The 57671-nt window shown below is 32.9% G+C and carries 36 protein-coding genes (2 of these 36 cut by a window edge); 18 read left to right on the plus strand and 18 right to left on the minus strand.

The window, feature by feature from the left end:
- Positions 1-1070, minus strand: the 5' portion of a protein-coding gene (locus KLA_RS08635; RefSeq protein ID WP_034645103.1) for a fasciclin domain-containing protein. The gene continues 892 nt to the left of window position 1, outside the view; 1070 of the gene's 1962 nt are visible here — the first part of the coding sequence; the start codon lies at positions 1068-1070; its stop codon lies beyond the left edge, outside the window.
- Positions 1071-1212: 142 nt separating this feature from the next.
- Here KLA_RS08635 and KLA_RS08640 point away from each other — a divergent pair, with 142 nt between their 5' ends.
- Together KLA_RS08640 and KLA_RS08645 are read left to right on the plus strand one after the other, a co-directional pair.
- The gene (locus KLA_RS08640; protein ID WP_013620039.1) at positions 1213-2085 is read left to right on the plus strand and encodes a MerR family transcriptional regulator; all 873 of its coding nucleotides are present in this window, start codon (positions 1213-1215) and stop codon (positions 2083-2085) included.
- 201 nt (positions 2086-2286) lie between these two features.
- Entirely contained in the window at positions 2287-3609 is a 1323-nt protein-coding gene (locus tag KLA_RS08645) for a Gfo/Idh/MocA family protein (protein WP_051456072.1), read from the plus strand.
- 20 nt (positions 3610-3629) lie between these two features.
- Here the strand turns inward: KLA_RS08645 and KLA_RS08650 are convergent, their stop codons facing one another.
- Entirely contained in the window at positions 3630-4499 is an 870-nt protein-coding gene (locus KLA_RS08650; RefSeq protein WP_013620037.1) for an AraC family transcriptional regulator, read from the minus strand.
- 223 nt (positions 4500-4722) lie between these two features.
- On the opposite strand from KLA_RS08650, the gene KLA_RS08655 reads away from it, so the two are divergent.
- The 16 genes from KLA_RS08655 (at position 4723) to KLA_RS08730 (ending at position 32231) form a co-directional block, all read left to right on the plus strand.
- Entirely contained in the window at positions 4723-7977 is a 3255-nt protein-coding gene (locus tag KLA_RS08655; RefSeq protein ID WP_034645105.1) for a DUF1553 domain-containing protein, read from the plus strand.
- A 26-nt stretch (positions 7978-8003) separates the two neighbouring features.
- A complete protein-coding gene (locus KLA_RS08660) occupies positions 8004-9518 on the plus strand; it encodes a DUF1501 domain-containing protein (RefSeq protein WP_013620035.1) in 1515 nt (504 codons plus the stop codon).
- Between the two features lie 12 nt (positions 9519-9530).
- Positions 9531-10637: a twin-arginine translocation signal domain-containing protein gene (locus KLA_RS08665; RefSeq protein WP_152536837.1), complete on the plus strand. Its 1107-nt coding sequence runs from the start codon at positions 9531-9533 to the stop codon at positions 10635-10637.
- 15 nt (positions 10638-10652) lie between these two features.
- Complete coding sequence (locus tag KLA_RS08670) at positions 10653-12038, plus strand: DUF2231 domain-containing protein (protein ID WP_034645107.1); 1386 nt, start codon at positions 10653-10655, stop codon at positions 12036-12038.
- 22 nt (positions 12039-12060) lie between these two features.
- Entirely contained in the window at positions 12061-13548 is a 1488-nt protein-coding gene (locus KLA_RS08675) for an alpha-L-fucosidase (RefSeq protein WP_034645111.1), read from the plus strand.
- Positions 13549-13840: 292 nt separating this feature from the next.
- Positions 13841-16981, plus strand: a complete 3141-nt coding sequence (locus tag KLA_RS08680; protein WP_013620031.1) for a SusC/RagA family TonB-linked outer membrane protein — start codon at positions 13841-13843, stop codon at positions 16979-16981.
- A 17-nt stretch (positions 16982-16998) separates the two neighbouring features.
- Positions 16999-18801 (plus strand): RagB/SusD family nutrient uptake outer membrane protein, encoded by a 1803-nt coding sequence (locus KLA_RS08685; protein WP_013620030.1) that lies wholly within the window; start codon positions 16999-17001, stop codon positions 18799-18801.
- An 11-nt stretch (positions 18802-18812) separates the two neighbouring features.
- Positions 18813-20369, plus strand: a complete 1557-nt coding sequence (locus tag KLA_RS08690; protein WP_034645115.1) for a hypothetical protein — start codon at positions 18813-18815, stop codon at positions 20367-20369.
- Positions 20370-20519: 150 nt separating this feature from the next.
- Complete coding sequence (locus KLA_RS08695; protein ID WP_034645118.1) at positions 20520-21509, plus strand: beta-agarase; 990 nt, start codon at positions 20520-20522, stop codon at positions 21507-21509.
- A gap of 122 nt (positions 21510-21631) precedes the next feature.
- Positions 21632-23290, plus strand: a complete 1659-nt coding sequence (locus tag KLA_RS08700; protein ID WP_034645120.1) for a sulfatase — start codon at positions 21632-21634, stop codon at positions 23288-23290.
- A 28-nt stretch (positions 23291-23318) separates the two neighbouring features.
- Entirely contained in the window at positions 23319-24938 is a 1620-nt protein-coding gene (locus KLA_RS08705) for a DUF5060 domain-containing protein (protein ID WP_034645123.1), read from the plus strand.
- 121 nt (positions 24939-25059) lie between these two features.
- The gene (locus KLA_RS08710) at positions 25060-26607 is read left to right on the plus strand and encodes an alpha-L-fucosidase (protein WP_034645125.1); all 1548 of its coding nucleotides are present in this window, start codon (positions 25060-25062) and stop codon (positions 26605-26607) included.
- Positions 26608-26691: 84 nt separating this feature from the next.
- The gene (locus tag KLA_RS08715) at positions 26692-27606 is read left to right on the plus strand and encodes a DUF1080 domain-containing protein (protein WP_034645128.1); all 915 of its coding nucleotides are present in this window, start codon (positions 26692-26694) and stop codon (positions 27604-27606) included.
- Between the two features lie 164 nt (positions 27607-27770).
- Positions 27771-29336, plus strand: a complete 1566-nt coding sequence (locus tag KLA_RS08720; RefSeq protein WP_013620023.1) for an alpha-L-fucosidase — start codon at positions 27771-27773, stop codon at positions 29334-29336.
- A 37-nt stretch (positions 29337-29373) separates the two neighbouring features.
- Positions 29374-30711, plus strand: coding sequence for a family 43 glycosylhydrolase (locus tag KLA_RS08725; RefSeq protein ID WP_013620022.1), 1338 nt, complete (start codon positions 29374-29376; stop codon positions 30709-30711).
- 5 nt (positions 30712-30716) lie between these two features.
- Positions 30717-32231: a sulfatase family protein gene (locus KLA_RS08730; protein ID WP_013620021.1), complete on the plus strand. Its 1515-nt coding sequence runs from the start codon at positions 30717-30719 to the stop codon at positions 32229-32231.
- Positions 32232-32303: 72 nt separating this feature from the next.
- On the opposite strand, the gene KLA_RS08735 is transcribed toward KLA_RS08730, so the two are convergent.
- The 16 genes from KLA_RS08735 to KLA_RS08810 form a co-directional block, all read right to left on the minus strand.
- Positions 32304-33551, minus strand: coding sequence for a glycoside hydrolase family 117 protein (locus tag KLA_RS08735; RefSeq protein WP_013620020.1), 1248 nt, complete (start codon positions 33549-33551; stop codon positions 32304-32306).
- Position 33552: 1 nt separating this feature from the next.
- Entirely contained in the window at positions 33553-34443 is an 891-nt protein-coding gene (locus KLA_RS08740) for a family 16 glycosylhydrolase (protein ID WP_013620019.1), read from the minus strand.
- Positions 34444-34461: 18 nt separating this feature from the next.
- Complete coding sequence (locus KLA_RS08745) at positions 34462-36303, minus strand: sulfatase-like hydrolase/transferase (RefSeq protein ID WP_013620018.1); 1842 nt, start codon at positions 36301-36303, stop codon at positions 34462-34464.
- Position 36304: 1 nt separating this feature from the next.
- Positions 36305-37687 (minus strand): glycoside hydrolase family 28 protein, encoded by a 1383-nt coding sequence (locus KLA_RS08750; protein WP_034645131.1) that lies wholly within the window; start codon positions 37685-37687, stop codon positions 36305-36307.
- A 206-nt stretch (positions 37688-37893) separates the two neighbouring features.
- Positions 37894-39195, minus strand: coding sequence for a sulfatase-like hydrolase/transferase (locus KLA_RS08755; protein ID WP_034645133.1), 1302 nt, complete (start codon positions 39193-39195; stop codon positions 37894-37896).
- Between the two features lie 237 nt (positions 39196-39432).
- Positions 39433-40470 carry a family 16 glycosylhydrolase gene (locus KLA_RS08760; protein ID WP_034645136.1) on the minus strand — a complete coding sequence of 346 codons (1038 nt, stop codon included), beginning with the start codon at positions 40468-40470 and terminating at the stop codon, positions 39433-39435.
- A gap of 36 nt (positions 40471-40506) precedes the next feature.
- Positions 40507-42150: a sulfatase-like hydrolase/transferase gene (locus tag KLA_RS08765; RefSeq protein ID WP_034645140.1), complete on the minus strand. Its 1644-nt coding sequence runs from the start codon at positions 42148-42150 to the stop codon at positions 40507-40509.
- A gap of 1 nt (position 42151) precedes the next feature.
- Positions 42152-43984, minus strand: a complete 1833-nt coding sequence (locus KLA_RS08770) for an arylsulfatase (RefSeq protein WP_034645142.1) — start codon at positions 43982-43984, stop codon at positions 42152-42154.
- Positions 43985-43986: 2 nt separating this feature from the next.
- Positions 43987-45804 carry a hypothetical protein gene (locus KLA_RS08775; protein ID WP_034645195.1) on the minus strand — a complete coding sequence of 606 codons (1818 nt, stop codon included), beginning with the start codon at positions 45802-45804 and terminating at the stop codon, positions 43987-43989.
- A 4-nt stretch (positions 45805-45808) separates the two neighbouring features.
- Positions 45809-46771, minus strand: coding sequence for a hypothetical protein (locus KLA_RS08780; protein WP_034645145.1), 963 nt, complete (start codon positions 46769-46771; stop codon positions 45809-45811).
- Positions 46772-46817: 46 nt separating this feature from the next.
- The gene (locus KLA_RS08785) at positions 46818-49691 is read right to left on the minus strand and encodes a glycoside hydrolase family 2 protein (protein ID WP_034645147.1); all 2874 of its coding nucleotides are present in this window, start codon (positions 49689-49691) and stop codon (positions 46818-46820) included.
- Between the two features lie 199 nt (positions 49692-49890).
- A complete protein-coding gene (locus KLA_RS08790) occupies positions 49891-51486 on the minus strand; it encodes a sulfatase family protein (RefSeq protein ID WP_034645149.1) in 1596 nt (531 codons plus the stop codon).
- A 24-nt stretch (positions 51487-51510) separates the two neighbouring features.
- Positions 51511-52893 carry a sulfatase-like hydrolase/transferase gene (locus tag KLA_RS08795; protein WP_034645151.1) on the minus strand — a complete coding sequence of 461 codons (1383 nt, stop codon included), beginning with the start codon at positions 52891-52893 and terminating at the stop codon, positions 51511-51513.
- 2 nt (positions 52894-52895) lie between these two features.
- The gene (galB, locus tag KLA_RS08800; protein ID WP_013620007.1) at positions 52896-55367 is read right to left on the minus strand and encodes a beta-galactosidase GalB; all 2472 of its coding nucleotides are present in this window, start codon (positions 55365-55367) and stop codon (positions 52896-52898) included.
- A 12-nt stretch (positions 55368-55379) separates the two neighbouring features.
- Positions 55380-56903 (minus strand): sulfatase-like hydrolase/transferase, encoded by a 1524-nt coding sequence (locus KLA_RS08805; protein WP_034645197.1) that lies wholly within the window; start codon positions 56901-56903, stop codon positions 55380-55382.
- Positions 56904-57053: 150 nt separating this feature from the next.
- Positions 57054-57671: the 3' portion of a two-component regulator propeller domain-containing protein gene (locus KLA_RS08810; RefSeq protein ID WP_235183528.1), read on the minus strand. Its footprint extends 3681 nt past the window's final position; 618 of the gene's 4299 nt are visible here — the last part of the coding sequence; its start codon lies beyond the right edge, outside the window; the stop codon is at positions 57054-57056.

Below are 57671 nucleotides of genomic sequence, written 5' to 3' on the forward strand. Positions count from 1 at the left end.
GCTATTGCTAATTCTACAATAGTAGGTTGTTGATCTGCAATAAAATCTACTGCAGCTTGTGGTAACAATACCTTGTCTATAACATGAGCAACACCATTAGATGCCATAATATCTACAGCAGAAATGTTTGCATTAATGTCTGATGCATCAGCAATAACAAAAGTACCATCATTATCAACTACTTCTATTGTATTGTCTGCTAAGGCAGTACTTACTTCACCAGCAGCTAAATCTGTAGATAAAACTTTTGCAGGTATAACGTGGTATAGTAATATGTCTTTTAATAATTGTATTTCTTCATCAGTATCAAAATCATCTAAAGAAGTATAATCATCTCCTAACATATCTAAAAGAGCAATAAAAGCAGTATCAGTTGGAGCAAAAACAGTAAATGGACCATCAGAATTTAATGTGTCTACTAAACCAGCCTTTATAACTGCAGCTTCTAAAACAGTTAATGCATCACTAGCAACAACAACTTCTACCAATGTTCCTAAATTAATAGCATCTATTACAGATTGTGGTAATAATACTTTATTTATAACGTGTACAATACCGTTTGTAGCATCTACATCTGCTGTAACAACTTGTGCATCTACGTCTGATGCATCACTTACAAAAACACCATTGTTTAAAGATATAGATACATCTTCTCCAGACAGTGTAGTTACTACTTGTCCGTCTGTTAAGTCGCTAGACGTAACAGCGGCACCAGCAACAACGTGGTATTTTAAAATAGTAGCAAGTAAAGCTTTTTCTTCTTCCGTATCAAAATCATCTAAAGAAGAATAACCGTCTAGACTAGCAAATAAAGCAGTAAATGCATCATTTGTAGGGGCAAATACTGTAAATGGTCCGTTACCACTTAATGCAGAAATAAGATCTGAGTTAGGACTCTCGTCTGATTTTGATAATGCAGCAACCAAAGAGCTAAGCGCATCTGTGCTAGATGCCGTCTCTACAATGTTTAATTGTGCTTCTTTTTCTTGGGGTGTGTCATCATCATCATTACAAGATGTAAACGTAAATAAGAATAGAAGTAATGCCGAAAAATAAATTTTAATTTTCATATTGTCTAACTTTTATAAGGTTATTGTTAGACAAATGTATTAAAATATTTTAAAATGTCTAGTAAAAAGAATAAAAAATTAGACAAAATATGGTTTGAGTCTATTTTTGAGTTATTTTTGCAAACAGTAAATAAGTAAACAAATGGGTAGTTATTCAATGTCTCAGGTTGCCACACTAACTGGTATCAATGCACACACTTTACGAAAGTGGGAGAGCAGATACACCTTTGTACAGCCTAAACGTACCGATACTAATATTAGATATTATACAGATGAGTTATTACGTAAACTGCTTAATGTAAGTATTTTACATAGAAATGGTTTTAAAATTTCTAAGATAGACAAGATGTCTAATGATGAGTTGCATGCCAATGTAACTGAAGTTTTATTAAAGCCTATAGATGGTGATGTGCTTACGGCGCTAATGTTATGTTTGTTAGAAATGAATGAGCGAGAATTTGTGAAAATTTTAGATGCTCACATCCTAAATAAAGGGCTTTTACAAACAGTTTCAGACCTAATTTACCCCTTTTTAAATCAAATAGGTGTGCTTTGGGGTATAGATAAAGTAATGCCTGCTCAAGAACATTTTGTGTCTAACTTAATAAGACAAAAAGTAGTATCGGCTATTGATAATTTATCATTGCCAGAAGAAAGTGCATCTAAAATAGTATTGTTTTTACCTGAAAATGAACATCATGAAATAGGTTTGTTACTGGCACAGTACATAGCAAAAGATTTGGGGTGGAATGTTTATTACTTAGGGCAACACGTGCCGCTTGAAAATTTAAAGTCTGTACAAGAAATAGTACAGCCTAAATTAATGCTAACAATGTTTATTACAACAATACCAGACAAGGTAAAAGACAAAATAGAAGAAATATTAAGTAATACAAGTGCACATTTATTGGTAGCTGGTAATCCTATAAATTTAAAAGAAAAATATTTTGAAGAAAGAACAACTTATGTATCTAGCCCTTTAGAATTAATAACAATACTTCAGGAAAAAAAATAGTACAAGTAAAAATCAGTTTAAGAATCCGAAAGCCTAGTGTTTTCGGATTTTTTTTGTCTATTTTATTTAAAATTAACCATTTGTGCTACAATTTTAAACACTTCTATTACTAGACAAATTATAGTATTACTAATTTTATTGAAGTAAATATTTTAAATTTAGAGATAAACCTTTTTTAACTAAAATAAGCAACCTTATAAAATGAAAGACTCAGGCAACATTAAAAAAACAAAAATAAACACCAAAGTATCCAGAAGAGGCTTTATTACAAAAACAGCTTTAGCAACCGGAGCCATTACTATATTACCAAGGCATATTTTTGGTAGAGGATTTGTTGCTCCAAGTGACAGAGTTAATATAGGTTTTATAGGATTAGGAAAACAAAGTAGAGGTTTAGCAAATAATTTTGTGGGTGCTACAAATTCCCAAATTATAGCAGCCTGTGATGTATGGTCTACAAAAAACGAATGGTTTAAAGGTGCTGTAAATAAAATTTATGCAGACAAAAGAAACCAAAATAGTTACAACGGAGTAACTACATACACAAATTACAATGAGTTGTTAGACCGTAATGATATAGATGCCGTAGTTATTGCAACACCAGATCATTGGCATGCAATACAAGCTATAGATGCTATGAAAGCGGGTAAAGATGTTTATTGTGAAAAACCTTTAACTCATAATATTAATGAGGGTATAGATCTAGTTAAAATAGCAAAAAAAACAAGTAAAATATTGCAAACTGGTAGTATGCAACGTTCTAACAAAAATTTTAGAAGAGCCTGTGAACTTGTTAGAAATGGTTACCTGGGAGATATAAAACAAGTATTGGTAAATGTAGGAGACCCAGCAGTACCATACAATTTAAAAGCAGAAACACTACCAAGTGAGGTAAATTGGAACAATTGGTGCGGACCTGCCCCATTATTAGAATATAACCACAGATTAGCACCATCTCGTAACGATGTTGATTTTTGGCCAGACTGGAGACTTTATGAAGAAGTAGGTGGTGGTATACTTTGTGATTGGGGTGCACATATGTTTGATATTGTACAATGGGCATTAGGTATGGATAGGTCTGGACCTGTAAAGTATGTTCCGCCAACAGATAAAACAGCTGTTAGAGGTTTAAAAATGTATTATGATAATGGAGTAGAAATGATACACCAAGACTTTGGTAGAGGTTGGGGTGTACGTTTTATAGGGTCTAAAGGTACTATGGATATTAGCCGTAGCTATTTTGAAACTACGCCTAAAAATTTAGTAAATGCAGAGTTAACAACATCAGATACTAAGTTGTATGACACAAAAGGGAATCACTACCAAGATTGGATTACTTCTATAAAAAATAGAACTCAACCTATTTGTGATGTAGAAACAGGTCACCGTTCTGCAACAGTATGTAATATTGCTAATATTGCGTATAATTTAGGCAGAGATTTAGATTGGGATCCAGTAAAAGAAAAGTTTTTAAAAGACAAAGAAGCTAATAAAATGCGTGGTAGAAAAGAACGTAAATTTTAATACATAATACCTTATTATATTTATATATTCACCTGCTCCTTTCTAAAAGAAGCAGGTGTTTTTTCTGTATGCTTTTTAAAAGATCTAGAAAAGTATGATACGTTTTCAAAACCAACCTTTTGTGCCACCTCTTCTAAAGAGTCGTTTGTGGTTAATAGCAGTAGTTGCGCACGCTCTATTCTTTTGGTTTGTATGTATTTATTAGGTCTAATACCATAGGTTTGTAAAAATAACTTAGAAAAATAATCTGTACTGTAATGGCACTTATTAGCAAGCTCATCTATAGTAATTGGTAAATGAAGATTTTTATTAATGTAGTTTAGTATTTGGTTTAAATTAGAGTTGGTTAGGTTTATTTCTTTAGGGAGTTTATTATTTGTTATAAATTTTGATATTAATATATTTAATATTCCTTGGGTTTCTATAAACTCTTTTGTGGTTAAATTTTCATTTTGTTTAATAAAGTCTAATAGTGTAGGTCTATTATCATACGTTTTAGGATCACTATTTTTAATTTCCCTATTGGCATTTAAGTCAACCAATCTTTTAAAATAATACAAGCTTTTTTCATCTGCTTTTACTTCGTATTCAAAATTTTTAAAATTGTATATAGACAAGCCATTATTAATTTCCTCTAAAAAACTAATGTAATATTGCTCATGGTAATCCTCACAAATATACCTAGCATAAGTATAGCTAGGAATTAAGTATATGTAGCCAGGCTTTAAAATGTAAACTCCATCATTATGGTACACTTTAGCAGTGCCTTTTGTAATGTAATACATTCTGGTAAACGGACTAATAACATTGTCAAAATTCCATGATGTACCTAATTTAGCATAGCCAGTGTTAAGTAAAGTTAACCTTAAAGATTGTAGAATTTCTATCATAATTAGTACTTATTCTTCTAAAATAGCTGATTTAGTATTTTTCTAAAACTAGACACTTTTCTAAACAACTACTTAAATCTCTACTAAAATAGCAAATTTTAGTAGATTATATCACTAGATAAAAACTGAACATAACGGAAATGTATATTTTATAAGCTGATTTGGTCAATAAAATGGCTACAAGTTATTTTATTTTTGAAATATTAAATAATCGTCAAATTTTATGTTAAAAAATAAGATACTGTTAATTATAGGTGGTGTTTTTTTGTTATTGTGTTCTTGTGGAGGCCCAGACTTACCAGAGTTGGTTGCTGTAGAATATAACAACTTACCAGAAAAAGTAGATTTTAATCAGCATGTAAAACCAATTTTGTCTGATAAATGCTATTTGTGCCATGGTCCAGATAAAGGAAACATAAAAGGTGGCTTACAATTACATGAGGCTAGTTTTGCTTATGCAGAATTAACAGAGACTCCAGGAAAATTTGCAATTACTCCAGGTAATTTAAACAAAAGCGAGTTTTTTCATAGAATAATGACAGATGATCCTAAGTTAATAATGCCAGAACCTAGTTCTCATTTAACCTTAACAGATTATGAAAAAGCTGTTTTAATTAAGTGGATTGAAGACGGAGCTGAGTATAAAGATCATTGGGCATTTATTAAGCCAGAAAAGCCAGTTGTACCAAAAATTAAAGAGCCTAATTTAGCGGCAAATTCTATAGATAATTTTGTTCTTGCAAAATTAGAAGAAGTAAACCTTTTACCTTCTAAAAAAGCAAATAAGCATATGTTACTCCGTAGGGCTTCTTTAGACCTAACAGGTTTACCGCCAACACAGCAAGAAATACAAAATTTTATAAATGATACTTCTACTAATGCTTTTGAAAAACAAATAGATAGGTTATTAGCATCTCCTCATTTTGGAGAGCAAATGACATTAGATTGGATGGATGTTTCTAGATATGCAGATACTCACGGTTATAGTAATGATAGGTATAGAGATACTTCTCCGTGGAGAGATTGGGTAATAAAATCTTTTAATGAAAATATGCCATATAATGAGTTTTTAACTTGGCAATTGTCAGGAGATTTATTTGATAATCCAACAACAGAACAAAAAATAGCAACAGCTTTTAACAGACTGCATCCGCAAAATTTAGAAGGTGGTATTATAGATGAAGAATTTAGATCTGAGTATGTTGCAGATAGGACCGCTACAGTAACACAAGGTATGTTAGGCTTGTCTTACGCTTGTGCAAAATGCCATGACCATAAGTATGACCCTATTTCGCAAAAAAACTATTATGAAATGTATAGTTTTTTTAACAATATAGATGAAACCGGCTTAATTCCTTGGGATTTAGCTACACCAGTTCCTGCAATGATGTTGCCAACTAAAGAGCAAGAAGGGGTAATTGCTTATCTAGAAAAAATTGTAAATACTACAGAAAATAAAGTAGCGCAAACTGCACAAAATGAAACCACAAAAGCAAACAAATGGTTAGCTAATAATAGTCATCAAAAAATACCATTGCAGCCAGCACCAACTGGTTTGGTGGCCTCTTTTAATTTTAATACTCCAAAAATAACAAATGCTATAGGTGGTAACAGACAAAATAATATAAGAATGCGCCAGCAATTTGTAGATAATGAAAAACCTATTTACAAAAAAGGAGCTAGTGGTAATGGTTTGTTTATGAATGGAGATACTTGGTTAGATTTAGATAAAATTGGTATTTACCAAAGAAATCAGCCATTTAGTATAGGTATAAAAGTATTTATACCAAAAGATTTAGAAGAGGGAGTTATTTTTCATAAAATGAATAGCCCAGAGTTACACAGTTTTAGAGGGTATCATTTAAAAATAAAAAACAATAAACTAGAGGCTTTACTAGCCCATGTATATCCAGATAATGCCATAGTAATAGAGTCATTAAATAATGTGCCAAAGGAAAAATGGATACAACTTACTATGACCTATGATGGCTCTAGCAAAGCAGACGGGGTAGCTATTTATGTAGATGGAGAAAAACAAAAAACAAAAACTGTTTATGATAATTTATATAAAGATATTGTATTTCATGAGATAAGATTATACGGGCCAGAGAGTGAAAAACTAGAACCAGGTTTGCGTATAGGAGCAGTATGGAGAGGTAAAGGTATTGGCGGAGCCACTGTAGATGATTTACTGGTTTATAATAAAGAATTAAGTGAAATTGAAGTGTTGCAAATTGCAGATACAGAAAAACTTAAAACACTTAAAAATAAAACCTTTGCTAATTTATCTAATGCAGAAAAAGATAAACTATTAAAATATTACCTACATACCAACTCTGAGTCTTACACTGCTATGCTAAAAAAATTAGAAAAAGACAGACTTGTTCTAGTAGATAGTATAGACCCTGTTAAGCAGATTATGGTAATGAAAGAGCGTAAAACGCCAAGACAAACCTATATTTTAGATCGTGGTAATTATGATTCTCCTACAGATTCTGTTTTTCCTAATGTGCCAGAAGATATATTGCAATGGAATGATAGCTGGCCTAAAAATAGGTTAGGTTTAGCCAAGTGGATTACAGATAAAAACAACCCTTTAACTGCCAGAGTAACGGTAAATAGGTATTGGCAAAATTTATTTGGAAGAGGTCTTGTGTTAAGTTCAGAAGACTTTGGTAACCAAGGAAACCTGCCTACGCACCCTAAATTGTTAGATTGGTTAGCGGTTAGTTTTGTAGAGTCTGGTTGGGATGTAAAAAAACTACTTAAAACTATAATGCTAACAAACACATACCAGCAGAGCTCTGTAATATCTGAAGAGTTATTGGCTGTAGATGTAGAAAATAAATGGTTGTCTCGCGGTCCGTCTTCAAGGTTATCTGGAGAAATGTTAAGAGATAATGCCTTGTTAGCATCTGGTTTGCTAAACAAAAAAATTGGAGGAGAAAGCGTAAAACCTTATCAGCCTAAAGGATTATGGAAAGTAAATAGTGATGAGTATGTGCAAGACGGGGAAGAAGGTTTGTACAGAAGAAGTATGTATACCATTTGGAAACGCTCTGTACCAAACCCAACTATTGCAACTTTTGATGCTCCTACTAGAGATTTATGCTCTTCTCGTAGACAAAAAACAAATACACCATTACAAGCTCTTGTTGTTCTTAATGATCCTACATACATAGAAGCATCTAGGGTGTTAGGTAAAAAAATGTCTGAAATAAAAGATGAAAAAGAGGCAGTTAACTTAGCCTTTTTAAGGCTTACAGGAAGAAATGCCAATCAAAATGAACTAAAACTACTAATTAATTTGCAAAAATCTGAATACGAGAAATTTAGTGCCAATTTAGATAAAGCAAAAGGTTGGTTACAAACAGGGGCTTTTAAATTGTCTGACACAGATAACAAAGCTCTGGTAGCAGCAAATGCCGTTGTAGCTAGTACAATAATGAATGCAGATGCAACAATTACTAAAAGATAAATAGACCATTTTTTTAAAGATATATTATGTGTAATAATCATCACCAAAAAATAAAATCTGTTAATAAAGATTTACAAGAACTAGAGAAACAAGTAGACCGAAGAGATTTTTTAAAAAAGACATCTTTAGGTATAGGTGCTTTAGCTTTAGGAACATTGTTAGGAGCAGATAAAATGTTTGCGTCTATAAATAAGAATAGTTCTGCAGAAGATATATTAAATACGTATAACAAAAACAGGCTTGGTTTACCTCACCATTTACCAAAAGCAAAAAGAATTATTTACTTGTTTCAGAGTGGAGGTCCATCACAAATGGATTTGTTTGACTATAAGCCTAAACTAACAGATATGTTTGGTAAAGAGTTACCAGAGTCTATTATAGGCGGACAAAGGTTAACTGGTATGAGTGGCAACCAAAGTACGTTACCTATAGCGCCATCTTCGTTTACGTTTAAGCAATACGGAGAGTCTAGAGCTTGGGTTAGTAATGCAATGCCTTATTTGTCTGAGGTTGTAGATGATTTATGCTTTATAAAAGGAATGCAGACAGACCAAATAAACCATACACCAGCAGTTACTTTTATGCAAACAGGTAACCAGTTGCCAGGTAGGCCATCTATTGGATCCTGGCTTAGCTATGGTTTAGGATCAGACAATGAAAATTTGCCAACGTTTATAACTTTAGTTTCTAAAAATGGTAAAGGCCAACCTTTAAAAGCGGCTTTGTGGGGTAATGGTTTTTTACCAACAGAACACCAAGGGGTACAGTTTAGATCTGGTAAAGATCCCGTATTGTACTTAAGTGATCCAGAAAATTATGATGGTAATGACCGTAGACATATGCTAAATTATTTAAAAGATTTAAATAGTTTACAAACTGATGCTTACGGAGACCCAGAAATACAAGCAAGAATGTCTCAGTATGAAATGGCATTTAAAATGCAAACTTCTGTGCCAGAGGTAACAGACTTGTCTGATGAGCCAGATAAAATTTTTGAAATGTATGGTAAAGACAGTAGAGATCCTGGTACTTATGCAGCAAATTGCCTAATGGCCAGAAAACTGTTAGAAAAAGGCGTAAAGTTTGTACAACTATACCATCAGGGTTGGGATCAACATAGTTACTGTCCAGGAGGTGTAAAAAGTCAATCTAAAAAAACAGACCAGCCAACTGCAGCATTAATAAAAGATCTAAAGCAACGAGGTATGTTAGATGATACCTTGGTTGTTTGGGGAGGAGAGTTTGGCCGTACAGTATACTCACAAGGTCAATTAACCAAAGAAAATTATGGTAGAGATCACCATCCAAAGGCATTTACAATGTGGATGGCAGGAGCCGGTGTTAAACCAGGTTTTACTTATGGAGAAACAGATGATTTTAGTTACAACGTTGTAAAAGATCCTGTACATGTACATGACTTTCATGCAACACTTTTACATTTATTTGGTATAGACCATGAACGCTTAACATTTAAGCACCAAGGTAGACGATACCGTTTAACAGATGTACATGGTAATGTTGTAAAAGATTTATTAACCTAAATAACCAAATAAATGTCTTCTAGAAGAAATTTTATAAAAAATACAGCTCTAGCTAGTGCAGCTGTTACAGCTACGCCATCTATCGGTTTTTCAATTCTTAAAAAAAACAAGCCTAACCAAACTATTTTAGGCCACGGAGATTATACGTATAAAGTAAATAATGATTGGGCACAAATAAGTGCAGTGCATACTCCTTTGTTAAATTGCCATGAAATGGAAATGGACAGTAAAGGAAGGTTAATAATGATAGGTGACCATACCAAAAATAATATTATAATTTTTGATAAATCTGGTAAGGTTTTAGATGCTTGGGGAACAGCTTACCCTGGTGGTCACGGACTTAAAATATCTAATGAGGGTGGTGAGGATTTTTTGTTTTTAGCAGATTCTGGTTGGTATTTAAATAAAACAGGAAAATGGGTTAAGCATAATGGAAGAATAACAAAAACAACCACAGATGGTAAAGTTATTTTTGATATTGGTCATCCGCAAACAATAGGAGTTTATGAGCCTGGAGAAAATTTTTGTCCAACCGAAATAGCCATAGGTCCTAACGGAGATATTTATGTGGCAGATGGTTACGGACAAGATTATATTTTGCAATACAATTATAAAGGAGAATTTATTAGGCGTTGGGGAGGACATAACAACCCCAATAAAAATTACAATTTGCAAAACGCACACGGTGTTGCTATAGATTACAGAGATAAAAACAACCCTATGGTTGTGTGTACCTCAAGAAATGAGCAGTGTTTTAAATGGTTTACCTTAGATGGCACGTACGTTAAAACATTAAAATTACCCAATATGCAAGTATGCAGACCAGTTTTTGATGATACTAACTTGTATGCAGGTGTGTGCTGGTCTCAGCCCAAAGTTGGAAAAACAAACTGGAAAGACCATACTGGTTTTGTAACTATTTTAGATGGTGATAAAGTGGTTTCTAATCCGGGAGGTACTGCTCCAGAGTACAAAAACGGAGCTCTTCAAAAATCATATCAACTAAAAAATAAACCCATTTTACACGGTCATGATGTATGTGTAGATGAAGATAAAAATTTGTATATCTGCCAATGGAATGCTAATAAAACGGCTCCAATAAAATTAGAGCGCGTTTAAAATTATAAGTTTAGTATGGAAAATAGTGTCCCAGATATTGTATTATTTTTAGGTAGGTTTCATCCACTTGTGGTGCATTTACCAATAGGTTTTTTAGTATTTGCCTTTTTATTAGAGGTTTTTAGCAGAGTTAAAAAAAATCCTGTATTAACAACGGCTATTCCTTTAGCATTGTTTTTAGGAGGTGTAAGTGCATTGGTAGCTTGTATTTTAGGTTATATGTTATCACTAAGTGGAGATTATGATGAAAATGCGTTGGATTCTCACTTTTGGTTTGGTGTTGTAACAACAGTACTAGCCTTTGTAGCTTGGTTAATTAGAATTGAAAAAATAAAATTATCAAACTATAAAAAATTACAACCCAATATAGCGGCTCTTACTTTATTAGTTATTGTAATAAGTGTAACAGGGCATTATGGTGGTAACCTTACTCACGGTAGTGATTATCTAGTAAAGTACTTACCTTTTAACAAAGAAGAAAAAACAGAATTAGCAGCAGTTACAAATTTAGAAGAAGCTGAGGTTTACGGACATTTAGTGGCTCCAATTTTAGATAATAAATGTATTAGCTGTCATAACCAGAGCAAAAAAAAGGGAGGTTTGTCTATGGTAGACAGTGTTTCTATACATAGTGGAGGAAAAAATGGTCCTGTTTTAGTACCTGGTAGTGCTACCAAATCTGAACTGGTAAAAAGAGTATTACTAGACCCTCATAGCAAAGATTTTATGCCTCCGGAAGGAAAACCCCCCTTAACTGATGAGGAAATTGCTATTATTACCTATTGGATAAATAGCTCTAACGCTGGCTTTAAAACCAAAGTAGCTAATGTAGAAACACCAGAAAATATAACCACAATTGCTAGCACTATGTTGGGGCTTACTAATAGTAACTCTTCGGAGGCATTGCCTACGGTAACTAAAGTAAGTGAACAGTTAATAGCAAGTATAGAAAAAGAAGGTTTTAGGTTAAGAGAGCTAGTGTTTGATTCTAGTTTATTTGAGGTAGTTTTAGATGTCAATACAATACAAGAAGTAACCAAAGATCAGCTTCATAATAAATTAGAAAAGTTGTTACCTATAAAAGAAAACATCATATGGTTATCTTTAGAAAGTAATGGGATAACAGATGAAAATGTAAAAGTGATAAGTCAATTTACAAACATTCAAAAGTTAAAGCTTGGTAAAAACCCAATATCAGATAATGCTGTAGAGTATCTTACAAGCCTACAAAAAATGACATCAGTTAATTTATTTGAAACTAATATTACAGCTAAAAGTTTACGAGTGTTTTCTAAAATGAAGAACTTAAAATATGCTTATGTTTGGAAAACCAATATAAAACAAAAAGATTTGGAAGGCTATAACAGTAACAATGCTCCTAAAATAGTATTAGGAATGTAATCTCCAAGTTATTTAACCTACTATGAAAAACAGAATTTTTATAAAAGCTTGTTTAGTGTTACTTTTTACAGGTTGTGTCAGTAAAAAAGTAACAACAGAAATACCTAATAAGAGCCTAAAATATACTGCAGACTGGGAGTCTTTACAGCAGTATAATGTGCCAGAATGGTATAAGGACCTAAAATTTGGAATTTACTTTCATTGGGGGCCATATACAGTGCCTGCATATAAAAATGAGTGGTACTCTAGGTGGATGTATGTAGATGGGCACCCTATTAACAAGTACCATAAAAAAACGTATGGTAGTTTAGATACTTTTGGTTATAAAGATTTTATACCAATGTTTACTGCAGAAAAGTTTAATGCAGATGCTTGGGCAGATTTATTTGTAAATGCAGGAGCACAATTTGCTGGTCCAATAGCAGAACACGCAGATGGTTTTGCAATGTGGGATAGTAAATTAACCACCTGGGATGCTAAAGATAAAGGACCTAAAATAGATGTTGTTGGTGCTATGGAAAAAGCTATAAAGGCTCGTGGTTTAAAATTTATTACTACTTACCACAGGCATTGGTTATACGCTTGGTACCCAACTTGGGATAAAACTACAGATGCTGCTAATTTAAAATATAAGGGGTTGTATGGGCCTAAAGTTCCAGAGGGCACTTTTGTTATGGCAGATAAACCTACAAACCCTTTACCTAACAAAACATTTAATGAAGAGTGGTTAAACAGACTTACAGAGTTAACTACTAAGTATGACCCTGATATTGTTTGGTTTGATAATAAAATGGATATTATTGATGAAGATTACAGAAAACAATTTTTAGCAAACTTTTACAACCAAGGATTAAAAAATAATAAGGAAGTTGTAGTAACCTATAAATTTAAAGATTTAGCAGTTGGCTCTGCAGTTTTAGATTTAGAACGTTCTAGAATGAGTGATAAAAAAGACTTTACTTGGTTAACAGACGACTCAATAGACTGGAAATCTTGGAGCCATATTCAAAATCCTAAATACAAATCTACAAACAGACTTATAGATTTTTTGGTAGATGTAGTAAGTAAAAACGGAGCAGTTTTATTAAATATTACACCAACTGCAAAAGGAGAAATTCCTGCAGAAGTTAAAGAACGTTTGCTGCAAATGGGAGCTTGGTTAAAAGTAAACGGAGAAGCTATATATGGTACAAGAACTTGGGAGGTTTTTGGAGAAGGCCCATCGGAGGTTGTAGAAGGGCATTTAAGCGAGCATAAAAATAAAGACAACACAGAAAAAGACATTAGGTTTACAACAAAAGATGGTATACTGTATGCTATAGTTTTAGATTGGCCTAAGGATAAGGTTTTTATAAAATCATTAGCAAACACAAAACATCAAATAAAAAAAATAGAAATGTTGGGTACTAACCAAAAAATTGTTTGGGAACAAACAAAAAATGGTTTGGTTATACAACCTTCAAAAACAAAAAATGGTAACTACGCTTTTGTGTACAAAATAGTTTTTTAAATAATTTTCATCAGCTTTATAAAACCATCAGCATTATTTTATTTGTAGTGTTGGTGGTTTTTTTGTGTGTTTATTAATTTGTGTAGTTAATGCGTTAATTTTTTATAAATTAACATTTTTATACTGTTTAAATTACATAAATAATACAAAACCAACATATTTACTGGTTTCAGCGTGGTTTAGTTAACACTTTTTTAAGATTTTATACATATGTTTTACTTAAAAAAACATTTGTTACTACCCTTAAAGCAAATAAAACCAACATTTGTGTAACTAAACTTAAAAAACGATTATGGAAATGAAATTTAATTTACTTGTTAAGTCTAGACATAAAGCTTTTTTAACGATTTTGTTTTTTGTTATAGGCTTTGGTTTGGCTCTAGCACAAACAAAAACCGTAAAGGGTAATGTTAGCGCAGATGGCGAGCCACTTTTAGGGGTAAGTGTTGTTGTAAAGGGTACAACAGTTGGGGTAGTTACAGATTTTGATGGTAACTACACCATACAAGCAGAACCAAATAGCGTATTAATATATAGTTATATAGGCTATGTTGCGCAAGAAATTGCAGTAGGCTCTAAAAGTACTATTAATGTAACTATGGTAGAAGATATTGAGGCATTAAAGGAAGTAGTACTTATTGGTTACGGTGTGCAAAAGAAAAGAGAGGTAACAGGTGCAGTTGCCCAAGTACAGGCAGAGGATATTGAAAAAATATCTACTTCAGATGTTGGTAGTGCACTGCAAGGGCAAATTGCAGGTGTAAACGTAACTTCTAGTAGCGGACAACCAGGGTCTGATGCAGTAATACTTATACGTGGTATAAACTCTGTTTTTGGTAGTAACTCTCCTTTGTATGTAGTAGATGGTATACCACAAGATGGTAATCCACAATTAAGTATTGCAGAAATAGAAACTATAGATGTACTAAAAGATGCAGCTTCTGCAGCTATTTATGGTACAAGAGGTTCTGCGGGTGTAATATTAATAACTACTAAATCTGGTAAAGTTGGTAAAATGGATATTGGTATAACCAGTTATATGGGGGTGCAAGATATTGTATCTAGTGTTCCTTTAATGAATTTTGAAGATTCTATGTATAGCCAATTTGTAAGGTTAAACAATATAAACGGTACTTTTCCAAATAACTCATTTACAACACTAGAGCAAAACCGATATGACTTTACCAACAACACCAATTTAATGGATATTCTTCAGGAAGATATGGCTTTAATTCAAAACCATAACCTTAATATATCAGGTGGTAAAGAAGGCTTACGTTTTAATGTGTCTGTTAACTATTTTGATCAGAAAGGTTCATTAATTAATTCTGGTTTAGAAAGGTTAAATGTAAGAGCAAATACAACTTATAAAAAAGGAAAATGGACGTTTACAACTGGTATTGGTTTAAGAACAGATGAGCAAGAGTATACACCTTGGCAAATATTATTAGATGGTTACAGGTACAAACCTTATCAGCAATTAATAGATCCAAATTCACCAACGGTAGATGATAGCGCAGGTGCTGCAAATAATAATGATGCTACAAACCTTAGTTTTTTAATGGCTAAGCTTAAACAGTCTGACGTTAGAAAAGGTGATAATTTTAATGCACGTATGCAGGTAGATCACCAATTATTATCTAGCTTAAAATTAACTACACGTGCATCTTTAAGCAGAACAAACAATACAAGAGTTAGGGTAAATCCCTTATTTACAGCATATTCTGTAGAAGGAGATTTAATACCGCAACAAATTAGGTCTGGGGTGTATAACCAAAGTGATAGATCTACTAGTGCAACCATAGATGGTATTGCAACTTTTGACAAAACTTTTGGAGACCACCACGTTACGTTGGTAGGTGCGGTAAGTGCAGAAAAATACACATACGATTCTTTCTTTGCTCAAAAATTTGATCTTTTTAATAATGAAATCACCAACTTAAATGGTGCTACGTTAGATGCTAACGTAGGTACTGGTAGTGGTTACGGACAAGACAGAACCAATACATTAATTGGTATGTTAGGGCGTATACAGTATGATTATAAAGGTAAATACTTAATAAGTGCAAGTTTAAGGCGTGATGGTACAAGCCGTTTTTCTGAAGAAAACAGATGGATATATGCACCATCTGCATCTGCAGCTTGGATTGCATCAGACGAAAAAGGTTGGGATGATATATTTGGACAAACCTTTAATTTCTTTAAAATGAGGTTTAGTTACGGTACAACAGGTAACCAAAGCATATTAGATTATAGTACTGCACCAACTATTGGTTTAGGACATGACTATGTTTTTGGTACAGGATCTGACCAAGTTTTGGTTTTAGGAGCTATACAAGAAGCATTTAAAAATCCTAAAGCAAAATGGGAAAAGAAAATAGAAAAGAACTTTGGTATGGAGTTCGGGTTTTTTAACAATAAACTTACAGTAACCAGTGAGGTTTATGATGGTTCTAGAACAAATATGCTATTTCCTGTTATTTTACCTCCAACAGTTGGTGGTGGTAACAACTCTAGCGTAATATTAAATGTTGGTGATATGCGTAACTACGGTACAGAATGGAGTGCTAATTACAAACATAAAGGTAAGTTTAGTTGGAACGTTTCTGCTAACTATTCTAAAAATGAAAATAGAATTACTAGAATGAGTGATTCTAACAAGTTTTCATTCTTAGGAGGTAGCCAAGTAGCGCCAGGCTTACCAGGAGAAGATTTAGTTACTGCTCTTAGAGAAGGTTATGAGGCTGGTGCATTCTTTTTAGTAGAAACAGATGGTTTAGTTACTAGTCAAGAAGAGTTAGATGAGTACAGACAAATAGATCCTACGGCTAATTTAGGAGATTTAAAGTACGTAGATCAGTTAACTGTAGATACAAATAATGATGGTATACCAGATGCTGGTGACGGAGAAATTACACTAGATGACAGAGTTTATAAAGGTAGTGGAGCTCCTGAGTATGAGTTGGGTTTTAACTTTAACGCTAATTATAAAAATGTAGATTTTTCTATGAACTGGTATGCAGCCATAGGAGGAGAAATTATTAATGGTAGTAAAGCCTATGCATACAAGCAGGGTACACATCAAGACTTAGTTCACCAATGGACATTAACAAATCCAACATCTACAATTCCGTCAGACAGAGGTAGAGATCATTTTAATTACAGAGGATATACAGATTACTGGTTGCAAGACGGTAGTTTTGGTAGGTTAAGAAACGTAACTTTAGGTTATACTTTACCTAAAAAATTAAATGAGAAGCTTAATATTAATAAATTAAGATTTTACATAGCAGCAGATAACCTATTAACCATTACCAATTATGATGGTTTTGATCCAGAAATAGGTAATGATGGTTTAAGCACACGTGGTATAGATGCGGGTGTTTACCCAATAAGCACACAATATAGAGCTGGTATTGAATTTAAATTTTAATAAAAAAAGAACTAGAAATGAAAAAATTAATATTTAACAAAATAGCTGTTGCTTTACTGTGCATTATTTGCAGTACAGCATGCTCAGATGATTACTTGGAAGAAACCAATCCTAACGAACTATCAACAGGTAGTTTCTGGAAAAATAATGTAGATTTAAACGGAGGTTTAACTGCGGTATATAATGCTTTTAAAAATACAAGTATTTTCAATGTATTGTCAGACAATCACAGGGCAGATATGAGCTGGCCAGGTTTTGGTAGGCCAAACACACAAAATTCATTCTACCTACAAACGTTTAACGATTCAGAAAATGATATAAGAAATAAGTGGTCTGCTACATATACAGTTATTTTTAGAGCAAACCAAGTTATAGCTAACGGAGAAAGGTTAATTGAAACGTATGACGACCAAGATAATATAGATTTTGCTACACAAATAATAGCACAGGCTAAGTTTTTTAGAGGAATTTCATACACCTACCTGTATAATATGTTTAACCAGGGTAGTGTGCCAATTTTTGATTTTGTACCAGAGGCAGAAAGCGATTTTTATCAGCCATTAAGCACGCCTGAAGAGGTAAAAGCTTTTTATTTAAAAGATTTAGAATTTGCTTATGAAAATTTACCTCCAATGTGGGACGGTAATGCTAATGTTGGTCGTGTTACAGCTGCAGCTGCAGCCGCAGAATTAGGAAGAAGCTATTTGTATGAAGAAGATTATACAACAGCAGCAGTATATTTTAATGATATTATTACTAACGGAGAATATGGCAGGTCTTTAGTAGAAAACATAGACGATAATTTTTCTGAGGCAGGTGAATTTAATTCTGAGTCTATTTTAGAAGTTAGTTATTCTGTAAACTTCAAATCAGAACTAAACCCGTATGATAGTCAAAATGTATCTAACACATTAGGTAGAGTATTTGCACCAGCAAACTTAGGTGGTTTTAGAGTGTCTATGCCAAGTGCTTGGTTGCAAATGGCCTATAAGAATGAAGAATTAGATATGAGTGACCCTAGAAACTATGTGCCTTGTGAAGATGGCACAGAAGGCTGTGATCCTGTAACATTAATGAGACCAAGATCATACTCATTACGTGCTTCTTATTCTATTGCTGTAGTAGATGATTTAGACACTCCTTATTATGGCGGATTATCTACAGCAGATGCTACAATATTTAACAACAAAGAAACAGCATATTTTAGAAAGTATACAAACTGGGCAACTGTGGCAACAGAAAGTGACATTGTACCTAATACACGTTCGGGTATTAACATACGTTTGGTACGTTTGGCAGATGTTTACCTTATGTTGGCAGAGTGTTTAATTAAAGGAGGTACAGATGACGGTGGCGTAGAACAAGCAATGGCATTAATAAATGAAGTAAGACACCGTTCTGCTTTAAAATTAATTGGTCCAGATGGTAGCGGTACCTACCCAGGAGCAGATCATGACAATGTTACTTATGATGCTAATAGTTTAATGGAGCATTTAATGTATGTAGAAAGACCATTAGAATTAGCAGAAGAAGGGCACGCTGTTCGCTTTTTAGATTTAAGAAGATGGGGTGTTTTAAAAGAACGCTTTCAAGAGTTAAGTCAAAAAAGATACTGGGCAGATAATTTTCCTTTTATAGATAAAGAAGGTAAACCAGTAACAAGATGGGGTTCTGTTTTAAAAGAAGGAGAAAGTCCTATAGCAAATGGCTTTACGTTTATAGATTATGCACAAGCTGCAGTAAATTATAACGAGAGTATACATGGATATTATCCTATTCCAAATAGTGAAGTTACAGCCAACCCAAATTTGAATAACTAAAAAAAGATATTATGAATAATAGATTAATTTTAATAGCATTAGTTATAGCGCTTTTTACCGCGTGTAACAGTGATGATTATGATGCTCCTAATTCGTTCTCAGACGTATCTTGGTACACAAGTGGTTTTAGAGATACAATAGTTAGTGTAAGTGTAAATGATTTTGCTTCATTTTCAGATTTATCTCAAGGTGAAATATCACACAAATGGACCATAGAACAAGGAAGTTATTTTTTAGAAGGTCCAATTAAACGTAAAGATTCTATTTATGATGATTTTATAATTAAACCAGAATCTTTAGAGAGCACAGACAAAACAGTACATGTTCTGTTTAAAGAAGGTGGTTTAAAAAAAGTAAACCTTTACAATGAGTTTAAAGAATATGTAGAGTTTAAAGGTGCAGATGGTTTTGTTTTTCCTTCTAAAGAGGTAGGTGGTAAATGGGTTATAGATACTACTTTTGTTGTAGATGTGTATGATACTATTGTGCCACAAATACTAATTCGTCAAAACGGAGTAGTTGTTCCTCATGAATTAGAGAGTGATGTTATTACGGTAGAAGCAGGGTCTGAATTAGAGTTTGTAGACATTACTACCATTGGTCGCCCTAATACTAGAGCATGGCAAATAGGAGATATTACAAGTACAGATTCACTTGCTGTAATACAATTAAACCAATTGGGTTCTTTTAAAGCAGCTTTAAATATTAGTAGGCTAGGAGAAAATATACCTGCAGATTATGATAGGTATAATGTTGCAGCTACTATAAATGTAGTGCCGTCATCATTACCATTTGAGGTTGCTGGTGATTTGATAGAATTAGAAAACCAAACCATACAAATACCTTATAATGGAGAATTTAAACCTTTTGCAGACCAAAAAGCTCATTTTACAGTAAACGTAAATGGTACTCCTTTTACCATTTCATCTATAGGTTTAAACTCTTCTAATGCAACTATTTTAGAGATAAAACTTCAAGACCAAATATACAGGTCAGATAATATTACTGTTTCTTATGATGGTAATGGCACATTAGAGTCTACAGATACTCGTATACCAGCTGCTTTTACAGATTTACCTGTTCAAATGTATCAACATGAAGCAGTACGTTATGATATAGAAGATGGTGGAGTAAACTGGACAACTAAAGATGATAACTTACCAACTACAACTGTTGCTCCATCAACAGAACAAGCAGCTAGCGGACAATATAGTATAAAAGTAGATGCAGCAGAATCTGGTGCTTGGTCTGGTTTTCATAATTTAATAGATCAATATAGCTTAACAGCAGGGGTAACTTATCAGTTAGAGTATAAAATTTATAAGCAAGCTGGTGCAGTTATAAATATGAACGGACCTTGGATACAAAAAGACGGAGAAACTGTATTTCAGTTTTGGAATAATATTGTTGCAACAGCAGCAGAAGATACTTGGGTTACGGTAAGTCCAGGTCAAAGGTTTACTGCAGCTACTACAGGTAGTGATTATGAAATATATTTAAGACACAATGGTATGGGTGTTATATATTTTGATGATATAAGAATTATGGAAGTAGATGAAAGACCATAAAAAATAATTTTTAAAAAAAAATGGCTCTACTGTACAAAGTGGGGCCTTTTTTATACTTAAAATACTAGTGTTGTCTATTTTTTGTACAGTTTTTTTTTGTGTTAAAATCACAATCATTCTACAACTTTGAGCCAAACTAATTAATTTATTATGATGAAATTTAATACAGCAATAGTATTCTTGTTATTTTATGTAGTGTCTTGTAGTGATAGTAATTCTACAGATAAAGTAGAAGATGAAGAAGTAATAGAGACACCAGAAACCCCAACTGAAGAACCAGAAGAAGAACCAGAAGTAACTTGGAAAACCATACCTGTGCCAGCAGAAGCAGGAGAAGGTAATGTTTGGGAGTTTCAAAATATGTCAGACAGTTTTGATTATGAAGCAGAGGCCGCTAATAAAGGAGCAGAGTTTGATGCCAAATGGACAGATTTTTATCATAACCAATGGTCTGGCCCAGGATTAACAGAATGGAAAAGAGACCACTCTTTAGTTAAAGATGGTTATTTGCAAATGGTTGCTAGTAGAGTTCCAAACTCAAACAAAATTCATTTGGGTTGTATAACCTCAAAAGAACAAGTAATTTACCCAGTGTATATAGAGGCGTATGTAAAAATTGCAAATACTACGCTAGCATCAGATGTTTGGCTTTTAAGCTCAGATGATACTCAGGAGATAGATATTGTAGAAGCTTACGGAGCAAGCTACTCAGAGTTAGCACAGGCAGACCAAACTTGGTATGCAGAGCGTATTCATTTAAGCCATCATATGTTTATTAGAGAACCTTTTCAAGATTACCAACCAACAGATGCAGGTAGCTGGTATAAAGATGAGGTTGGTACATTATGGAGGGAAGATTTTCATAGAGTAGGAGTGTACTGGAGAGATCCATTTCATTTAGAGTATTATATAAATGGAGAGTTGGTAAGAACAACCTCTGGAGCAGAAATGATAGACCCTAATAATTATGCAGATGGTGAAGGGTTAAGTAAACCTATGGATATAATTATTAATGCAGAGGATCAAACATGGAGATCAGATAAAAATATTACACCATCTGATGCAGAATTGGCTAATAAAGAAAATAATACATTTAAAGTAGATTGGATTCGTATTTTTAAACCGGTTAAAGCAGATTAAATGTATTAATCATATGTTTTATTCATAAAATCATATGTTATTCTTCATTACTAAAAAAAATGTAACTTTTGTAAAGCGCTTTAATTAGCGCTTTTACTTTATCAAACTAAAACCTACCAAAAATGTTTAAAAAGCTATTTTGTTTTTCACTGTTTATGGCAACCATTATTTCATGTGCCGAAAAAGAAAAAATTACAATAGAAACCAAAAAGCCAAATATAATTTACATAATGGCAGACGATCATACGTCACAAGCATTTGGTATATATGGTAGTAGGTTGGCAAGTTTAAATCCTACTCCAAATCTAGATAAAATTGCTAACGAAGGTATTATTTTTGATAATTGTTTTGTTACAAACTCTATTTGTACACCAAGTAGGGCAACTATGATTACGGGTCAATATAGCCAAACAAATGGCGTGTTAGATTTAGAAGGGCATATACCACCAGAAAGGCAATATTTGCCACAGGAAATGAAAAAATTAGGGTATGAAGCTGCTGTGGTTGGCAAATGGCATTTAGAAGATGAGCCTGCTACTTTTGATTATTATGCTGTATTACCTGGACAAGGTAAATACCATGATCCAGAATTTATAGTGCAAGGAGAGCAAGAGTGGCCAAAAAACAGAATACAAACTAAAGGACACTCTAGTGATAATATTACAGATTTAACTATTGCTTGGTTAAAAGACAAACGCAATAAAGACAAGCCGTTTTTTTTAATGCACCATTACAAAGCACCTCATGACGATTTTGAGTATGCACCACGTTATAAAGATTATTTAGAAAATACATATATACCAGAACCAGCAAGTTTGTATGAGAATGGTAATAATGGTTCTATAGCAACAAGGGGTTCTAATGATTCTTTACTGCGCGTTATTGGCTCATCTGTATCTAAAAGAAACATTGTTAGAAGTATGGGAATGCGATTGTGGTCTAACAAATATATGCAAATCTCTAACCCAGAGTTTGATGCCTCAAGCATTTCTTTGGATATGACAGACAAAGAATACACTCACAAAACGTATCAAGAGTACTTAAAAAGATATTTACGTTGTGTAAAAGGTGTAGATGATAATGTAGCCAGATTGGTAAAATTTTTAAAAGAGGAAGGCTTGTATGATAATACTATAATTGTGTACACAGGCGACCAAGGTTTTATGCTGGGAGAACATGATTATATTGATAAAAGATGGATGTATGAAGAATCTATGCGTATGCCATTTTTTGTGCGTTATCCAGAAAAAATAAAGGCTGGTACTAGAACAGACGCAATAATTAACAATGCAGATTTTGCACCTACTTTAATAGAGCTAGCTGGTGGCACAGCCCCAGAAAAAATGCAAGGGCATAGTTTTAAGTCTATTTTAGAAACAGGTAAAGAACCAAAAGGGTGGCAACAGTCTACTTACTACAGGTACTGGATGCATATGGCACACGCACATGCAAACCCGGCACATTTTGGTATTAGAACAAAACAGTACAAACTAATATTTTTTTATGGTAAATATTGGGTAGATACCAAAGACCCTAATGCTACATGGAACAAAAAAAGTTGGGGTAATAAGTTTGAGATGGATACACCAGCTGCTTGGGAGTTTTATGATTTAACTAAAGATCCTAAAGAAATGAATAATGCCTACAATGACCCTGCGTATAAAGATATAATTAAGGAACTTAAAAAGCAGTTAAAAGCCAAACGTAAAAGTTTAAATGAGGAAGATGGTAGTAAGTTTCCGCACATACAAAAGGTAATAGATGAGCATTGGAATGATTAAGAAAATATAGGTAAATAAAAACAGTGTTATGCAAAATGTATTAAAACTTTTAATAGTTACTAGTTTGCTAAGTTTTACAGTAGTAACTAGCCAACTTAAAAAAGAAAACTACACGTTAAACACTGTTTTTAAAATTCCAAAATGGGAGGTTTTAGATATAACATTTACAGCAAACCAAAATGTAGCATCTCCTTATACGGCTAATTTTTATGCAATTTTTACTCATAGTAATGGTACAGTACAGCAAGTGCCTGGTTTTTATAATGGTAATAAAGAATGGGTAATACGGTTTTCTAGTTCTTTAGAGGGTAATTGGAAATTTACAACCTATGCAGATCTAAAAAAAATACATCATAAAAAAGGTAGTGTAACGGTGTCTTCTGCAGCCACTAATAATCACGGAGCATTAGTTATACCAAAAAATGATCCTCAAAATTTTTATTATGAAGATGGCACTCCTTACTTTTTATTGGCCTTTGAGTGCGATTGGCTTTATGCCTTGGACTACCACAACAAAAAAGGATTACCAAAAACAGAGCATCTTTTAAACCTTTTAAACCAAAACGGATTTAATCAGGTAGTGATGAATGTTTTTTCTTATGATGTTAGCTGGACTAAAGATTCTAAACTAAAACAACATCCAGAGCATGAGTTTGGTGGTCCAAAAGATATTTTTCCTTTCCTTGGCAATAATAACAATCCAAATTACTCAGCTCTAAACCCAGAATTTTTTAAAAAATTAGATCGTACTATTAGCTTAATGCATAACAAGCGTATAGCTGCGCATTTAATGATATACGTTTGGAACAAATTGGTTGCTTGGCCTAATATGAATACAGATGCAGATAACATGTATTTTGATTATGTAGTAAAAAGGTACCAAGCTTTTCCTAATATAGTATGGGATATTTCTAAAGAGGCGCTGTACTATGGTAGGGCAGATGAAGCGTATATTCACGGAAGAATAGAAAGGTTAAAAACAAATGACAAATACAACAGGTTGGTGTCTGTACATGATTATAAATATTGCTCTAATTTTCCAGATAAGGTAGATTTTATTTCTTCTCAAAATTGGTCACATAACATTTACAACAAAATGTTAGAAGCCAAAACAAAATTTAAAAACAAACCAATATTTAATATAGAACACGGTGGTTATGAGGAGTCTATGTATACTGTTTTTACAGGCGATTATACCAATGCAGAAACCTGTTTACGTCGCAATTATATGTGCTTATTTGCAGGTGTGTACACCACTTATTATTGGCAAGGTACTTCATGGAATGTAATTATTTATAACCCTTTTGAGCAACCTAAAGAGTTTTATAAACCAAAGTTTATATACTTTAATTACATGCAAAAACTCTTTAGTAAGCTTCAGTTTCATAAAATGAAGCCTATTCCTTGGCATAACGGTAGTGGTTATAACTTAACAGATGATAAAGGCACAGTTTTAATATATATACACAAAGAAAACTACGGTATAGATGCTGCATTTTTAAAAAAGAAAGATGAAAACCGAACTATGCAGTGGTTTAATACCCTAACAGGAGAGTTTACAAAAGAGGTAGCTATTAAAAAACAAGGAAAGTTTAAGTCTCCTTGGGCAGAAAAGGCAGATGCAATACTTATTTCTAGGCTTAAATAGTAGTAAAAACAGGGAATTAGACATTTGGTCTACTATAAAAAACATACGTTTTAATGCTTTTAAAACTATAGTTAGAATTTCGCTTTAGATAAGTAAGAACAACCTTTAGGATCTATTAGATATGAAAAGTGGAAAATATATAGTACTGAGCTTTTTTATTCTCTCATTAACAATTTTGTCTTGTGCAGATAAAAAAGATAAAAAGGAGGAAATAGCTCAAGAAACTAAGTCAGTTTATGAAGCAAACTGGGAATCAATCAAAAAAAATTATAAAGACCCAACTTGGTTTAATAAAAAAAAGTTTGGCATTTTTATTCATTGGGGCGCATATAGTGTTCCAGAATATTCATCAGAATGGTACCCACGTAAAATGTATATGGATACGGCTACTTTTTCTGCGCAACTAAATTTAGAAAAAAAGGGACCTTCAGATGTGTATTTGCATCATAAAAAAGAATGGGGAGATCAAAAAAAGTTTGGTTATAAAGATTTTATACCAATGTTTAAAGGAGAAAATTTTGATGCAAATGAATGGATAGATTTGTTTAAAAAATCTGGTGCAAAATATGTAATACCTGTAGCAGAACATCATGATGGTTTTGCAATGTATAAATCTAATGTTACACGTTGGAACGCGGTAGATATGGGGCCTAAAAGAGATATTTTAGGAGAGTTATTTAAAGCCGGAAGACAAAAAGGTATGATTATGGGAGCATCTTCTCATTTTGCTTTTAATTGGTCTTTCTTTAATAAAAAAGATCATTTTGATACTACAAACCCTGCATATGCAGATTTGTACTCTACAAAAGGTAAAGATTTAAATGAACCTGTTTCTAAAGAGTTTAAAGAGTTGTGGTGGGCAAGAACTAAAGATATTATAGATAATTACCAACCAGATATTATGTGGTTCGATTTTTATTTAGATATTCCAGATTTTGCAGATCAGAGACCAAAATTAGCTGCTTATTACTATAATAAAGGTATAGAATGGGGTAAGGAGGTTGTTCTACAAGATAAAAATTTTTCTCATGAAGCTTTTCCAGAAGGTACAGTTATTTATGATCTAGAACGAGGTAAATTACCTGGTATACGTAAATTACCTTGGCAAACAGATACCTCTATTGGCAAAAACTCTTGGAGCTATGTTTCTAATTGGCAGTCTAAAACAGCCAACCAAATTGTAGATGATTTGGTAGATATTGTTAGTAAAAACGGAAATCTTTTACTAAACGTAGGGCCTAAATCTGACGGCACAATACCAGAAGATCAAAAAGAAATTTTACTACAAATAGGAGATTGGTTAACTATAAATGGTGATGCTATTTATGACACTACTTACTGGAAAACGTTTGGAGAAGGACCAACAGAGGTTAAAAAGGGTCACCACTCTGAAGGGAATAATAAAGGATTATCTTCTAAAGACATTAGGTTTACAACCAAAGATAATAAGCTTTATGCTATTGTTTTAGATTGGCCAAAAGATGGTGTTGTTGTTATAGAATCTTTAGCAAAAGAAGCTACTTATGCAAAAGATTTAAATATTACCAATGCAAGAGTATTGGGTAGTAAAGAAAAAATAAAGTGGAGTCAAGAAAAAGATGGTTTTAAAGTTACAATGCCAAAAGAAAAACCAGGAGACTTTGCATATGTTATTGAGTTAGAAATGTAGTTTAATTGTTTAAAGTAATAAAAAGCCAAGGTTTTATGCAGATACAAATCTTGGCTTTTTTAGTTTAAAAAAATAGTAAGTGTAATGGCAATGCAATCTTTTAAAAAAGTATTTTTTAATACAGTAATAACAGCTTTTTATTTGTTGTTATTTGTGAGTTGTAAAAGTACAGATGTAGTTAAAAATACAAATTCTTCAACCATTTATTTGTTTGATGAAAAGTTATCTAATTGGGAAATTTGGATGGGAGCCGTGCATACTTCTGTAGATTTAAATGTAGAGAAGTTTGCAGATGTAAAAACAGGAAAACCTTTAGGGCTAAACAAAGATTTAAAAAATGTGTTTTCAATCATAAAAGAAAATAACGAACCGGTTTTAAAAGTTACAGGTGAAATTTATGGCGGTTTAACTACAAAGCAAGAGTATGGAAATTACCATTTAAGTGTGCAGTTTAAATGGGGAGAAAAAAAATGGGAACCACGTTTGTATACCAAAAGAGATAGCGGAATTTTATATCATGCTAAAGGGCCACACGGAGCTTTTTGGAATGTTTGGATGTCTAGTTTAGAGTTTCAGGTGCAAGAGGGTGATTGCGGAGATTTTATTGCTCTAACAGATGTTTTTGGTGATGTTCCTGCAGAAAAAAAATATGCTAAAAACGGAAAGCCATTTTTTGTATATAATCCTAATGCAGAATTAGTGCCTTTAAAATGGGGACCAGGTTTTGAATCTGGTCAAGCCAGTAAATTAGGAATGTTTGAGAAGCCAAACGGAGAGTGGAATACATTAGAAATTTATTGTTTGGGGTCAGAAAGTATACATCTAGTAAACGGTAAAGTTGTAAACAGGGTAAAAAATGCCCGTTATTTAAAAAATGGTATTGTTACACCTGTAACTCAAGGAAAAATACAAATACAGTCTGAAGCTGCTGAAGTATATTATAAAAATTTAAGCATAACACCAATTACCTTTTTTCCTAAAAAGTACCTTAACCAGTAATGTTTAAGATACAATTCATCATCCGTTCTATATTCTAAAACATACGTTATCTGCTAAATGAGGCTATTAAATTATTTTTGAAATGTGTTTAAGGTAACAAACAACACTTTTAGTAATTAGGAGCAAAAAAGAAAAGACTTTGCTACTATAATATCCTTTTTAGTATGGTAAAATTAAAATTAACAATAGCAGTTTTTAGTATAGTAGCGTTTAGTTATAGTCAATCTTCAAAAGAACAAAAAAATAGTAATGCGGTATATACAAAAAGTTGGGAGTCTTTAGCAAAGGTAAATGCTACTCCCAATTGGTTTAAAGATGCTAAGTTTGGAATATATGCCCATTGGGGACCAGTTTCTTCTGCTTTTGAAGGTACAGATGCAGATAAGTATTATGCTGGTTGGCACGGAATGAAAATGTATGAAGACGGTAAAAAAGTACCAACCAAAAATGGTAAGCCAACAACTAACTACCTACACCATAAAAAAAAGTATGGTAAGCCAGCAAAATATGGTTATAAGCATATAATAGAACAATTTTCTCCTACTGCTTTTAATGCAAAAGAATGGGCAGAGTTATTTAAAAAATCAGGAGCTAAATTTGCTGGACCCGTAGCTATGCACCATGATAATTTTGCTATGTGGAACAGCAAGGCCACACGTTGGAATTCTATAAATTATGGTGGCATAGATCCATCAGCAGAATTAAAAAAAGAAATAGAGGCAAAGGGGCTAAAATTTATGGCTTCTTTTCACCACGCATTTACGTGGAAATATTTTGCACCTGCACACAAACACGGCGGCATAAACCCTAAAGATTATGACTTATATACAAATCCGCATTCATTAGAATCTAATACTCCAGATGAAGATTTTTATAATGATTGGTGGCTTAAAATTAAAGAATATATAGATGTGTATCAACCAGATTTAATTTGGTTTGACTGGTGGTTAGAGAATATGACAGAAGAAAGTAGACAGCAATTTTTAGCATATTATTACAATAAAGGAATTGAGTGGAACAAAGAGGTTGTAGTGTCTTACAAAGAATCTACTTTTCCTGAAACCACTGCTGTTAAAGACTATGAGCGTGGAAGACCAAACCAGCCAAAGTCTCCTATGTGGTTAACAGATACGTCTCCAGGTGCTTGGTTTTACAGACCCAATGCCAAGTTTAAAACGCCAAATGAGCTTGTAGATATACTTGTAGATATTGTATCTAAAAATGGCTTAATGTTGTTAAATGTGCCACCAAACCCTGATGGATCTATACCTCAAGAAATGAAAAACTTATTGTTAGATATGGGGAGTTGGTTAGCTGTAAACGGAGATGCAATTTATGGTACAAGACCTTGGATAATTTTTGGTGAGGGGCCTACTCGTTTACCAGAAGGCGGACATAAAGTTGAAAAATTTAAAATAGCATACACAGATGCAGATATTAGATTTACTAAAAAATCAGATAAGGAATTTTATATTATCATAATGGATACTCCTAAAAAAGAAATTACGGTAAAGTCTTTATCTACCGCTATAGGAGTATTAAACTCTAAAATAGAAAATATAAGTTTATTGGGCAGTAATGAAAAAATTAGCTGGAAAAGAGACCAAAGAGGACTTATAATAGCCAAGCCAGCTAAACTACCAACAAAATATGCACACGCATTTAAAGTTAGTTTAGAGGGTTATAAAGAAAACAATATTGGTGGTACAATAGATGCTCATGCAGATTAAATTAACAACTAACTTAAACCAACATAATTTATATTATATGAAAAATGTTTTGCAACTACTTATAGTATTATTACTACTGTGTGCTAGTATAAACGCACAAAACCCACTGGTAACAGATATATTTACGGCAGACCCAACTGCTCGTGTTTTTAATGGTAAGTTGTATGTTTATCCGTCTCATGATATAGTACCAGAGGAAGGAGTACAAGCGCCAGATTTTTGTATGCCAGATTATCATATGTATTCTTTAGAAGGTGGTAATACATGGAAAGATTATGGAGTGGTTTTAGATCAAAATAGTGTGCCTTGGGGTAAAAAAAATTCCTACGGTATGTGGGCCCCAGATTGCATTAAAAAAGGAGATACATACTACTATTATTACCCTGCAGAACCATTAGATAAATCTTCCTTTAGGCGTATAGGCGTAGGTACATCTAAAAATCCTACTGGGCCATTTAAATGGGAAAAAAATTACATTAAAGGTGTAGAAGGTATAGATCCAGGCTTGTTGTTAGATGATAATGGTAAAGCTTATTTATATTTTGGTGGAGGAGAAAAATTATATGTTACTCCATTAAAAGATAATATGAAAGAAATAGCTGCAAAACCTATAAAAATAGAAGGGTTGCCTGCTGGCTATAAAGAAGGTTCTTTTCCTATAAAAGTAAATGGTATATATTATTTAACTTTTGCGCATGTATTTGCAAATGAAGGATACACTATTGCATACGCTACAAGTAACAATCCTTTAGGGCCTTTTACGTATAGAGGCAAAATAATGGACAACCTTGGCAATGGTACCAATCACCATTCTGTTGTAAACTATAAAGGAAAATGGATATTGTTTTATCACTGGTGGGAAATTAGCGGTTACAATAAATTAAGATCTATGCGTGCAGATTATATGACATTTAAAGAAGATGGTAGCATAGCCCGTGTAAAGCCAACATTAAGAGGCATAGGAGCACCAACAATAGGAGAAAAAATACAAGTAGATAGGTATAATGATATTAGTGGAGCAAAAACTAGTTTTGTAGGTGGTAATGAGCCTATTGGGTGGATGGTTACAAATACCAAAATGATGAGTAACGTAAGGTTTAATAATGTAGATTTTGCAAGTGGTTCTGCTAAAAAAATAGTTGCACGCGTAGCAAGCGGACAAAGAATAGGTTCTATGGAGGTACGTTTGGGAAATCCTAAGGGAGATTTAATTGCAGAGTTTCCTATAAAATATACTGGTGGCTGGAATAGTTGGCAAACCATAGAAACAAATCTTTTAAAAAAGGTTTCTGGTATGCAAAATATTGTAGTTGTTTTTAAATCTGTTTGGGGTGCCGATAAAATTGTAAATCTAAATTGGTTAATGTTAAAATAATAAGAATGTTTAAAAAGTACATATTTGTGATATGTGTTGTTTTTTCAACACAGATTTTTGCGCAAAAACAGCCTAATGTAATTGTTGTTTTAGCAGATGATATAGGTGTAGGAGATATTTCTTATTACAGAAAAATGCATAGCAACAATGTGGTTTTAAAAACACCAGCTATAGATAATTTAGCTAAAAACGGAATGGTTTTTACAGATGCACATTCTCCTGCGGCATTATGTGCACCATCTAGATATGCAGTAATGACAGGGAATAATTGCTACCGTAGTTATGCTCCTTGGGGTGTTTGGGGAGCTTATGAGGCATCACCAATTAAGCCAAACCAATTAACTCTTGGTAAGCTTATGAAAAATGCAGGATACCAAACAGCTTTTTTAGGCAAATGGGGGTTTGGAATGGATTTTTTTAAAAAAGGTAGTGACAGGCAAATATACAGGTCTCCTAGAAAAAGAGTAGAGTTAGGCGTAGATGTACGTAAAATAGTAGGTAAAGGACCACTAGATAATGGTTTTGACTATAGTTTAACTTTCCCTGCAGGAATACAAAATGTACCTTATGTTGTGTATGAAAATCAAGAGTGGATGCCTTTAGAAAAAAACTCAGAAATTGGCTATATATCACAGGAGAATATGACCAAAAAAGGGGTTACTTTAGATAAAGATGAAGGCTTAGGAGATACAAATTGGGACCCGCACAATATGGGACCTTTACTTGTAAATAAAGCAGTAGATTATATTGCTAAAGCAGATACAAACAAACCTTTTTTTATGTATTACTGTTCTTTAGCAGTGCATTTGCCACACACGCCTACAAAAAGGCTAAATGGTGAAAAAATAGCAGGCCAAACACCATCTAAACATTTAGATATGGTTAAAGAGTTAGATGTACAAATGGCTATGCTGGTAGCAGCATTAAAAAAGAAAGGTGTTTATGATAATACTATAATTTTGTTTACATCAGACAATGGGGGGTTATTAAAAGGGAAAAGCATACAATCTGGTCACAAATCCAACGATATTTACCGAGGAGGAAAAAACCAAGCTTATGAGGGCGGACACAGAGTACCTTTTATTGCTTGGTGGCCAGAAAAAATTAAGAAGAACTCTACATCTAAAATACCAATTTTAACTATAGATATTTTAGCAACCTTGGCAGCAATTACAAGCCAAGAAATTGAAGAAGGCCAAGCTAATGATTCAGCCAACTTATTGCCAATTTTTACAGGAGAAAACAAAAGTAAAGAAGTGCACCCTTATTTAGTTACACAATCTGGTACTGGTAAAGAAGCAATTATTATTAAAGATGGATGGAAATTAATTATAGCTTTTGATAAAAAAGATAAAACTAATAGTACTAGAACTCCAGTAGCATTATTTAATTTAAATAATAATGTTATAGAAAATGAAAAGCAAAATTTAATACACAAACCAGAGTTTGCATCTAAAGTAAAAAGCCTTTTTACAACCTACAACACATACAGAGATCCAGGAGAGAAAACTAAAATTTAAATAGATATTTATACCATAAAAAAGCCCAAACAGGTAGTTTAACTGTTTGGGCTTTTTTTAAGATGTTATTTATTATTTGGACTTTTGTAATTCTTTATTACTTGCAGTAATACGTTCTTTTTGTTTTTTACTTAAACTTTGTTTTAAATATACCTCTGGTCTGTGATAAACGTGGTGTTTTTTCATTTCAGGATCGTTAATAGCAGTACTCAAATCACAGTCAAAACGTACTAAAACAGCATGGTTTTTATCCCAAGTTGTTGCATTTGTAAAATGAGATAATCCCCAACTAATTCCGGTGCCATTTTTAGTATTTGTAAAGGCATCAGGTACATAAGGTCCTGCTGCTGTAGGCATCATTTCTACTATAGAGGCAATCTTAAAATTAACACCATCTTTTGCAAACTGTACGGTGTTGTGCTCATTACCATCTCTAATTGTTAAAGCAGCAATTCCCTCTTTAAAAGGGAACATAGTAGTTTCATGACCAGATGCTAAAACTGGATTTAGTTTATTTTTAGTAAAAGGCCCAAAAGGAGAATCTGCAGTAGCCAAACCTTGCATTCTTACCAAATCAGGTTTTCCATCAAAATCAGATTTGTAATACAAGTAAATTTTATCTTTATACACTAAAGGATATGGGTCATGTATAGAAAACTGATCCCACGCACCTTTTGGTCCGTTAGGGATCACAATTTTATTAGTTGCTGTCCAAGGCCCATCAGGAGAATCTGCATAAGACATTAATACAGGGCAATCATCACCACGTAAACCACTGGCTTCACTAAAACCTTGGTAGTACATATAGTACTTTCCTTTCCATTTTAAAATATCAGCAGTACTAACAGATCTGTGACCCAATTCTGGTTTAGGAGGTCTAGGTATTGCAACACCTTGCTCTTCCCAGTTAAACCCATCTAAACTGGTAGCATACCAAATTTCAGATAAATCCCAATCTGCAGAAGGTATAGTCTCTGTAGCCTGTTTAGCACCTTTAGGAGGTGTTTTGGTTTTTCTGTGTGTGTACCAAACATAATACTTCCCGTTTTCAAAAATAATTTTAGAAGGATCTCTACGGCTAACAGTTCCGTCTCCATTGCTATAATCTAACCCCTCTAATTTTGTATATTTAAATAAGGAGTACAACTCGTTGTCTTCTGGTCTTGGCGCTAAATAATTATCATAATTACGTTGCATAGCCTCACTTAACGGTTGGTTAGGTTTTTGTTTAGGTAATGCAAACGGAAAATTTTGTGCGCAAACAGTATTAGCCGTTAAAAAAAGGCAACTTATTATTAATGTTATTTTTAGTCTTTTCATATTATTTAGTATCAATTAATTTCCAAGTTCTTACCCAGTTATAAGTAGTAGTTCTTTCTTCTTTAGAACCGTTCATTCCGCCATCTTCAGGAACCGGATTCCAGTTATACGTTTCTACAACCATTCTTAAATACATTTCTATATTAAAGTCTGCTGCAGGTTTTACTTTAGATACAAAATTACCATCCATAAAAAACAAAATTTCATCTTTAGATTTCCACCAAACACCATACACATGAAAATCTTCATAAGTTTTAGTATCAAGTTTTCCTTTAGATTTAACAGAGCCTTTTTCAAAATCACAGCCTTCAGGAATATTTCTACTATGTGTGTTAGAGTTCATAGATTCATCAAAATACTTCATCCATTCTGCCTTATTAACAATTTGCCCAACAGTTTCTTGTATATCTAGTTCTGTAACTCTTTTATTACATCCATTTTGTTCTCTAGATTCATTTATTAGCCAAAAGGTAGAAGACATAAAGGTTTTGTTGGCTTTCATTTTACACTCGTAATACCCGTATTTCATTGCGTTTCTAGAGCCAACATAACCACCGCCATGGGTGTACACTTTACCATTTTTAGTAACGGGCTTATCTAATAAAGTGGTTGTAATTTGTAAGCTACCATCTTTAACTTTAATATTTTCTGCCAAAAATAATCCTGGAGCACGCCCAATCCATCCTTGTCCAGATATTTGCCATTTACTCTCATTTACTTTTTTGCCTTTAAATTCATCAGACATATTTTTTACCAATTTCCATTTTTTATGGTTAGGTTTTGGATCTTGTCCATCTTTAAAAAACGGAGCTTTTTGAGCAAAAGATTGTCCAACACTTATAAAAATAATAAGTAGTGTAATTTTTTTAGTTACGTGTAAAATAGATTTCATTTTAGTTAGTTTAAGGTTTTATATTTGGTTTTGTAAGTACTTTAAACGCTCTTGTATTAGCATATTATTTTTAACAGTAGTATGTAGTTTACTTTGGTTAATAGTAAACGTATATTTCTGGTAAAAATCTTTTTGTAGTACAATGCTATTAAGTATTAAAAGTGCTTCTTTTGGTTTTTTAGATTGATATAAAAGCTGAATTAAATTTTTAGAAGTATCTTTTTTTTCAGCTATAGCCAAAAACTCTGCAGCTCTCATTTTATTTACAATATCTGTATCTGTAAGCATTATATTTTTAATTAGGTCTGATAAACTAGTTGCTTTGCTACCAAAACTTGTACTTGTTATTAACGCCCAATAACGTGCTGTTTTATCTTTAGATAGTAAATGTTTTTTAAGTTTTGTTTTAGCCTCTTTAAATGGTATAAGCTGTAGATTGGCTATTTTAATGTACTTATTTATTTTTTTTTGATGTTTTTTACCATAAGCTAACGGATTTTTAAAAGCTTGCTCCACTAGTATATGCTCTGGATAAAATGATAGATCTGGCATAGCTTTTTGCCAAGTATTCATCTTTTGCCTAAAAGCTATTATTTTATGCTTGTAAGCAGCATTTTTAGCCAAGTTATTGGTTTCATAAGGGTCTTTTTTTACATCATACAATTCTTCTACCATTTTGGGCTTAAAAAAACTAGACTGTATAGGGTTAAGTTTGTTTTGTAGGTTTAGCGTGCTCCATTGTTTGTAGGCAAGTTGTTTGTACCTGTAGTTGTTCATTAAAGCATCTATGTTAAAAGGCTGAAAATTTCTAATGTACTTTAGGTTATTTTCTCTAATGCTTCTAACCATATCATACTTTTCATCAAACCTATCTGCGTAACCAAAAGTAGAATTGTTGTTAATGGTTTTTTGTTTTACTGATTCACCCAAAAAAGCAGAACCATCTATAGATTTAGGAATTGTAACACCTGCTAAATTTAAAACTGTAGCACTAAAATCTATAAAACTAACAAATGTGTTAGTTGAAGTACCAATAGTAAAAGGAGACATTTTTTTATATTTTTCTGGTATATAAACAACCAAAGGAACCTGTAATCCTGTTTCTTTTAAATACCCTTTACTGTTAGGCAAAACACCACCGTGGTCTCCGTAATAAAAAATAATGGTATTGCTTAACAGCTTGTCTTTTTCTAAAGCATTAATAACAGCACCTACCTCTTTATCCATTGCCATAATTTTGTCTCGGTAAAATGCATTGGTGTACTTAAATAGTTTTGTATTTGGGTGGTTTGGTTGTACAAAAACAGATTGCACATTAGTTTTGGTTTTGTGAGAGTTCATTTCTTCTTCAGAAAAATGTAAACTTCCTTCGTGGGTTGTACCTAAGTTGTGTACATAAAAAAAAGGTTGATTATTAGCTCTGTTTTTCCAGCTTGCTTTTCTAGAAGAATCGTCCCAAACGTCTTTGTTTTTAACAATATTATAGTCTTCTTTTGCATTATTGGCGGTATAGTAACCTGCTTTTTGTAAATACACAGGAAACATCTTTACTGTATTTGGTAGCACAATTTTTTTTTCGGACCTGTGGTAGTGCGATGCCAATTTTGGTCCGTAAACACCTGTAATAATACTAGATCTTGCAGCACTACAAACAGCAGCATTAGAAAAAGCATTGGTAAAAGTAATTCCTTTTTTAGCTAGTTTTTCTATGTTAGGAGTAGTTACACCGTGCTTGTTAAATAACTTTAAATAGTGTTTAGAGTTATCTTCAGAAACAATCCAAACAATATTAGGTTGTTGTGCTTTACCGTAAGAGCAAAAACATAGCAATAGTAATAGTATATAGGTTTTATGTTTCATACTAATGGTTGTTAACAGTTAGTTTCTTTCGGTTTAAAAAAATAGAATTACCATAAAAATTAAGAACGTCATTTAAAACAATAGGAGGTCTTTTATCATCTAAAACAGTATTTAAATAAAAGTTATTAATAAACAAACCATTTACATGTCTGGCATAAATTCCAGAGGCGGGTAATGTACCAACCAGCCTAAATTCTGGCCACCAATTACCTAGTGTTTCTAAAGTGTATTCTTTTATATTTTTTTTGTTAGCATCTGTTGTATTTCCACCACCAGAAACCGTCATTTGTATATTATTTAGCTGTATGTCTGTTATGTAGTTTTTAGGCATACCAGTTAAAAAAATAACAGAATTTTTGTCTAGTTCTCTGTTATCTATAACAATATTATTAAAAGCGAAAGAGTGCATAGCTTTCATAGGAAGCATTTTTAAAGGTGAGTCTACACCTGCTCTTTGTTGGCAAAAAGTCATAAAAATTGGTCTAGGAACGTTTTTCATAACAATGTTAGAAAAAATCATATTTTTCATTTCACCACCTTCATTCATTTGTATTTTTAGTCCAGAATCTTGTATATCATGAAATGTAGAGTTGCTTACAGTAACGGATTCAAAATCTCCCCTAGAAGCTAGTCCAATACGCATAGCTGCCCATTTGCTGGTAAATACACAATTGTTAATTACAATGTTTTTACAAGGCTTATCTGGTCTAGATGTTTGCAAGCAAATAGAGTCGTCACTAGTATTAAAAGAAGAATTAGAAACACGTACGTTAGTACAACCATCAAAATCTAAACCATCTCCGTTTTGGTTAACTCTACTTATAATTTTAATACCGTCTACAACAATTTCATTACAATATAACCAAGCAGAAGTCCAAGAAGCAGAATTTATAAGGGTAACATTTTTAATTTTAATATTATTACAATTAAGAAAGCGCAACATCATTGGTCTACCTCCTTTAGCTTTTGTGAAATTCTTAGGAAACCCATTGCCATTAATTGTGCCGTTACCTTCTATAGAAAAGGAGTTTGCTTCTTTTGCAAAAATTAAACACCTATCCATATGAGGTTCATTTTTATAGGTGTTTTTATGTGTATTTGTTGCGTAGTCTTTGTAATCAGGACTGCCTAAAAGAATAGAGCCATTTTCTAGATAAAGTGTTACATTATCTTTTAAATATATAGTGCCAATAAGTACAGTTTTTCCTGCAGGAATTACAACTTTTCCTCCACCCTGTTTAGAGCATAAATCAATTGTTTTTTGTACGGCTTTTGTGTCTAAGGTTTTGCCATTAGCTTTGGCACCGTAATCCATAATATTATAATCATTAGCAAATACAGATACGCTAAAGCTTATATAAAAAAGCAAAAAAAAATGTTTCATTTTTATTTATAGTTTAAAAATAAAAGTAGTAACCTATTAAATGTTTAAGAGAAATAAACTAGTAGAATACTACCATAAATGGTTTTATATTACTTAGTTATGTTTTTATGATAAAACAGGATTATTACAGCAGTAGTTTTAAAATAGCTTCGTATTTTTTATTCATAGAAGTATAACTTATTATAATCTGTACGCAAAAAATATTATTAATTGTACTGGTTATAAAATATGCTTAAATCTGTTTCGTCATCAGTTTTAATTTGCCATTTTTTAAGCCTGGTTAGTAGGTCTTTAATAGTTTTTTGGTTCCTTTTTATAGCGCTAATATTGTTAGTCTCCCATGGATCTTTTTTTAAGTTATACATTTCAATAGTGCCGGTTTTAGGGTATAATATCAATTTATTATTTTTATGAATAATGCTTCTTTGGTCATTAAACATAGCTAGGTAAATAGACTCTCTAGTTTTTTTAGAATTTATAAGTAATGGCATTAAACTTTTAAAGTCTGTAGCTTCTTTATCTTTAATTTTTAATAAACTAAATAAGGTGGGTACAACATCTTGCAAGTAAACACGAGCTGTTATTTTATTGTTTTGTTTTACAGTTGGGGCTTTTATTATTAGAGGAGCAGTAACGCTAGGTTCATACAAACATACTTTTCCGGCAACTCCATTTTCACCAAAGTTAATTCCGTGGTCAGATGTAAAAACAATAATAGTATTATTATATATTCCTTTTTCTTTTAATGTATTAATAATATCTCCTATACGTGTGTCCATATGTGTTACCATTGCATTATTTTGCTGTACACGTTTTTGCATTGTTTTTGCACTTAAGGGGTTATTTGTGTATTGGTATTTAACATTGGTGTTTAGTGGTGTATTATCTACAACACTAGGAGGTAATTTAACCTTGTCTACCGGGTATAAATCGTAGTAATTTTGTGTAGTTTGCCTAGGAACATGTGGAGCGTTAAACGCAACATATGCAAAAAAGGGTTTTTTACTGCTGTAGTTTTTTATGAAGTTTATAGCCTCATTAGCAGTAATATCTGTAATATGTCCGGCTGGGGAGTTGTACGTTTTTAATTGTCCTGGTTGTATAGTACCTGTTTCATCAAAAATGTTTTTTACACTTTTACCCATTGCGTGCCATTTACCAGTTATATAGGTGTGGTAGCCGTTATTATGTAGTTTTTCTGGAAATGATTTGGGAGCATTTTGTTTGTTTATTTTTTGTGATTTCCATAAGTACTTACCATACATAAGCATAGTTCTACTAGGAATACAAACTGCTGGTGACCAGCAACCCATATTATATGCAGCAGTAAAGGAAGTGCCTTCTTCTGCTAGCTTGTCTAAATTTGGCGTAACCATAAACGTATTGCCATATGCTCCAATGGCTTGGTTGCTTTGGTCATCAGACTCTATAAATAATATATTTGTTTGTGAAAAAGTACTAAGTGTGCTTAGTACGTAAAATAAAAGATATATTAAATATTTTCTCATCAACAGTTTAATTTCTTAATTAGTAGATAAAATTAGTTTAAGAGAAATATATTGAGGGAAATAAACTACTATAATACTACCATAAATGATTTTTAGTTTTAACTGATATGTGTTAAGGCAACTAGATTTTAACTAAACAGTACCGTTTTTATAGTTTATGATATCTTTTTTAGAGTTTTTTATTAAATCACAAACTAGTTTTTTTTAAAAGAAGAAGCTTCTATAATAGTTTAAATTTTATAGCTCTTCAAGCTTCCATACCCTTACCCAATCAAACCTTGTATACCTTTCTTCTAAAGGATTTTCAAATCCCATTTCTTTTGCATTTATTTCCTCAATCCAATCATAAAAATTACTAGACATAATTAAGCGTAGAGCTCCTTTAAAAGGAATTACTGGGGTAACAGATTTTTCTAGGGCACCATCAATATAAAAGTCAACTTTACTACCATCTGCATGCCAATATGCTGCATAAATATGAAATTCATCAGCATTTTTTTTATCAAAATTTGTTTTACCTCCTTTAGTTTGTCTTTCTCCAATATTGTTACAAGGGCTATTGTGTCTGTGCGTGTTGTAATGAAAAATTTTATCCCATTCAGAATTTACCGCCCAGTCATCATTAGTCCATTCATCACCTAATTCTCCTGTAAATATGCCCACACATTCCTGTATATCAATTTCTAGGTTTTCACCATCGTTAAAATTATCGGTACACGGTTTTGTCTCAGACTTAAGCCAAAAAGCAGCAGACATAGCTGTTTTACTTGCTTTCATACGGGCTTCTATGTAGTAACCAGGCTCGGCTAAAGTTTTTCCGTACACATAAGCTCCACCATATCTACGTTGCGGAGCCTCACTGTTATTGTCTTTAGGAGAATATTTGGGGCTATTAAACTTTTCACCTTCTATTCTTAAAAAACCATTACCTGTACTTACGTTATCTGCTTCAAAAAGTGATCTGCTAGATCCGTACCATCCTCTGTCTTGACCATTCCAAATAAATTTTGGAGTAGGGTTCCATTTGTTTGTGTCTAATTCATCACCATCAAATTCATCAGAAAGTTCTTCTACTTTAACCCATTTTTTTTCAGATGGTTTAGGATCTTCATTTTCTAAAAAAGTAGGTTTAGTGGAGTCTACTTCATTTTCTTCTTCCTGATTTTTAATTTCTTCTTCATTAGTAGTTGCATCAGCTTCATCATTATCAGAATTACTACAAGCCAAAATAGAAATCATTAAAAAGATGAATATAATTTTAAATGTTTTAGTCATAATTACCAATGTTTAATAGTGTTTTATTAGTTAATGTTAGTGTTTTGCATTTGGGTAAGCGTCATTTGTATACCTGTAAACTTCAGCCTTTTTTGTGCCTCTAGCGGCAGTTATTTCTATTTTCCACTGTTTTTTAAGGTTGTCTAAAATTGATTTATAAGCTGGCTTGTGAATTAGATTATGTAACTCTGAAGCATCATCTTTTAAATTGTACAATTCTTCATAAACTGGTTGTTCTCCTAGTAAAGGAGCCTCTATATAATTTCTATATACAGCAATACCAGGATCATGCATTTTATACAACATTTCATTTACAGGAATGTTAAATTCTTTTGCATATGCTATTTCTTTAGCTGCAGAAAAATTGTTGTTTTTGTAGTACCTAATGTATTTCCAATTTTTTGTTTGCACAGACTCGCATCTAGGATTTCCAAAATGTGTAGACCATAAATTTTCTGTAAAAACATATTCTCTAACCTCAGTTTTAGAGCCATTAATAAGACTACTTATATTTTTTCCTTGATAGGTATTTGGGATAGATATCCTTGCCATAGCAAGCATAGTAGGGGCAATATCTATAGATTGTACTAAAGCATTACTCTTAATCCCTTTTAGTTTTTTTTTGGCTTTTGGGTTGTACACTATTATGGGTACGTGTGTAGTTTGCTCATAACAAAGAGCTTTGCCGCCAAGACCTTGTTGCCCACTAAAAAGCCCATGGTCTGATGTAAATATTATAATGGTATTTTTATCTAACTTAAGAGCTTTTAATTTTTGTAGTAGGTTGCCAATTAGTCTATCTATACCAGTCATTGCTTGTAGCTCTCTTATGTAACGCTCTTTAATTGTATCGGGTGTATCTACATAATTGTAACCAGTTTGCCTATCTTCTGTATGCAATATACTAGCAGGTAATTTAGGTGTGGTAATGTCTTTTTTTGGAATATAATTATCAGGTAACGGAATAGCTATATCTCTGTATAAGGTTTTGTACATATCATCATCACTATCTTTTAATTTCATAGACTTTGTACCTGCTCCGTGTGGTAAATTAAAGTTTACAGAAAGCATAAAAGGTTTGTCTGTTGGTCTATTTTCTAAAAAGTGTAATGCACCTTTTAGTTTACGTGCATTAGGGTCTAAAAAATCATTTACTGCTTCATTAATAATTTCGGGTTGTGTAAAAGCTATAGCATCATTAAAAATAGCGTGATTGTCTTTTGGGTAAAACCCTAAATGTCCGTGTCCTGCATACCAATAATCAAAGCTTTTTTCCATTAATCCGCTATGGTAACCACCTTTGCCAATAGGAGCGTGGTTTTTGCCAATCCAGCCTGTGTAATACCCATTATTACGCATAACAACAGGATATGAGTTTTGCCAAGCAGCATTAGAAACACTAGTGCCAGAATTAAAATTTACACCGTGTTTACGCTCATACTGACTCAATAAAATGGAAATTCTGCTTGGCGTACATATAGCACTTGTAACGTGTGCATTAGTAAATAATATACCATTATCTGCTAGTTTATCTATATTTGGAGTTTTTACAATTGTATTTCCTGTACAACCAAGCAAATCATAAGATTGGTCATCTGTAAGTATAAATACAATATTTGGTTTATCTTGAGCTTTGCAAAAAGCAGTGCATATTAGAAATACAAAAAGTAATTTTTTCATTTTATAACTTTTTAATGTACACGTAGTAAGCCACGTTCTTTTCTCCTTTATCAGAAATAAAATTTGCATATAATTTAGTTTTACCTGCTTTTAAATTGATATTGAAGTTTGCTGATAAATCATTCTCTTTTACATCAATTTCTGAAACTATTTGATGCTTAAACTGTATAGAAGCTCTACTATAATTTAAGCTTTTCCCCTCAGGAATATCTTTTTCTAAACCTACCAGTTCTGAAGTTGTTATTGCTGGGGTAGTAGAGTTAATAGGTAAGTTAGACTCTATAGGATACCTCCTTAAAGCAACTTGGTAATTACCATCTTCTAAAATATTTACACTCCAGTAACCAGCACCAATTTTACCTTGCCTAATTTGTATTTGGTTCCAGGGTTGCATAGTTTCTTTGCCGTGTATATCATGTGCAGTTAGTGTAATAGGGTTTTCTTTACTAGAACCTATTTTAAAGTAAATTTCTTTATTAAAGTCTTTAGATACTTGTGTCCACCAGTTATTGTAAAAGCTTCTCATTTCTGCTACCTTTTCTTTATTGGTAGCTGCAATATTGTTTCGCTGCCCTACATCTGTGCTAATATCATACAGTTCTTTACCGTTAATTAAACGCCAATTGTTTTGCATTACAGCAGAGCTTTTCCATTTTTCTGGGTTTTGAACACGTTGAGAGTCGGTAATTAAAAGTCTATTGTTTAAAGAGTCTTTTCCGTTTAATACAGCAACCAAACTTTGTCCGTCTATATCTAAATGGTTTTTAGGTAATTTTATGTTGCATAACTCAGCCAATGTTGGTAAAATATCTATTTGTGCAGCAAGTGTATGTATATCTTTAGCGGTATTAATTTTACCATCTTTCCAATGTATAAAAAATGGCACTCTATGTCCGCCGTCATATTGGCTACCTTTGGTTCCGCGCATACCTGCGTTGTAGCCCGTAACTTTACCTTTTTTATTATAATAACCAGCAGATGTGCCATTATCTGTCATAAAAATTAAAATGGTATTGTCCGCTATTTTTAGTTCCGTAAGTTTTTTTCTAAGCTTTCCAAAATTGTCATCAATATTAGTAATCATTCCATAAAAACGCTTTTGTGTATCTGCTAAAATGGTATCGTTTAAATCCTTATACAAATTGTAATACGCTTTAGGAACATTGTAAGGACCGTGTGGTGCATTAGGTGCTATGTAACAGAAAAAGGGCTTGTCCTTGCTTTTTTGAATAAAATTTATGGCTTCTGTAAAAAAAACGTCTGTGCAATAGCCATTGTATTTTTCTGGTTTTCCGTTATGAAAATAGGTGTCGTTAAAATAGGTGTTGTTCCAATAATCTGGAGTTTGTTGTACACCACCACCACCGTGCATTACTGTTTCATGAAAACCTTTATCCTGCGGTCTAAACGGATAGTTGTCTCCCAAATGCCATTTGCCAAAGGCAGCTGTAGAGTAGCCTGCTTCCTCAAACATATTACCCAAAGTTTTTTCTTGCTCTCTAAGTAAAGACCAACCACCAACAGTGTGCCAAACACCTGTACTATTTGCGTACCTACCCGTCATTAAAGCGGCGCGGGTAGGAGCGCAAGTAGGACTAACATGAAAATTAGTTAGGTGGTAACTTTCAGAATACAACTTATCTATATTAGGTGTTTTTATAACTGTATTTCCTAGAGCGCCTACATCTCCATAACCTTGGTCATCTGTAATTACTAAAATTACATTTGGTTTGGTATTTTTTTTAGCTATTGTAGTTTGTTTTTTAGACTCACAGCCAACTAATAACGCCAAACATATAACACCTATAAAATAAGTTTTGTAGTGCCTAAACATAATTATTTTTTTAAGTTTTCTGTATTTAAAATAATAGAACTTACATAACCTCCAGAATCAGGAAAAGTGAGCACTACGGTGTTTGCTCCGTTTTTAATATTACTTACAGTTAAAGGTATTGGTATTACACCAAAAAATTGCTCTCTACCGGCTTGGTCATACCCAGCCCAATTGTTAGGTACAGTGACTTTAATACCATTTACTTTAACAATAGGTTTTTTAGATAAATTATGAGCTCTACCAAGTCCCATTTTTAAAGTAGCATTTCCTTTATTAGTAGAAATTACATTGTTAACAGTAAAAGTAATAGGAGCATTAGCTTTTATTTCTTGTAAGCAAGTTTTTGTATAATAGTTGTTTTCTTTTATAACATTAGAAAACGTATAATCTGCCAGGTCATAATCTAAAATAATAGTTTCACCAGGTTTTAAAGTTAGTTCTTTTACAGCTTTTTCATTGGTAAAAAAAACAAGCTTAGGAATACCATTTTTATTATTGTAAGACCTTTTTATAGTTAAGTTGTTTACCAATTGGTTGCTAGTGTTTAGGTAGTCTATATTAATAGTTTGTGCATCACCAGTTAAATTGTTTAAAGCAACATACCCTTTGTTTTTATTTGCAAACGCGTGTACTTGTATGTCTGGATTGTTAGATGTTGCATAAATACGTTTGCCTTGTACACCTTTCCAAAGCTGCCAAAATTTTCTTAGATGCGTGTATTTGTACGCTCCATTTTTTCCTTTGCGTAGTAATACCCAAGGGTAAGGATGACCATTTGGGTTTCTACTATCTTTATAAAACCACGTTGCTTTGCCAGTAATAAATGGTACAGCTTTTAGCAACCTGTCTGGTTTGTCTAACAAAGACATTAATATGTTGTTGTATGATGTTAAACAAATACCATTTAGTGCAGCAGAATAAGGTTGTCCTTGTAAACCTTTTGCAGTGTAACCATACTCCGATATAAGATGAGGTTTTACAACACCCCATTTTTGGTAACTATAAGACTCAATTAAATCTAAAATAGCTTCAGAATTACTACCAGACCTATAATTAAAGTCGCCTTCTACATTTCTGCCATCATAAATATGGGTAGCAAAAAATTGCATACTTTCTCCAGCGGTATCCATAAAAACCTTCATTCTGGTGTTCCAAATAGCAAAGTTATTTTTGTCATATTCTGGCCAAGCAGCACTATAACCACCAACCATAATATTAGGAATTTCTGCGTGTACTTTATCTGCTACTATTTTATGAAATTCAGACATTTCTGAAATTACTTTAGGAGTCTTATCATAACTATCTACAAAATCTTTTGCGTGTACAAAAGGCTCATTCATAACCTCATAATATTTAGGCATTACTGGGTATGCTTTTTTAATATATGCTACGTTAAAAGTAGCGGCTTTTTCAAAATCCATTCCTAGTTTATAAGCATCTCTAGGGTGGTTTGTAATAATTAAATCTGTTGTTTTTTGTGTAGCAAATAAAGGTGCTTTTTTAAACCTCTGTGCATTTGCTAAGGCTAATTTAGTAGCATTATTTACAGATAAATCTCCTTTTTTATATTTAGAAAAAGGCCCTGGTCCAGCAAATGTTCTTCCAAATTTAATACCTAAATCGTTAAATAAATAATTGGGGTCGTCTGCCAAAGCACCGTCATTGTATGAAGCGTGCATTGCAAAGTATTTTTCTCGGCTTAATTCACTTTTATCTCCAATAAACTTTTGAGTGGTAAAATCTATTTGTACACTATTGTTCTGAGAAAAACAGAATGAGCAAAGTGTAATACTTATAAGCGTTAAAATTTTATTTTTCATATGTTTAAAATTTTGCAAATTTGTAATAATTATTGTCGCTTGTAATAGCAAAATATCCACCTTTAGGCAAGTTGTTAAGAGCTACAGACTTGCTATCTTTTACCTCTAAAACCGTTTCTCCTTTTAATGTTATTATTTTTATGTATTTAAATGCAGTTGCACTTGGTAAGGTTAAAACTTTAGCTGTTTTGTTTAAAGATACCTGAATGCTTTTATCATTAATCTCTACTATGGTAAGTTGTTTTTGAGGCTTGGTAATTTTTAGACCAGATATTTCTTTACTTACATACGTTTTATTACTAAAATCTTCTTGACTACCAAAAGAAACAGAGTACTTGTAATTTTTTCCCTCTAAAGGTGTATTGTAATTTATAGTTAACTGTTTATCTCCTTTACCAGTAGATACCTTTATACGGTCTGATGATGCTAACCATTTACCACCCTCCCAAATTGCAGCTTGTATAAATATTGGTTCTTTTGTAATGTAACTTACAGGCACATTGTATTTTGGATTACTAGCAATATTAGTAGCCAAAAGTGGAGAAAACGTTACATTGTTAGAAAATGAAACAGCTTGTTTAACCATTTCTATGTTACTAATAACCTGCCCTGTACGTGTAGTTTTCCAATTGCCATTTACATCTCTTAAACTTAAAACAAGTTTATAGCCTTTGCCGTTAGTTGGTTTTTTATTAGTGGTAATAGTTAACTTTTTTATACCCTGACCTTTTTTTACTTTCACCTTGCTGCCAGCATAAAATTTAGAGGGTCCACCACTAAGTTCAACACTTAAATCACTATCAGTTAAAGCAACATAACCAATAGTAAACTCATATGTTGTATTAGCTTGCAAAGTAGTATTTGGTTCTTTAATAAAAATTACTTTTTCATTTTGCTCTTGTGCTGTTATGCTAGTAAAACATAGTAAAAACAGCCAAAACAGGTGTTTTTTTAGTGTTATTTTCATTGTTTTTTGGTTTATTGGTTGGTTAATTAGGTGTTGGTAAAATGCATTATTTTACTTGTTTTAATACAAAGCCGTTTAGCCACATATCACCTACATTGTTTAAATTTTTAAAGTTGATGGTTATTGTACTTTTACCGTCTGCAGAAAACTTAGATGTTATAGATAAAGGTTTACGTTCTCCTGTATTATCATTCTGGTAATAATCTACTATATGATCATCAGATTTTCTTGAAAAAGCACCATTAACATCTACAACTTGTACTTCAATTTCGTTGGTCATTTTAACGTTGCCTCTTCTGGTATGGTGAAATGTTTCTATTTCATAATTACCTGCTTTTAAATTATTTATGCTAAGACTTAAATTTCCTTTTTCAGAATATAAACCATCTGTACCTACAAAGCTTAAATCTCCTAACATTGCGGTATCTCCTAACCATTTAATGTTGTCTGTAGCACTAACCGCTATAGTAGCATTAAAATCCTTTAAGTTGTAAGTTAAGTTGGCATTGCTGTTACCGGTCCATTCTTCCCAATCAAATTGTACCAATTGTTTGTTGCCTCCAATGTCTACACTGGTTACAGGAAAATCGTAAATAGGAGTAGCATTATTTACAATTTCATTTGTATTATAGGCTGATGTTGTAATACTTGTTTTAGCAGATTTTAAGCCTTTAGCTTTAGCTGTAATTGTAATTTTACCTGGAGTATTTTTTCCTTTTATGTAAATTGATGCAACACCGTTAAAAGAGCGTGCAGGGTTAGCATCTATTTTACCATTGTCTATTAATTCTCCTGCACCAGATACAAAAAACTCTACGCGTTGCTTTGTGTTAGTAACTACCTCGCCATTTTTATCTAAAATAGATGCGTGTACCAGTCTTATATCAGATCCGCCAGCATAAAAAGGTTGGTTTGTAATATTTAAATCTAGTTTTAAACTATACGGACTCTCTTCTTTATGCCTTGTAAATTCGGTTATTTTTTCTCCATTTGTATAACCTATAGCTTTTAAAGTACCATTTGTCCAGTTAAATTTAAATGTAAATGAAGGGTGGTTTAGGTTTAATTTGGTTAGACTATTATCTGGAACTTGCCTTGCAATAAGTTTACCATTGTGATAAAGCGCTACCTCTTGGCAATTACTAAAAACTCTAATTTTTCCGTTTTTAGAAGCCGTTTCATCTGCAATATGTACCATTGGTTTTTTTACCAATTCAGATTGATACCAGTAGTACACCGGTTTTGGTACTCTAAAAGCAGATAATACTCCGTATGTAGTCATAAAATCTCTTTTCCATTGCTCGTCATTTACATCTGGTTGTAAATGATTGTAATCTGCCCCCAACCAAGTTATGGCTGCAAAATTGTTTTTATTGCCTTTGTACCTAGAAATATGAAACTGATTTACCTCGGAATCTGGCGTACTACCGTGCTCCATAACCATAGTAAAAGCACTCTCAGGAAATTCTGTTCTACGGTAATCCATAGTTGCGTGTACATCTGTAACACCTTCATTTTTTACTCCGTTCCACGGACTAGATGCAGATGCTGTTAGCCTAAACGGATCTTCTTCTTTAGCAACAGTTTGCATTCTTGGCACTGGACCTCTGTGGTTTATTCCTGCACCCCAAACAATAATAGAAGGGTGGTTTCTGTGGTTACGTATCATAGTTCTTGTAGCAGCTTCTAAATTAGAAAACCAAGCATCATCACCCCATAAAATCCAAGTACTAGGTTCCTCATAAACCAAAATACCTAACTCATCACAAGCTTGTAAAAAAGCATCATCTTGTGTATAATGTGATGTTCTAATAATGTTCATCCCCGCTTTTTTATATTGTAGTGCTTCATTGTAATGAAAAGAATTAGGTACGGCATCACCTACATTTGGGTAGTTTTGATGACGGTTAGCACCAACTAAAAATAACGGCTCGCCATTTAAAACAAACCCTTTACCTTTTTCTAGGCTAAATTTTCTAAAACCAAATTTGTTCTCTACAAAATCTACCGCATTATTTTCATCATAAATAACAGAGTTAGCTCTGTACAAATAGGGAGAATCTGGAGACCATAAATGGTAATTGTCTTCTATAGTTGCAGATTGTCTAAAAGTATATACAGCATTAGGCGCTATTGTTTTGGTAGAAGTAATTTTTTTTACAACCACACCATCTTTATTAACAATCTTGGTAATAATCTTGGTGTTTTTGGCTGTATCGTTTTCGTTTTTTACGGTAGTTTTTATGGTAACCGTTCCGTTATGCTTGTTTACTGTTGGTGTGGTAATATGTACGCCAGCATTAAAATCTTCCCAGTTGTAGTTAACGTGTAACTTATTGGTTGTTACCAAATAAACATCTCTATACAAGCCACCAAACTTTACATAATCTGTTCTGTGTGGGTCAGGAGCTATTACCTGACTAAAACTATTATCTGCCTTAACAGCAATAGTATTTTCTTTGCCCAAGTTTACAAAGTCAGTAATATCAAAATAAAAAGGAACATAACCATTTACAGCATAGTTGCCAACTTTTTTACCATTTACCCAAAGCTCTGTAGCATTGTGTATGGCTTCAAACTCTAAAAATATTTTTCCTGTAGCATTGGCATCAATAGTAAGTTTTTTTCGATACCAACTAATGTCACGCAAATACTTTTCTTGTACCCAAGTTTCTTTTACGCTATCTAACTCATAAGATACCAATTGTGGTGCATGGGGTACAGAAACGTTTTCCCAATTGTTGTCATCAAAGTCAATAGCAGTTGGTGCGTTTGGTAAATCTCCTAAATGAAATTTCCAGTTAAAATTTAAGTTTGTTTTGGTTCTGTCACCAGCTGTAAATCCTTCTGGTAAATTATTACTTTGTGCATAAGAAATTGCAGTAATAAATAAGCTTAAGAGTGCTAATTTTATTTTCATTGTAAAGTGTTTGGTTTATGAGAAATTAAAATTATTTATTCTTAGCTCAATAGGTAATTAGATATGTATTGAAAAATAGAACATATGGTTTATTGCACATTTTAAAGACATTGTTAACATTAAAAAGTAATGTATTAGTATAAAAAAAAGCCTTGAAAAATAGTTTTCAAGGCCTTTTAGTTGTTTAGGGTAACTAAATTTATTTAAGTTCTAATTCTCCAGTTTCTTCAGTAGTTTCACCTCTTAATTGTGTATATATAGAAACAAGTTCAGATAGTTTTTTAGCATTTGTATCTGCCAAGTTGTTTTGTTGCTGTTTATCTTCTTTTAAGTTATAAAGTTGATACTCATTAGCTATACCCAATTCTATATTTACTTGTGTATTTATAGCTTTACCTTTATAGGGCGGAATTAAAGCCCAGTCACCACTCCTTAATGCCGTTTTTTTGTTGGCTTCTAAAATTAAATGCTTTCTTCCGTTGTTAGACTTTCCTAAAAATGCATCTAATAATTGCTCGCTATCATTAGTAGTTGTATTACTACCTGTAAGTTTAGCAAGCGAACTAAGTAAATCTACTTGGCAAACCAAAGCATTAGATACAGCAGGCTTTATTTTTCCTTTCCAATAAGTTATAAATGGTACACGCGTACCAGCATCAAACAAACTGTATTTACCACCTCTTAAACCACCTGTAGGTGTATGTTTTCCTAATTTTTCTACAGCATCATCAAAATAACCATCATTTAAAACAGGACCATTATCACTGGTAAATACAATTAAAGTATTTTCTAATAGTTTTTCTTCTTCTAATGTTTTTATAAACTCGCCAATAATCCAATCTGCTTCTAAAATTACATCACCTCTAGGGCCCATTCCAGATTTGCCTACAAAGCGTGGGTGTGGTGTACGGGGTACGTGTGGCTGTTGTAGAGCGTAGTATAAAAAGAAAGGCTCATTTTTATGCTCTGTAACATATGACTTAGCTTCTTTTAAAAAATGATCTGCCATATCTACATCACTCCATTTGGCAGCTTCACCACCTTTCATAAAACCAATTCTAGGAATACCATTTACAATGCTATTATTATGTCCATGATGCCATTTCATACTTAACAATTCCGGATTGTTTTTGCCTGTTGGTTGGTTGTCATAATTTTTAGAATAATCTACTTCTATAGGATCTTTTGGGTCTAAACCATCTACGTGTCCGTTTTTTATATAAACTGTTGGTACACGATCTTGTGTTGCTGCCATAATGTAAGAGTAATCAAAACCAACTTCATTAGGACCAGGAGAAACACGTTCATTCCAATTCACATTTCCTTGTCCAAGTCCTAAATGCCATTTACCAACAATACCAGTAGCGTATCCTTGTTTTTTAAGCATTTTAGGAATGGTAGTTTGCTCTGTATTAATTATAAGTGGTGCAGTACCAGGTAAAATTGCCGCATCTTTATTACGCCAAGGGTACACACCAGTTAGTAAGCCATATCTACTAGGCGTACAGGTTGCAGATGTTGCATAACCATTGGTAAACCTAACGCCTTCATTTGCAAGTTTGTCTATATTAGGAGTAGTTATTTCTGTAGCACCATTAGCACTAATATCTCCGTAACCTAAATCGTCCATATAAATAACAACAATATTTGGTTTGGAGGTTTCCATTGTTGTTTTATTTTTAGCAGAATTGTCTGCCTCTTTTTTAGTTTCTTTACAGCTGCTTATAAAAATACTAGTTGCAATTGCCAGCGAAACGTAAATATATCTTTTTTTGTTTTTAAGTAAATGTATCATTGAATTGGTTTTGTGGCTAAAATATTACTTTTTTAATGATTTTTCTCGTGTTTTTCTCCATCTTTTATCCTCTTTAACTACATTTTCTGCGTGCGGATCTAACCAACCAGGAGTCTTGTTTTTTGCATCCCAGTTGGTATAAGACTTTTCTAAATCTATACATATTTCTGGGTGTTGGGCAGCAATATCATATCGTTCTAAGTTATCTTCTTCAATATTAAAAAGTAAGGTTTTATTTTTATAGGCACTTTTATACAATTTGTACTTGTCTTTTCTAACAGCATATTCAAAATTACCAGAAGATCTCCAAAATAGGGTCTTGTGCGGTGTACCTTTATTTTTATTCAGTAAATAAGGCATTAAATCTACACCATCTAATTGTTTTTCTATAGCAGCATTACCACCAGCAGCATTTAAAAGTGTAGGAAATAAATCTAATGATGATATAGGTTTTATATACTTACTATGTTCCTTTATTTTGCTTGGCCATGAGATAAAAAAAGGTACTTTTATTCCGCCTTCAAATAACATTCCTTTGTGTCCTCTGTAAGGTCTGTTATCTGCGTGTTGTATTCTTCCGCCATTATCACTTAAAAAAACTAAAATAGTATTGTCTTTAATACCATTAGCAACAAGAGTAGAATCTATTTTACCAATATTAGCATCTACAGCATTTACCATAGCAGCATAAACACTTCTGCCAGCATACTCTATATGTTTGGTTTGCTCTAAATATTTTTTTGTAGCGTGGTCTGGTGCGTGTGGTGCGTTATAGGCCAAGTAAATAAAAAATGGGTTTTTATCTTTTTTGTTGATAAAATTGATAGCTTCATTGGTAAAATCATCAGTTAAGTAGGTTAGTTCTTCCTCTGCAACTGGCTTTGTGTTGCGGTAAATAGTCTGAATTTTGCTTGTTGCTTTTCCCCAATAGTTCATACTTCCGCCAGGAAAACCAAACCAATGGTCAAAACCTTGTGCAGGTGGGTGCAGATTAGGATGATCTCCTATATGCCATTTGCCAATTGCACTTGTTCTGTATCCTTGTTCTTTTAATGCTTCAGATATTAGTTTTTCTGATAAAGGTGTACCAATTGTGGCATCATTTTCTCCTTCATAAGGCATATTACAGTCGTGCCCAAAACGCGCCTGATACCTTCCGGTAAGTAATCCAGCCCTAGACGGACTGCAATAAGGGTGAGAAACATATCCGTTAGAAAAAATTACACCTTCAGAAGCTATTTTATCTAAATTTGGTGTAGGAATATCTGTAGCACCATTAAAACCAACATCTGCCCAACCTTGGTCATCTGTTAATACCACAATAATATTGGGTTGTTTTTGTGCAGTTATTAGTTGCGCAAAATAAAAAAAACAAAAAGCAAGTATTAAATTTTTAAGGCTACTCATTCCTATTTAGTTTTTATAGTTATTGTGGCAGAGGTAAGGTTATCTGCAGTAGCTGTTAGAGTTATTTCACCAGGATTTTCTGTAGCTTTTAAAATGGCTAAACTTTTACCGTAAAACGATGTAATATAATTTGCCTGAAAAGACTCTAATGAGGCAGAGTTGCCATTGCCAACAGCTTCTAAATTACCATTACCAGATACTTTAAAATTAATTAGATGATTTGCTTTAGGACATAAGTTACCGTCTTTGTCTTCAACCCTAACTGTAATAAATGATAAATCTTCTCCACTAGCATTAATAGTAGTTCTGTCTGCTATTAATTTTATTTTATAAGGTTTGCCTGCTGTTTTAATTTCTTTAGTAGCTACAGGTTTTCCATTTTTATACCCAACAACTTTTAAGCTTCCAGGTTGGTAAGGTACATTCCATGAAAGTCTGTATTTAGAGTCAATAGTGCCACCTTTAAAACCATTGTATTCTGCAAAAATGGTAGTAGTATCTTTTCCTTTTATTTTTTTGCCATAAGATTTACCGTTTACAAAAAGTTCTACTTCATCACAATTTGTATACGAGTATACAGGTATGTTTTGGCCTTCTTTACCTTCCCAATTCCAATGTGGTAATACGTGTACCATTGGCTCTGTGGTCCATTGGCTTTGGTACAAATAAAACCTGTCTTTAGGAAAACCTACTAAATCTACAGGTGCAAAATATGATGCGTGGGATGGCCAATCATCATTCCAATATCCGTTAGTAGAGTTGTCTCTTCCGCCATAAGGAGTAGGTTCTCCTAAATAATCAAAACCAGTCCAAATAAATTCTCCCAACGAATGTGGATTTTGTTTTTGTGCTTCAAATTCTACTTCTGGAGGGTATGTCCATGACGGACCAATATTTACATCATAACTAGAAACCTGATTAGTTTCTTTGCTAACTCTTTCTTTTAATGGAAACTCATAGTAACCTCTAGTACTTGTTTGTGAAGATGTTTCTGATCCATAAAAAATCATATCAGGGTTTTGTTCTCTAATTTCTGCATAATAAGCAGGTTTGTAGTTTACACCAACAACATCTATTTGGTAGGCTAATTTGTTTTTAAATGAAGCAGGGTAATAGTTAAAACCAGCAGTTGTAGGTCTGGTATTGTCTTCATTATGACAAATGTCATTTAACATTTTAGCTATTTTCCAGCCATCTTTTTTACCTTGTTCTAAAATTTCGTTTCCAATACTCCACATAATTACAGATGGGTGGTTGCGATCTCTTTTTATCATATCTCGCAAATCTTTCTCTGCCCATTTGTCAAAATATTTATGGTAACCATTAGGTACTTTAGCCTCTTTCCATTCATCAAAAGCTTCATCAATAACCACAATGCCAAGTCTATCACAAACCTGCAGCATTTCTGTAGAAGGTGGGTTGTGACTAGTACGTAGAGCATTTGCACCCATTTGTTGCATTATTTGCATTTGGCGTTCCGTAGCTCTATAATTTACAGCAGCACCCAAAGGGCCAAGATCATGGTGCATACAAACACCATTAAGTTCTACTGCTTTTCCGTTTAAGTAAAAGCCTTCTTTTTTAAACTCAATAGTTCTAATACCAAATTCTGTAGTGTACTCATCTATTGTCTTGTTATCTTTTATAACACGACTAACAGCTGTGTATAAGTTTGGTTTGCCAATATCCCATAAAATAGGGTTAGGAACTGTAATTTTTTGCACCTCTTTTTGTTCAGATGCTTTAGCTAGTTCTATTTTGTTGCTTGAAACAGCAACAGTTGTATTGTTTATGTCTAAAATGGTAGTTTCTAGTACAATGTTTTCAGTTGTATTTAGGGTATTTTTTAGTTTAGTTTCTACGCTAACAACGGCTTTATTACTAGCTACTTTAGGTGTAGTAATGTATGTTCCCCATTGCGGAATATGTATTGGTTCGTTTAACTTTAAACGAACTTTGCGGTAAATACCAGCGCCAGGATACCATCTTTCAGATAAAATTTCTGGAGCCAATTGTACGGCAATAACATTGTTTTCTCCAAATTTTATAAACGGAGTTAAATCATACTCAAACCCACTGTAACCGTAATGGCGTTCTCCTACAAAATTGCCGTTAATATAAACTTTGGAGTTATCCATAACACCATCAAACTCTATAGAAATTTGTTTGTTTTTGTTTTTAGCGTCTACAGTAAAATGTTTTCTGTACCAAGCAATACCGTCTATAGGTAAACCACCGTTACGTGCATTATTTTTATCACTAAACGGACCTTCTATAGCCCAATCATGTGGTACGTTTACTTTTCTCCAATTGCTATCATCAATAGTTATGGCTTCTGCATTAGGAATACTATCTTTTATAAATAACCAGTTTTTATTAAAATCTTGGTCTGCTAAAACTTCTATTTCCTTTTCTTGGCAAGAAGAAAAAAACATCAGAAAAAGTAGTAAAGCAGTTAATTTATATGTTTGCATATGGTTTATTTTTTAGTTTGATTTAAGTTGAGGTTTAGACGTAGAAATATCTAACGGGTCATTCATTGTTTTTTGAAGCTTTTGTAGTTCATTAAATAACTGTAACACCCTGTTTTGCTCTTCCGGTAGGTTAGCAATATTATTCATTTCTTCAGGATCTGTTTGTAGATTAAACAGTAGTACTTTTTTAATTTTAGGGTATACAAGAAGCTTGTAGCCATCTTTTCTAATCATTCTTTGTACATCTAAATACGCACCGTAAATACTTTTGTAATTGCTTTTTGTATTATTTTGTTTTGCCAGCTGTAAAAAGCTATTAAACTCAATGTAATTAGGTTTTTGTATACCTGCAATTTCTAACGAGGTTGCCATAGCATCTTGTAAGTATACATCTGCAGTATTCTTTTTGTTTTTGGGGATATCTGGACCAACAATTATCATTGGAGGTCTAATACTGTGGTCAAATAAATTTTGTTTACCAAGTAAACCGTGTTTTCCCATAGCTAAGCCATGATCTGAGGTAAAAATAATATACGTATTGTTTATTTTTCCAGAGTTTTTTAATGCTGTTAGTATATCTCCTATTTGAGCATCTAAGTGTGTTATGCTAGCATAATACTCTTTTATATGAGTTTTTATGGCAAGCTCTGTTCTAGGAAAAGGAGCTAAGGCTTCGTCTCGTAAATCATCACCATTAGCAATATTGTGCCTGTATGGATACTCTGGTAAAAAGCTTTTTGGAATAGTAATGTTATTTACATTGTACATAGCTTGGTAAGCTTTTGGAGCCTGCCTAGGATCATGTGGAGCATTAAAAGCCAAGTACATAAAAAAAGGTTTTTCTTTTTGTTTTGCTGTATTTATAAAGGTTATGGCATCGTCTTTTAAAACTTCACTCCAGTGTTTTCCGCCTTTCCAGTAACCACCTTTAGTAATATCTGTTGGTAACCAAGTAGTATCTGTAGTAGTTTTTGGTCTGTTATAGCCATTAGGCATAATTGTTTTAGAATCTGGATTTTTAGTTTTGTAAAGAGAATCGAACTTTGCAACCATTGTTGCGTGGTCCCAAGCATCTCTTGGCATACCAGGTCTTATGTTGGCAGTATATTTAAATACTTTTGTAGCAGGAGCGTCTACGTGCCATTTACCAGTCATATACGTATCATAACCACTGTTTTCTAATAATTTAGCCCAAGTTTTATCAATAGAATCTTGTTTTTTCCAGTTTTGTCTAAAATTATTAGCTCTCCATACGGTTCTGCCAGAAATAAGCATTGCCCTAGATGCAGCGCAAACTGCACCGCTCCATGACCCCATATTGTACGCGTTGGTAAATGTGGTTCCTTGCTGTACAAGAGCATCCATATTTGGAGTCTTAATTTCAGAATTTCCTAAAGCATTAATGGCAGTATAGGTTTGGTCATCTGTAAAAATAAAAACAATATTAGGTTGTTGTTTTTTTGACTTTGGATTGCTTTTTTTACCACAAGCACTAAGTGTAAGTACTAGTATTAAAATAGCTGTATAAATCTTCATAACTACATATTTTACCATAAAATTATTGTGCGCACTAAAGTTGTACGCACAATAATAAAATTAACTCCTATGTAACAAAGTTGAGATTTGCAGCTTTAAAAGTAGTATACAGATGGTTTTAATAATAAAACATATGTTTTTTATTAAAAGCTATTCCTTATCTGTGGTGTCTTCACTATTAATTCTAATGTATTTGCTAGGTACAACACCAAACTGTTTTTTAAAACATTTAGAAAAATATGATGCTGTATTAAAACCAGTCATATACATAATTTCTTTTACAGATAAATCGCTCTTTTCAAAAAGCTGTACAGCTCTTTTTAATCTAATGTTTCTTATAAATTCACTAGAGGAGAGTCCTGTTAGTTCTTTAATTTTTAAATACAAGTTACTTCTACTCATATTCATTTCTTTAACTAACATTTCTACACTAAACTCTGAGTTCATCATATGCTTTTCTACAATTTCTATGGCGTTTTGTAAAAAAGTTTCATCAGAAGACGTAACTGTAACTTCATTAGGCTGTAGTGTAATTTCTCTATTAAATTTTTTCCTTAATTTTTCTCTGTCATTTAAAATATTAGAGAGTTTAATCTCTAATAATTCTAAGTCAAAAGGTTTTCTAATGTAAGCATCTGCGCCAGTTTTTAGGCCTTCAATTTCTTTTTCTTGAGACGTTTTTGCGGTTAACATTACAACAGGAATATGACTGGTTTCTTGTGTAGATTTTATTTGGTTACAAAATTCTATACCATCCATAACAGGCAT

Origin of the sequence: Cellulophaga geojensis KL-A (assembly GCF_000568425.1) — a bacterium.
Classification (GTDB): domain Bacteria; phylum Bacteroidota; class Bacteroidia; order Flavobacteriales; family Flavobacteriaceae; genus Cellulophaga; species Cellulophaga lytica.

Excerpts from the sequence above, each read along its gene's own strand:
- KLA_RS08645 (WP_051456072.1), top strand. The coding sequence starts at position 2,287 with ATGAAAGACTCAGGCAACATTAAAAAAACAAAAATAAACACCAAAGTA.
- KLA_RS08790 (WP_034645149.1), bottom strand. The coding sequence starts at position 51,486 with ATGATACATTTACTTAAAAACAAAAAAAGATATATTTACGTTTCGCTG.
- KLA_RS08660 (WP_013620035.1), top strand. The coding sequence starts at position 8,004 with ATGTGTAATAATCATCACCAAAAAATAAAATCTGTTAATAAAGATTTA.
- KLA_RS08655 (WP_034645105.1), top strand. The coding sequence starts at position 4,723 with ATGTTAAAAAATAAGATACTGTTAATTATAGGTGGTGTTTTTTTGTTA.
- KLA_RS08795 (WP_034645151.1), bottom strand. The coding sequence starts at position 52,893 with ATGAGTAGCCTTAAAAATTTAATACTTGCTTTTTGTTTTTTTTATTTT.
- KLA_RS08770 (WP_034645142.1), bottom strand. The coding sequence starts at position 43,984 with ATGTTTAGGCACTACAAAACTTATTTTATAGGTGTTATATGTTTGGCG.
- KLA_RS08705 (WP_034645123.1), top strand. The coding sequence starts at position 23,319 with ATGCAAAATGTATTAAAACTTTTAATAGTTACTAGTTTGCTAAGTTTT.
- KLA_RS08775 (WP_034645195.1), bottom strand. The coding sequence starts at position 45,804 with ATGAAAAATAAAATTTTAACGCTTATAAGTATTACACTTTGCTCATTC.
- KLA_RS08745 (WP_013620018.1), bottom strand. The coding sequence starts at position 36,303 with ATGAAACATAAAACCTATATACTATTACTATTGCTATGTTTTTGCTCT.
- KLA_RS08670 (WP_034645107.1), top strand. The coding sequence starts at position 10,653 with ATGGAAAATAGTGTCCCAGATATTGTATTATTTTTAGGTAGGTTTCAT.
- KLA_RS08785 (WP_034645147.1), bottom strand. The coding sequence starts at position 49,691 with ATGAAAATAAAATTAGCACTCTTAAGCTTATTTATTACTGCAATTTCT.
- KLA_RS08735 (WP_013620020.1), bottom strand. The coding sequence starts at position 33,551 with ATGAAAAGACTAAAAATAACATTAATAATAAGTTGCCTTTTTTTAACG.
- KLA_RS08650 (WP_013620037.1), bottom strand. The coding sequence starts at position 4,499 with ATGATAGAAATTCTACAATCTTTAAGGTTAACTTTACTTAACACTGGC.
- KLA_RS08640 (WP_013620039.1), top strand. The coding sequence starts at position 1,213 with ATGGGTAGTTATTCAATGTCTCAGGTTGCCACACTAACTGGTATCAAT.
- galB (WP_013620007.1), bottom strand. The coding sequence starts at position 55,367 with ATGCAAACATATAAATTAACTGCTTTACTACTTTTTCTGATGTTTTTT.
- KLA_RS08680 (WP_013620031.1), top strand. The coding sequence starts at position 13,841 with ATGGAAATGAAATTTAATTTACTTGTTAAGTCTAGACATAAAGCTTTT.
- KLA_RS08725 (WP_013620022.1), top strand. The coding sequence starts at position 29,374 with ATGAAAAATGTTTTGCAACTACTTATAGTATTATTACTACTGTGTGCT.
- KLA_RS08675 (WP_034645111.1), top strand. The coding sequence starts at position 12,061 with ATGAAAAACAGAATTTTTATAAAAGCTTGTTTAGTGTTACTTTTTACA.
- KLA_RS08780 (WP_034645145.1), bottom strand. The coding sequence starts at position 46,771 with ATGAAAATAACACTAAAAAAACACCTGTTTTGGCTGTTTTTACTATGT.
- KLA_RS08665 (WP_152536837.1), top strand. The coding sequence starts at position 9,531 with ATGTCTTCTAGAAGAAATTTTATAAAAAATACAGCTCTAGCTAGTGCA.
- KLA_RS08755 (WP_034645133.1), bottom strand. The coding sequence starts at position 39,195 with ATGAGAAAATATTTAATATATCTTTTATTTTACGTACTAAGCACACTT.
- KLA_RS08690 (WP_034645115.1), top strand. The coding sequence starts at position 18,813 with ATGAATAATAGATTAATTTTAATAGCATTAGTTATAGCGCTTTTTACC.
- KLA_RS08710 (WP_034645125.1), top strand. The coding sequence starts at position 25,060 with ATGAAAAGTGGAAAATATATAGTACTGAGCTTTTTTATTCTCTCATTA.
- KLA_RS08750 (WP_034645131.1), bottom strand. The coding sequence starts at position 37,687 with ATGAAACATTTTTTTTTGCTTTTTTATATAAGCTTTAGCGTATCTGTA.
- KLA_RS08805 (WP_034645197.1), bottom strand. The coding sequence starts at position 56,903 with ATGAAGATTTATACAGCTATTTTAATACTAGTACTTACACTTAGTGCT.
- KLA_RS08720 (WP_013620023.1), top strand. The coding sequence starts at position 27,771 with ATGGTAAAATTAAAATTAACAATAGCAGTTTTTAGTATAGTAGCGTTT.
- KLA_RS08685 (WP_013620030.1), top strand. The coding sequence starts at position 16,999 with ATGAAAAAATTAATATTTAACAAAATAGCTGTTGCTTTACTGTGCATT.
- KLA_RS08700 (WP_034645120.1), top strand. The coding sequence starts at position 21,632 with ATGTTTAAAAAGCTATTTTGTTTTTCACTGTTTATGGCAACCATTATT.
- KLA_RS08740 (WP_013620019.1), bottom strand. The coding sequence starts at position 34,443 with ATGAAATCTATTTTACACGTAACTAAAAAAATTACACTACTTATTATT.
- KLA_RS08695 (WP_034645118.1), top strand. The coding sequence starts at position 20,520 with ATGATGAAATTTAATACAGCAATAGTATTCTTGTTATTTTATGTAGTG.
- KLA_RS08765 (WP_034645140.1), bottom strand. The coding sequence starts at position 42,150 with ATGAAAAAATTACTTTTTGTATTTCTAATATGCACTGCTTTTTGCAAA.
- KLA_RS08760 (WP_034645136.1), bottom strand. The coding sequence starts at position 40,470 with ATGACTAAAACATTTAAAATTATATTCATCTTTTTAATGATTTCTATT.
- KLA_RS08715 (WP_034645128.1), top strand. The coding sequence starts at position 26,692 with ATGGCAATGCAATCTTTTAAAAAAGTATTTTTTAATACAGTAATAACA.
- KLA_RS08730 (WP_013620021.1), top strand. The coding sequence starts at position 30,717 with ATGTTTAAAAAGTACATATTTGTGATATGTGTTGTTTTTTCAACACAG.